54 protein-coding genes and 2 tRNA genes (1 of these 56 running past the window's edge) are annotated in these 57,671 nt (G+C 41.5%); 41 read left to right on the top strand and 15 right to left on the bottom strand.

The annotated features are described in order from the left end of the window. The first annotated feature begins 109 nt into the window (after positions 1-109). The 4 genes from BJI48_RS06380 to BJI48_RS06365 are packed head-to-tail and all read left to right on the top strand — an operon-like array spanning position 110 to position 5,985. A complete protein-coding gene (locus tag BJI48_RS06380; RefSeq protein ID WP_095333101.1) occupies positions 110-535 on the top strand; it encodes a MarR family transcriptional regulator in 426 nt (141 codons plus the stop codon). Beyond that, complete coding sequence (locus tag BJI48_RS06375; protein WP_095333099.1) at positions 536-1,573, top strand: efflux RND transporter periplasmic adaptor subunit; 1,038 nt, start codon at positions 536-538, stop codon at positions 1,571-1,573. A 21-nt stretch (positions 1,574-1,594) separates the two neighbouring features. After that, positions 1,595-4,720 (top strand): efflux RND transporter permease subunit, encoded by a 3,126-nt coding sequence (locus BJI48_RS06370; RefSeq protein WP_095333097.1) that lies wholly within the window; start codon positions 1,595-1,597, stop codon positions 4,718-4,720. Then, on the top strand, positions 4,720-5,985 hold the full coding sequence (locus BJI48_RS06365; RefSeq protein ID WP_095333095.1) for a TolC family protein: 1,266 nt from the start codon (positions 4,720-4,722) through the stop codon (positions 5,983-5,985). Before BJI48_RS06370 ends, BJI48_RS06365 begins: the two co-directional genes overlap by 1 nt. A gap of 4 nt (positions 5,986-5,989) precedes the next feature. Here BJI48_RS06365 and BJI48_RS06360 read toward each other — a convergent pair whose 3' ends face one another. Beyond that, positions 5,990-6,925: a hypothetical protein gene (locus BJI48_RS06360; RefSeq protein WP_095333093.1), complete on the bottom strand. Its 936-nt coding sequence runs from the start codon at positions 6,923-6,925 to the stop codon at positions 5,990-5,992. Positions 6,926-7,064: 139 nt separating this feature from the next. Between BJI48_RS06360 and BJI48_RS06355 the strand changes: the two genes are divergently transcribed. The 12 genes from BJI48_RS06355 (at position 7,065) to BJI48_RS06300 (ending at position 20,299) form a co-directional block, all read left to right on the top strand. Then, positions 7,065-8,978, top strand: coding sequence for a propionyl-CoA synthetase (locus BJI48_RS06355; protein WP_095333091.1), 1,914 nt, complete (start codon positions 7,065-7,067; stop codon positions 8,976-8,978). Continuing rightward, positions 8,975-9,853, top strand: a complete 879-nt coding sequence (gene prpB / locus BJI48_RS06350) for a methylisocitrate lyase (protein ID WP_095333089.1) — start codon at positions 8,975-8,977, stop codon at positions 9,851-9,853. The genes BJI48_RS06355 and prpB overlap by 4 nt, the downstream gene beginning before the upstream one ends. Further along, positions 9,854-10,975, top strand: a complete 1,122-nt coding sequence (prpC, locus tag BJI48_RS06345; protein WP_095333087.1) for a 2-methylcitrate synthase — start codon at positions 9,854-9,856, stop codon at positions 10,973-10,975. It abuts the gene before it with no gap. Between the two features lie 11 nt (positions 10,976-10,986). Next, the gene (gene prpD / locus BJI48_RS06340) at positions 10,987-12,444 is read left to right on the top strand and encodes a 2-methylcitrate dehydratase (protein ID WP_095333085.1); all 1,458 of its coding nucleotides are present in this window, start codon (positions 10,987-10,989) and stop codon (positions 12,442-12,444) included. Positions 12,445-12,603: 159 nt separating this feature from the next. Further along, positions 12,604-13,533, top strand: a complete 930-nt coding sequence (gene miaA, locus BJI48_RS06335) for a tRNA (adenosine(37)-N6)-dimethylallyltransferase MiaA (protein ID WP_257874425.1) — start codon at positions 12,604-12,606, stop codon at positions 13,531-13,533. Between the two features lie 163 nt (positions 13,534-13,696). Continuing rightward, positions 13,697-15,037 (top strand): hypothetical protein, encoded by a 1,341-nt coding sequence (locus BJI48_RS06330; RefSeq protein WP_143428779.1) that lies wholly within the window; start codon positions 13,697-13,699, stop codon positions 15,035-15,037. Positions 15,038-15,193: 156 nt separating this feature from the next. Beyond that, positions 15,194-16,732 (top strand): bifunctional phosphoribosylaminoimidazolecarboxamide formyltransferase/IMP cyclohydrolase, encoded by a 1,539-nt coding sequence (gene purH, locus BJI48_RS06325; RefSeq protein ID WP_095333081.1) that lies wholly within the window; start codon positions 15,194-15,196, stop codon positions 16,730-16,732. 123 nt (positions 16,733-16,855) lie between these two features. Then, on the top strand, positions 16,856-17,413 hold the full coding sequence (locus BJI48_RS06320) for a YceI family protein (RefSeq protein ID WP_095333079.1): 558 nt from the start codon (positions 16,856-16,858) through the stop codon (positions 17,411-17,413). A gap of 127 nt (positions 17,414-17,540) precedes the next feature. Further along, positions 17,541-18,104 carry a YceI family protein gene (locus BJI48_RS06315; RefSeq protein ID WP_095333077.1) on the top strand — a complete coding sequence of 188 codons (564 nt, stop codon included), beginning with the start codon at positions 17,541-17,543 and terminating at the stop codon, positions 18,102-18,104. Between the two features lie 107 nt (positions 18,105-18,211). Continuing rightward, on the top strand, positions 18,212-19,507 hold the full coding sequence (gene hemL, locus BJI48_RS06310) for a glutamate-1-semialdehyde 2,1-aminomutase (RefSeq protein WP_095333075.1): 1,296 nt from the start codon (positions 18,212-18,214) through the stop codon (positions 19,505-19,507). Beyond that, the gene (locus BJI48_RS06305) at positions 19,507-19,824 is read left to right on the top strand and encodes an AtpZ/AtpI family protein (protein WP_095333073.1); all 318 of its coding nucleotides are present in this window, start codon (positions 19,507-19,509) and stop codon (positions 19,822-19,824) included. The genes hemL and BJI48_RS06305 overlap by 1 nt, the downstream gene beginning before the upstream one ends. Further along, positions 19,799-20,299: a hypothetical protein gene (locus BJI48_RS06300; protein ID WP_143428778.1), complete on the top strand. Its 501-nt coding sequence runs from the start codon at positions 19,799-19,801 to the stop codon at positions 20,297-20,299. Before BJI48_RS06305 ends, BJI48_RS06300 begins: the two co-directional genes overlap by 26 nt. A 245-nt stretch (positions 20,300-20,544) precedes the next feature. Here BJI48_RS06300 and argS read toward each other — a convergent pair whose 3' ends face one another. The 4 genes from argS to BJI48_RS06280 are packed head-to-tail and all read right to left on the bottom strand — an operon-like array spanning position 20,545 to position 24,580. Next, on the bottom strand, positions 20,545-22,146 hold the full coding sequence (gene argS, locus BJI48_RS06295; protein WP_095333069.1) for an arginine--tRNA ligase: 1,602 nt from the start codon (positions 22,144-22,146) through the stop codon (positions 20,545-20,547). A gap of 9 nt (positions 22,147-22,155) precedes the next feature. Further along, a complete protein-coding gene (locus tag BJI48_RS06290; RefSeq protein ID WP_257874424.1) occupies positions 22,156-22,482 on the bottom strand; it encodes a twin-arginine translocase TatA/TatE family subunit in 327 nt (108 codons plus the stop codon). 59 nt (positions 22,483-22,541) lie between these two features. Beyond that, positions 22,542-23,159: a guanylate kinase gene (gmk, locus tag BJI48_RS06285; RefSeq protein WP_095333067.1), complete on the bottom strand. Its 618-nt coding sequence runs from the start codon at positions 23,157-23,159 to the stop codon at positions 22,542-22,544. Then, positions 23,159-24,580, bottom strand: coding sequence for a hypothetical protein (locus BJI48_RS06280; RefSeq protein ID WP_095333065.1), 1,422 nt, complete (start codon positions 24,578-24,580; stop codon positions 23,159-23,161). Before BJI48_RS06280 ends, gmk begins: the two co-directional genes overlap by 1 nt. 76 nt (positions 24,581-24,656) lie before the next feature. Between BJI48_RS06280 and BJI48_RS06275 the strand changes: the two genes are divergently transcribed. Beyond that, positions 24,657-25,190, top strand: coding sequence for a phospholipase D-like domain-containing protein (locus tag BJI48_RS06275; protein WP_095333063.1), 534 nt, complete (start codon positions 24,657-24,659; stop codon positions 25,188-25,190). Here the strand turns inward: BJI48_RS06275 and BJI48_RS06270 are convergent. Continuing rightward, positions 25,184-25,630, bottom strand: a complete 447-nt coding sequence (locus tag BJI48_RS06270; RefSeq protein ID WP_095333061.1) for a GatB/YqeY domain-containing protein — start codon at positions 25,628-25,630, stop codon at positions 25,184-25,186. The two genes, BJI48_RS06275 and BJI48_RS06270, sit on opposite strands and share 7 nt — an antisense overlap. A 94-nt stretch (positions 25,631-25,724) precedes the next feature. Here BJI48_RS06270 and flgH point away from each other — a divergent pair, with 94 nt between their 5' ends. Genes flgH through pseI form a run of 5 tightly spaced genes read left to right on the top strand, consistent with a single transcriptional unit; the run spans position 25,725 to position 29,673 of the window. Beyond that, positions 25,725-26,453, top strand: coding sequence for a flagellar basal body L-ring protein FlgH (gene flgH, locus BJI48_RS06265; protein WP_095333059.1), 729 nt, complete (start codon positions 25,725-25,727; stop codon positions 26,451-26,453). A gap of 1 nt (position 26,454) precedes the next feature. Next, positions 26,455-27,141, top strand: a complete 687-nt coding sequence (gene pseF, locus BJI48_RS06260; RefSeq protein WP_095333057.1) for a pseudaminic acid cytidylyltransferase — start codon at positions 26,455-26,457, stop codon at positions 27,139-27,141. Next, a complete protein-coding gene (locus tag BJI48_RS06255) occupies positions 27,138-28,121 on the top strand; it encodes a glycosyltransferase (protein WP_143428777.1) in 984 nt (327 codons plus the stop codon). Before pseF ends, BJI48_RS06255 begins: the two co-directional genes overlap by 4 nt. Next, positions 28,118-28,660, top strand: coding sequence for a UDP-4-amino-4,6-dideoxy-N-acetyl-beta-L-altrosamine N-acetyltransferase (gene pseH, locus BJI48_RS06250; protein WP_095333054.1), 543 nt, complete (start codon positions 28,118-28,120; stop codon positions 28,658-28,660). The genes BJI48_RS06255 and pseH overlap by 4 nt, the downstream gene beginning before the upstream one ends. Then, positions 28,657-29,673, top strand: a complete 1,017-nt coding sequence (pseI, locus tag BJI48_RS06245) for a pseudaminic acid synthase (protein ID WP_095333052.1) — start codon at positions 28,657-28,659, stop codon at positions 29,671-29,673. The genes pseH and pseI overlap by 4 nt, the downstream gene beginning before the upstream one ends. Here pseI and BJI48_RS06240 read toward each other — a convergent pair. After that, positions 29,666-30,118: a transcriptional repressor gene (locus BJI48_RS06240; protein WP_095333050.1), complete on the bottom strand. Its 453-nt coding sequence runs from the start codon at positions 30,116-30,118 to the stop codon at positions 29,666-29,668. The genes pseI and BJI48_RS06240 overlap by 8 nt on opposite strands. A gap of 170 nt (positions 30,119-30,288) precedes the next feature. Between BJI48_RS06240 and BJI48_RS06235 the strand changes: the two genes are divergently transcribed. The 5 genes from BJI48_RS06235 to carA all read left to right on the top strand — a co-directional run bounded on the left by BJI48_RS06235 (position 30,289) and on the right by carA (position 36,450). After that, the gene (locus tag BJI48_RS06235) at positions 30,289-31,602 is read left to right on the top strand and encodes a methyl-accepting chemotaxis protein (protein ID WP_095333048.1); all 1,314 of its coding nucleotides are present in this window, start codon (positions 30,289-30,291) and stop codon (positions 31,600-31,602) included. A gap of 7 nt (positions 31,603-31,609) precedes the next feature. Beyond that, entirely contained in the window at positions 31,610-32,707 is a 1,098-nt protein-coding gene (locus BJI48_RS06230; RefSeq protein WP_095333046.1) for a pyridoxal phosphate-dependent aminotransferase family protein, read from the top strand. Positions 32,708-32,715: 8 nt separating this feature from the next. Beyond that, entirely contained in the window at positions 32,716-34,701 is a 1,986-nt protein-coding gene (locus tag BJI48_RS06225; protein WP_095333044.1) for a PBP1A family penicillin-binding protein, read from the top strand. A 79-nt stretch (positions 34,702-34,780) separates the two neighbouring features. Beyond that, complete coding sequence (locus BJI48_RS06220; protein WP_095333042.1) at positions 34,781-35,332, top strand: DUF507 family protein; 552 nt, start codon at positions 34,781-34,783, stop codon at positions 35,330-35,332. Then, positions 35,329-36,450, top strand: coding sequence for a glutamine-hydrolyzing carbamoyl-phosphate synthase small subunit (gene carA / locus BJI48_RS06215; RefSeq protein WP_095333040.1), 1,122 nt, complete (start codon positions 35,329-35,331; stop codon positions 36,448-36,450). Before BJI48_RS06220 ends, carA begins: the two co-directional genes overlap by 4 nt. Here carA and BJI48_RS06210 read toward each other — a convergent pair. From BJI48_RS06210 to BJI48_RS06190, 5 genes are all read right to left on the bottom strand, one after another. After that, positions 36,447-36,761, bottom strand: a complete 315-nt coding sequence (locus BJI48_RS06210; protein ID WP_095333038.1) for a hypothetical protein — start codon at positions 36,759-36,761, stop codon at positions 36,447-36,449. The two genes, carA and BJI48_RS06210, sit on opposite strands and share 4 nt — an antisense overlap. Positions 36,762-36,764: 3 nt before the next feature. Further along, positions 36,765-38,099: an NFACT family protein gene (locus BJI48_RS06205; protein WP_095333036.1), complete on the bottom strand. Its 1,335-nt coding sequence runs from the start codon at positions 38,097-38,099 to the stop codon at positions 36,765-36,767. A 3-nt stretch (positions 38,100-38,102) separates the two neighbouring features. Beyond that, the gene (locus BJI48_RS06200; protein ID WP_095333034.1) at positions 38,103-39,674 is read right to left on the bottom strand and encodes an AAA family ATPase; all 1,572 of its coding nucleotides are present in this window, start codon (positions 39,672-39,674) and stop codon (positions 38,103-38,105) included. Further along, positions 39,671-40,534: an NAD(+)/NADH kinase gene (locus tag BJI48_RS06195; protein WP_257874421.1), complete on the bottom strand. Its 864-nt coding sequence runs from the start codon at positions 40,532-40,534 to the stop codon at positions 39,671-39,673. Before BJI48_RS06195 ends, BJI48_RS06200 begins: the two co-directional genes overlap by 4 nt. Positions 40,535-40,892: 358 nt before the next feature. Continuing rightward, positions 40,893-41,690, bottom strand: a complete 798-nt coding sequence (locus BJI48_RS06190; RefSeq protein ID WP_095333030.1) for a J domain-containing protein — start codon at positions 41,688-41,690, stop codon at positions 40,893-40,895. A 132-nt stretch (positions 41,691-41,822) separates the two neighbouring features. On the opposite strand from BJI48_RS06190, the gene BJI48_RS06185 reads away from it, so the two are divergent. The 6 genes from BJI48_RS06185 (at position 41,823) to BJI48_RS06160 (ending at position 46,577) form a co-directional block, all read left to right on the top strand. Then, positions 41,823-42,590, top strand: a complete 768-nt coding sequence (locus BJI48_RS06185) for a sulfite exporter TauE/SafE family protein (protein ID WP_095333028.1) — start codon at positions 41,823-41,825, stop codon at positions 42,588-42,590. Between the two features lie 31 nt (positions 42,591-42,621). Then, positions 42,622-43,218 (top strand): FAD-dependent oxidoreductase, encoded by a 597-nt coding sequence (locus tag BJI48_RS06180; protein ID WP_095333026.1) that lies wholly within the window; start codon positions 42,622-42,624, stop codon positions 43,216-43,218. 902 nt (positions 43,219-44,120) lie between these two features. Beyond that, entirely contained in the window at positions 44,121-44,435 is a 315-nt protein-coding gene (locus BJI48_RS06175) for a hypothetical protein (protein ID WP_095333024.1), read from the top strand. A 243-nt stretch (positions 44,436-44,678) separates the two neighbouring features. Beyond that, positions 44,679-45,587: a hypothetical protein gene (locus tag BJI48_RS06170; protein WP_095333022.1), complete on the top strand. Its 909-nt coding sequence runs from the start codon at positions 44,679-44,681 to the stop codon at positions 45,585-45,587. A gap of 129 nt (positions 45,588-45,716) precedes the next feature. Beyond that, positions 45,717-46,130: a hypothetical protein gene (locus BJI48_RS06165; protein WP_095333020.1), complete on the top strand. Its 414-nt coding sequence runs from the start codon at positions 45,717-45,719 to the stop codon at positions 46,128-46,130. Positions 46,131-46,316: 186 nt separating this feature from the next. Beyond that, positions 46,317-46,577, top strand: coding sequence for a hypothetical protein (locus BJI48_RS06160; protein ID WP_095333018.1), 261 nt, complete (start codon positions 46,317-46,319; stop codon positions 46,575-46,577). Between the two features lie 89 nt (positions 46,578-46,666). Here BJI48_RS06160 and BJI48_RS06155 read toward each other — a convergent pair whose 3' ends face one another. After that, positions 46,667-47,698, bottom strand: coding sequence for an A/G-specific adenine glycosylase (locus BJI48_RS06155; RefSeq protein ID WP_095333016.1), 1,032 nt, complete (start codon positions 47,696-47,698; stop codon positions 46,667-46,669). Between the two features lie 196 nt (positions 47,699-47,894). After that, on the bottom strand, positions 47,895-49,013 hold the full coding sequence (gene ald, locus BJI48_RS06150; RefSeq protein ID WP_095333014.1) for an alanine dehydrogenase: 1,119 nt from the start codon (positions 49,011-49,013) through the stop codon (positions 47,895-47,897). A gap of 380 nt (positions 49,014-49,393) precedes the next feature. On the opposite strand from ald, the gene BJI48_RS06145 reads away from it, so the two are divergent. The 5 genes from BJI48_RS06145 to BJI48_RS06125 all read left to right on the top strand — a co-directional run bounded on the left by BJI48_RS06145 (position 49,394) and on the right by BJI48_RS06125 (position 55,304). Next, positions 49,394-50,854: an alanine/glycine:cation symporter family protein gene (locus tag BJI48_RS06145; RefSeq protein WP_180763073.1), complete on the top strand. Its 1,461-nt coding sequence runs from the start codon at positions 49,394-49,396 to the stop codon at positions 50,852-50,854. 35 nt (positions 50,855-50,889) lie between these two features. Then, positions 50,890-52,338 carry an amidase gene (locus BJI48_RS06140; protein ID WP_180763072.1) on the top strand — a complete coding sequence of 483 codons (1,449 nt, stop codon included), beginning with the start codon at positions 50,890-50,892 and terminating at the stop codon, positions 52,336-52,338. Between the two features lie 1,659 nt (positions 52,339-53,997). Continuing rightward, positions 53,998-54,072: transfer RNA gene (locus BJI48_RS06135), tRNA-Gln, on the top strand. A gap of 22 nt (positions 54,073-54,094) precedes the next feature. Next, positions 54,095-54,171, top strand: a tRNA-Met gene (locus BJI48_RS06130). Positions 54,172-54,494: 323 nt separating this feature from the next. Then, positions 54,495-55,304 carry a FlxA-like family protein gene (locus BJI48_RS06125; protein ID WP_095333008.1) on the top strand — a complete coding sequence of 270 codons (810 nt, stop codon included), beginning with the start codon at positions 54,495-54,497 and terminating at the stop codon, positions 55,302-55,304. A 4-nt stretch (positions 55,305-55,308) separates the two neighbouring features. On the opposite strand, the gene BJI48_RS06120 is transcribed toward BJI48_RS06125, so the two are convergent. Then, complete coding sequence (locus BJI48_RS06120) at positions 55,309-56,301, bottom strand: ABC transporter substrate-binding protein (RefSeq protein WP_095333006.1); 993 nt, start codon at positions 56,299-56,301, stop codon at positions 55,309-55,311. Between the two features lie 115 nt (positions 56,302-56,416). Here BJI48_RS06120 and BJI48_RS06115 point away from each other — a divergent pair, with 115 nt between their 5' ends. The 3 genes in view from BJI48_RS06115 to BJI48_RS06110 are tightly spaced (at most 9 nt apart) and all read left to right on the top strand, a layout consistent with a single transcriptional unit that may run on beyond the window. After that, complete coding sequence (locus BJI48_RS06115; RefSeq protein WP_095333004.1) at positions 56,417-57,130, top strand: ThiF family adenylyltransferase; 714 nt, start codon at positions 56,417-56,419, stop codon at positions 57,128-57,130. 9 nt (positions 57,131-57,139) lie between these two features. Further along, positions 57,140-57,307 carry a hypothetical protein gene (locus tag BJI48_RS09460; protein ID WP_180763064.1) on the top strand — a complete coding sequence of 56 codons (168 nt, stop codon included), beginning with the start codon at positions 57,140-57,142 and terminating at the stop codon, positions 57,305-57,307. Between the two features lie 3 nt (positions 57,308-57,310). After that, positions 57,311-57,671 carry the start of a carbon-nitrogen hydrolase gene (locus BJI48_RS06110; RefSeq protein WP_095333003.1) on the top strand. 521 nt of this gene lie beyond the right edge of the window, so the window shows 361 of its 882 coding nt (coding positions 1-361); its start codon is at positions 57,311-57,313; its stop codon lies off the right edge, out of view.

Here is a 57,671-nt window from a genome sequence, read left to right as displayed (position 1 = left end):
TGGGTAAATACAACCCCGTGCAATCATCAAAGATTTATGCTATCATATTAAAGAAATTATTTACAATAACATCATTTTAAAGATACTTTTAAGGAATCCAAATACCAGTATGCAAGAACAAGAATGCCAGCCCATCGCTATCTCTATTATCCTTGCTTCCAGACAAATCAGAAATTATTTTAGTCAAAAACTCCGCCCTTTTAATATCGGCTTTGAACAAATCGGTATCCTTGCTATCTTAGAACAACAAAGTCCGCTCAATATCACCGAACTTTCCCATATCATCCTCAAAGACAAAGCCACCATATCCCGCACGATAGAATCATTGTGCAAAAAAAATTTTGTTAAAAAAATTCAAAACAAAGAAGATAATCGCATTACAAAAATCAGCATCACCCCTAAGGGAATCAAAAAGCTAGCCGTCATCAAACAAAATAAAGAAATGATCGTTGATGTATTTTTCCAAAATATTTCCGACGCAGAGAAAAAAGAATTTTTGAGGATTTTAGAAAAAATCATCGGGGCTTTGAACTAGATGGTGGCACGATGTGTTTTTATAGTTGGCCTCATCGCCATAGCGCTTAGTGCCAAGCCTATCTATGTCAATACCCAGCCTATCGAAAGCGGGACGTTGCAAAAACAAGAGGTTTTTATCGGCAGTATCCACTTCAAAGAAATCTCTAATATCGCCTCCCAAACGCAAGGTGTGGTCAAAAAAATTTATTTCCATATCGGGCAAAAAGTCAAAAAAGGTCAAAAACTCTTTAGTCTCAATGATGATTTGCTCCAAAAAGATATCCAGATCAAAAAAGCCAAACTCAAACAAGCCCAATACGCCCTAGAAAGACAAAAAAAAGACTTGGCACGTTATAAAAATCTCCTCGATAGCCAATCAATCCCGCTTCAAGAATACGAAAACCTCGAATACCAACTCAAATCCCAAGAAGCCAATATCCTCGCTTTGGAAGCTGAGCTTGAAATCTCTCAAGCTGAACTTGCCAAAAAAACCATTTATGCACCCTTTGAGGGGATTATCGTCGAGCAAAAAGTCCATATCGCTGAATGGGTAAATGTAGGCGAGCCGGTCTGCCAGATACTCAATAATTCCGATGTCGAGGTCATTGTCGATGTGCCTAGCTTTATTGCCAAAAATATCAAACCAGCCCAAAAAGTCAATCTTACGATCAATAACAAAAATTATCAAGGCAAAATCACCGCCCTTATCCCCAAAGTCGATACCCGCTCCCGAACCTTTCCTGTGCATATCGCAGTCAAAAATGACGGCAGTTTTTTGGATGGGATGGCAGCAGAAGCGCTCCTAGATGTCGATGGCAAAAGCGAAGGTTTTATCGTGCCACGTGATAGTATCGTGTATTATTTAGGGCATCCGAGTATTTTTATCGCCAAAGACAATCAAGCCGTTGTTATCCGTGTCGAAGTCCTCTCCGTGCAGGATTCCAAAGCCCTCATCAGAGGCAAAATTACCGCAGGTGAGCGGGTGATTTATCGTGGGCAAGACCGACTCCAAAACGGCAGTGAGATTAAGGAAAAAAGTCCCCCAAAAAAGAAATAAATAATGAGCTAAAATAAAAAAATGAAATCCATCCAATACTGCCTAAAAAATCCCGTTGTCGTGGTTGTCGGTGTGATTTTTTTGCTTCTTTTTGGAGGCATTGCCCTTTCAAAAATGCCCTACCAGCTTCTCCCCCAAGTTACTCGCCCCGTTATTAGCGTTTATACATCCTATCCAGGCGCAACCCCGTATGAAGTCGAAAAAGAAATCACTGACCGCCAAGAAAAATACCTCAAAAATATTTCGGGTCTCAGCACGATGACTTCGACATCACGAGATGGGATGAGTATTATCAATCTTGAATTTAATATCGATACCGATATGAAACTCGCTTTTTTAAATGTAAGTGCGAAGCTCGATGAAGTCAGGGGCTACCCCAAAAATATCGAAAAACCCATCATCAAAACCACAGGGGAGTCTATCCCCATCGCTGTGTATTTGTTTGTGCGATCGCTTGATGAGAAAAAACCCATCGGGCATCAAAAAAACTTCATCTATGATGATGTGATTAAGTATTATGAACGTCTCAAAGGCGTGGGCGAAGTCTATGTGAGTGGCGGGGAGAGCAAGCAGATACAAATTATCTTAGACACGCAAAAACTCGCTTTCAACAACATCACCACCGAAGAAGTCATCGCTGCGATTCAAGCCCAAAATACCAACATCGCAGGTGGGAGCATTGACTTTGATCAGCGCAATTATCGTGTCTCAACGATTGGTGAGTATCAAAATATCGCTTCCATCGGCAACACCGTGATAAAATCGCAAGGCAATCAAGTCGTTTTACTCAAAAATGTTGCTAGCATTATCCAAGGCTATGAAAGCATAAAAGGCTACAATATCCACAACAACGATGATGTGATCTCATTGCAAATCCGCCCGAATGCCGATGCTAATATCTTGGATTTGACCAATCGGGTCGAAAAACTCACCCAAAGCCTCAATAACAGCTTGATGAAAGAACACAACCTTGTGATTGATTGGGGGCGAGACCAGAGGCATTATATTGAGTCTTCTATCCAGCAGGTAAAAGAAAATATCTTTGCAGGTATCTTTCTAGCGGCATTGGTCCTATATCTTTTTTTGAGGAATTTTTCTTCACTCATCGTGGTGGCTTTGGTGATCCCCATCAGTATCATCGGTTCGTTTATCTTGCTAGAAGCATTTGGCAGGACGCTCAATGTCGTTTCTTTGGCAGGCATTTCTTTTGCCATCAGTATGATTATTGATAGTGCGATTGTGGTGATGTCTAATATCATCGCGCACAAACACAAGGGCAAGAGTGCCTATGATGCCGCATTTATCGGCACAAAAGAAGTCATCGGGGCGTTGTTTGCTTCCACCATCACGACCGTGGCGATTTTTATCCCTATTATCGGGCTAAAAGATGAAGCTGGCCAGCTTTTTGTCGATATTGCCCTCGCTTCAAGTAGCTCGATTTTGATCGCATTTTTTGTGTGTATTTTTGTGATCCCTGCCTTTTCTCTGACTTTGCTCCAAAAATTTTCAAAAACACCACAACGGCATATCCCCGCCCTCAAACGCCTCAATGATGGTATCGAAACATTGGGGGAAAAAATCGCTGCTCTTTTGATGGGCGCGCTCAATCGTTGCACGCAAAGCCTCAGGGCTAGAATCCTGACTATCACGATTTTTATCGGATTTTGTTGTGTGTTTAGCTTTTTTGCATTTCCAAAAACAGACTATCTCCCAAAAGGTTCTCAAAACTTCATCATCGGGTATCTCAATCCCCCACCAGGGCTTTCGCTTGAAGAAAAACATCGCATTATCAAAGAAATTTATGATGATTTCGAGCCATTTTTGAGTGCAAATGGCTATGAGCAAAAATCCGATCAAGCCCTGCCTGCAATCAAGGATTTTTTCATCAGCTCCGGGACAAATATGTATTTTTACCTAACTGCTCAAAATCCCAGCCTCGCCCCAGAACTCATCCCCTACGCCCAAAATGTCATCAACTCTATCCCCAATATCACCGGTGTCGTCCTCCAGCAAGGCATATTTAGCGGGGCGAGTGCGTCAAGTATCGACATCAATATCAATGGCAACGATCTAGCTTCTTTGCTCCAAACCGCCCAAGAACTCATCGCCAAGCTCAAAGCACAATTCCCTGATATGAGTATCCGTGCTGTCCCATCGCTAGAAATCAACAACCGAGAAATCAATCTCTATCCCGACCCCAGAGCCCTTGCGATGAATGGTCTCAATCCTGCCAATTTCGGGACAATCATCGAAGTAATGCTTGAGGGCAAAAAAATCTCTCAATACAAAAATAGCGATGGAAAAAACGTCGATATGGTGCTGAAATCTTCCCAAAACAAAAACAAATCCAAAATGTCGCCCGAAGACATATTGTATTCGCAAATCTATACGCCATATGGGGGCATATTGCCTATCAATTCGCTTGTGAGTATCAAAGATGAGCTTGGCGTTTCTCAAATCAGGCATTTTGAACAAAACCGCAATATCCTCCTCATCCTCAATCCCAAAAAAAACCAACCGCTTGAAAAAATAACCGATACTATCGAGCAAGAAATCCTCCCTGATATCCAAAAAAACACCAAAAATACCATCAAGCTTAGTGGCAATGCCGGCAAGCTCAATCTTTTAAAAACCGAACTTTTAGGCGGGTTTGTCCTCGCTATCATCATCACATACCTCATACTTTGTGCGCTGTATGCCAATTTTATCTACCCATTTATCATCATCTTGACCGTGCCATTTGCGACCACAGGCGGGCTTTTGGGACTCTATCTCACCGATCGCTTTATCGCCCCACAAAATCTCGATGTCATCACAATGCTAGGATTTATTATCTTGGTAGGCAGCGTGGTGAATAATGCTATCCTTATTGTGTATCAAGCCCGTATCAACTTCAAAGAATACGCAATGAACGCCCATCAAGCTGTTATTAACGCCACCCAAAGCAGGCTCGCACCTATCTATATGAGTATGCTCACAAGCGTTTTTGGATTGTTGCCACTGGTGTTGTTTGCAGGCTCTGGGAGTGAGATTTATCGGGGATTGGGGGCGGTGATTATCGGTGGGTTGTTGTTTGCGACCATCATCACGGTTTTTGTCATCCCAGCGTTGTTGTTATTTGTGATGAAAGACAAAAGGAAAGCATAATGAAGATTTGGGTTTTGTGGCTTGTTTGTTTGCAGGCGTGTTTTGGGCTCGATATACAAGAAGCCATCGCACAAGCGATCAAAAACAGCGATAAAATCAAATCCCAAAATTATCTATATGAAAAATCCCAGCACGACGCTAACGCCAAGCTTGCCACCTTAATGCCAAAGCTCGATTTTGGCTATATTTTTAGTTACAACATCCCGGGGGAGTCGCCAGATTATTTCCTCAATAGTTTTAATCTCACGGGCAGGTATAATCTTTTTAACGGGTTAAAAGATTATTACACCATCAAGGATTCCAAACAGGCGCAAAAAAGCCAAGAATACGCGCTTCAAACCCAGATTGCTGATGTGGCTTTGGAGACCAAAATAACTTATATATCGATTTTAAAAGCGATCGATACACTCCAAATCGCCCAGCAATCCAAAAAACTCCTCCAAGCCCAAAAGAAAAAAGCCCAGCAATTTTACAATCAAGGCTTTCGTGCGAAAAATGAAGTGTTGAGCGTGGAAGTTTTGATCGCTAATGCCGATATCACGCTTAAAAATAGCCAACTCAATCTGGAATATTTCAAAAACACTCTTAGCACGCTTTTAGGCATTCCCATCTCGCCTGCAGATCTCCAAGACATCGCTATCCCGACTGAAAAAAGCTTCAAAACAGAGGATATTTTGCAAAAAGTCTTATCTGAAAATCCCGACTACTTGCGATTGCAATCATTACTGCAATCGGCTGCTTTTGAAGTCAATATCGCCAAAGGGGCGTTTTTGCCCACGATCGATGCGGTAGCTTCAAAATTTTGGTATATCAATGGGGGCAGTATCGCACGCACGAGCTACGCACTCCAAAGCCAAGCAAGGATTGTTTTTTCTTGGAATATCTTTGATGGGCTTAGCGATCAGCATAATTATCAAGCAAAAAAGCTTTATTACCTCTCGTTGCTAAGCAAAATCAACCAGTCCAAAAAAGATTTGAGGATTCAAATCAATAAAATCCTCAATGAATTTGACCTTGCCAAAGAACAATTTAAAGTCGCCTCCATCTCGCTGAAGCAAGCTGAAGAAAACTATCGGATTGTTAATAACCGCTATAACCAAAATATTGCCACCTACACCGAGCTGTTAAATGCGCAATTTCTCCTCACTACCGCCAAAACCAATATCACCCAATCCAAATACGAGATCGCTATCTCCCTAGCTAAAATCGATCGATTGCTTAATACCAACTCCATCGAATCAGAAACCTCCCAAATAGAAAAATAACAACTCACCTCGGGCAATCTACTGAAATATTGTTGGCAAAAAGCTCGCCATAAGTGGTCTTTAGCGACACGTGTTCATAAAACTCCAGAAGCGAACACCTGTTTTTGAGGCATTCAAGCAACATCGCAATTATCTTGGGTGAATCCGTTCTCAAGATATGCTTAGGGGTTTGAGACATCGAAGTAAAATACCGATGCACCCTATCGATGAGGACTTGATTGCTGATCTCAACAATCAGTGAATCAATAGGCATTTTAAAAAATAAAATCTTTTGTTTGGGATTGATAGAAATATAAGCCGTATCCATCCCATAAAGCTTGGTAGAATGAGAATCAAACAAATATAAACTTTTGTTGTAATTATCATCAAAAGTATCATATACCAACCCTAATATCTGGATTTTTTGCTCCATTGTGTAGGGATTGCCAATAGGGGAAAATGCAAATTTCAAAAGCGATTCGATACTATACCACTCCACTGATACAAAACCATACTCCAAAATATGCTCGCTACGCATTGAGCGGAGTTTTTTTGCTAAAACAGAAGTCGAGGTTTTGTAAGGGGAATCCACGATTTTATCCCGATAAGCTGGACCGGGGAATCTGGGGTGGATCACAAATCGTTCTTCTTTTTCTTTATCTAATATATACGCCAGCCCGCCCTCATAACCCTTATCAATGATACGGACTTGTTCTTCGGGGATTTTTTCAAGCAATTCTTCAAACATCTCATCAGAACAATCCCAAATGCTTTTGGGGTATCTGAAAAAAGCACAAATGGCGTTTTTGACACTTTCAGGAGGCTCTTTTGATGTGGTCTTGTCTATCCACGATGTCAATGTCCGCCTATCTTTGGCGATGATGGTAGAAAATCTTGAAATACTCATCCCATAGCGGTTATAAATCGCGATCAAGCGCTCAATGCCATTTTTTATCCCCATAACCACCCCTAAATGCACAATTTTTATACAATTTAGCCATTTTTGCCTAAAAATTTGATGAATATCCCGCAAAATCGTTCAAAAATAATCTCAAACCAAGGGGTAGAATATCTCCATACCCCTAACAAGGAGGCGAGAAATGTCCGATTATGAAACGATTTATAAAGAGTCTATCCAAGACCCTGAGGCTTTTTGGGCTGAAGCTGCCAAAAAAGTGCATTGGTATCACGAATGGGATAAGGTCCTTGATGTGATGAATGACCACTACCGATGGTTTGTCGGGGGCTGTATGAATAGCTGTTATAACGCCTTGGATCTGCATATCGAAAATGGCAGGGGCGACCAACTTGCCCTGATTTATGACTCCCCAGTAACCGATACCAAAAAGACTTTCACCTACAAAGAATTACGCAATCGAGTAGCCAAAACGGCAGGGATTCTGGTGAATAAAGGCGTGGTAAAAGGCGATCGAGTCATCATCTATATGCCGATGATTCCAGAAGCCATCATCGCTATGCTTGCTTGTGCGCGTATCGGGGCAATCCACTCCGTCGTTTTTGGTGGGTTTGCCGCCCACGAGCTTGCCGCAAGGATAGAAGATGCCAAACCCCGTGTGATTATAAGTGCGTCTTGTGGGATTGAAGTGAGTCGGATGATTAAATACAAGCCGATTTTAGATGAAGCCATCAAAAAATCAAGCCATAAGCCCACCACTTGCTTGATTTGGCAACGCCCGCAAGAAAGAGCCAATATGCTCCCGTGGCGTGATGTGGATTGGGAAAGCGAAGAAGAAAAAACAGACCCCATCGATTGTGTCCCTGTTGATGCTACTGATCCGCTTTATATCCTCTATACATCTGGCACAACAGGCAAACCCAAAGGCGTTGTTCGGAGCAATGGCGGGCATTCTGTCGCGCTCAAATGGTCGATGGATAATATCTATAATGCCAAGCCCGGCGATGTATTTTGGGCAGCGAGTGATGTCGGCTGGGTCGTGGGGCATAGCTACATCGTATATGCCCCGCTGATGAATGGATGCACCACCATCGTATATGAGGGCAAGCCGGTAAAAACGCCTGATCCGGGTGCATTTTGGCGGGTTTGTGAAGAATACAAAGTCAATATCCTTTTTTCAGCCCCGACTGCCTTTCGGGCGATCAAAAAAGAAGACCCCCAAGCCCAATGGGTCAAAAAATACGATCTGAGCCATCTCAAAGCTGTTTTTGTCGCAGGCGAGCGGTGCGATAGCGACACACTCCAATGGATACAAAACATCACAGGGAAGCCTGTTATCGATCATTGGTGGCAGACTGAAACGGGCTGGGCAATCGCTGCAAATCCCATCGGGCTTGAGCAAATGCCTATCAAACCGGGTTCGCCCACCAAGCCAATGCCCGGATTTAATCTCAAAGTCTTAGATGATGATGGCAAAGAATGCAAAAATGGCAAACTCGGCAACCTTGTCATCAAGCTACCCTTACCCCCGGCGTGTTTGATGACTATCTGGGGTGATGATACCCGTTACAAACGTGCCTATCTCAACCACTACAAAGGCTATTATCTCACAGGCGATAGTGGCTACATCGACAAAGACGGCTATGTGTTTGTGATGGGGCGAATGGATGGGGTTATCAATGTAGCCGGGCATAGGCTCTCTACCGGCGGGATGGAAGAAGCCATCTCCAAACACCCTGATGTCGCAGAATGTGCCGTTATTGGCGTGAATGATTCGCTCAAAGGCGAAATCCCGATGGCTTTGATTGTCCTCAAAGATGGCATTGTCAGGGATAAAGATGCTATCGGCGATGGGATCAGACAGATCGTGCGTGAGGAAATCGGGGCGATCGCCAGCCTCCATCTTGTCGCTGTGGTCCATCGTCTCCCCAAGACAAGGAGCGGGAAGATTTTGCGGGCGACAATGCGAAAAATAGCCGATGGGGAGGAATGGCAAACCCCTAGCACCATCGAAGATGAAAGCGTATTGGGCGAGATAGAAGAAGCCATCAAATCATTGGGCTACCCATTGCCCAAGCCATCAAAGGAGAAAGAATGATTAGTGCAGGAAAAAAATTTAGATTAGCCGTGCAAGAAAATCACCCATTGCAAATTTTGGGCGTTATCAACGCCTATAGTGCAATGCAAGCAGAAAAATCAGGTGCAAAAGCCCTCTATCTAAGCGGGGCGGGCGTGGCAAATGCGAGCATTGGTTTGCCCGATCTTGGGATGACAAATCTCGAAGATGTTTGTATCGATGTCAGGCGTATCACAGCGGCTTCATCACTGCCGTTATTAGTCGATGCCGATACAGGCTGGGGTGGGGCGTTTAACATCGCAAGAACCATCAAAGAACTTACCAAATCCGGAGCTGCGGGTTGTCATATCGAAGATCAAGTATCCCAAAAACGTTGCGGGCATAGACCGGGCAAAGAATTAGTCAGCAAAGCAGAAATGTGCGATCGTATCAAGGCTGCAATCGATGGCAAAACAGATCCTGATTTTGTCGTGATGGCACGGACTGACGCCCACGCTAGCGAGGGTCAAGAGGCTGCAATTGAGCGTGCGCTTGCCTATGTAGAAGCAGGGGCAGATATGATTTTTGCTGAAGCTATCCACACCCTAGAAGAATACAAAGAATTTACAAAATCCATCCACGTGCCTGTGTTAGCCAATATCACAGAGTTTGGCAAAACGCCCTATTTCACGACAGAAGAACTCAAAAATGTCGGTATTGCAATGGTGCTTTATCCTCTCTCGGCATTTCGGGCGATGAACCAAGCAGCTTTGAGGGTTTTTCAAGATATTCTAAAAAATGGGACACAAAAAAATAGTCTTGAGCTAATGCAAACCCGAGATGAACTTTACGCAATGCTTAACTACCACGATTTTGAAAAAAAACTCGATAGATTATTTAAAAATAAGGAGTCTTGAATGGAAACCAAGAAAAAAGTCGGCGGGCTTGCGGGTGTAGTCGCAGGAAAATCTGCTATCTGCACAGTAGGCACGGGACACGGATTAAATTATCGCGGGTATGATATTATCGAGTTGGCAAATTTAGCGCAGTTTGAGGAGGTGGCATATCTTTTGATTTTTGGGGATCTCCCATCACAAGAGCAACTCCAAGCATTCAAACACAAACTCAAAATCGCTCGTAATCTCCCAGACCCCATCAAAGAAGCTCTCAAACTCATCCCCAAAGACGCTCATCCAATGGATGTGATGCGCACAGGCTGTTCGCTACTAGGGTGCGTGGAAAAAGAAAAGCCTGATTTTAGCAATCAAGAAGACATTAGTATCCGTCTTCTTGGCATTTTTCCTTCGATACTCACGTTTTGGCATCATTATCACCACGACAAAACAGAAATCAGCACCCAAAGCGATGAGGAAAGCATTGCGGGGTATTTTTTGGAAAAACTCCATCGCAAACCGCCCAAACCCCTCTGGGTAAAAGCGATGAATGCGAGTTTGATACTCTATGCAGAACACGAATTTAATGCCTCAACATTCACCGCTCGAATCGTTACCTCAACACTTTCAGATACGTATTCAGCTATCACGGCGGCGATTGGGGCGTTGCGAGGTCCTTTGCACGGCGGGGCAAACGAAGCAGCGATGGATTTGATAATGGAATTTTCCACCCAAGAAGAAGCCATCAAAGGGGTGCGAAAAAAACTCGAAAACAAAGCCAAGATTATGGGATTTGGTCATCGCGTTTATGTCAAAGCCGACCCAAGAAATGCCATCATCAAAGAATGGAGTAAAAAACTCGCCCAAGATGTTGGAGATGATCGAATTTATACGATTTCAGAGGGGATAGAAAAACTAATGTGGGAAGAAAAAAAGCTTTTCCCCAATCTTGATTTTTATAGTGCCTCTGCTTACCATTTTATGGGAATCCCCACAGCTTATTTCACGCCGATTTTTATTATGAGTAGGACCACTGGCTGGCTAGCACATATCATCGAACAAAGACAAGATAATAAGCTTATTCGCCCCAGTTCAGAATACATAGGTCCCCAAAATAGACCTTATGTCCCAATACAAAACCGATAAAAGGAGATTTTATGAGTAATAATGATATGGGAATTTTAGACAGCAAAAGACCTGATTTTGATGAGCTTTTATCACAAATCGCCACGTATGCCCTTGATTTTAACATCACGTCAAAAGAGGCCTATGAGACAGCGAGATACTGCCTGATGGATACGCTAGGTTGCGGGCTTTTGGCACTCAAATTCCCGCAATGCACGAAGCTTTTAGGGCCTGTGGTTGAGGGGGCAGAATTTCGCCCTTTAGGCACAAAGATTCCCGGCACAAGCTACCAACTCGATCCGGAGCGTGGGGCTTTTAATGTTGGGGCGATGGTGCGATGGCTGGATTTTAATGATACCTGGTTGGCTAGCGAATGGGGACACCCATCTGATAATCTGGGGGCTATCTGGGCGGTGAGTGATTATGTGAGCCGAAAAAACATCGCTAATGGCTTGAGCCCTCTGAAAGTCAAAGATGTCCTCACAGCGATGATAAAAGCCCACGAAATTCAAGGTATCCTTGCATTGGATAATTGCTTTAACAAAGTAGGGCTTGATCACGTTTTGCTTGTGCGGATTGCTTCAACTGCGATGGCGTGCGTGCTACTTGGAGGGAATTTTGAAGAAGTCCGCAACGCCGTTTCGCAAGCCTTTATCGATGGGGGTGCGCTAAGAACCTATCGCCACGCCCCCAATACAGGCTCAAGAAAATCTTGGGCAGCGGGGGATGCTAGCTCACGAGGGGTGAATCTTGCCTTGAAATCCATCAGCGGAGAAATGGGCTATCCAAGTGCCTTGAGTGCGAAATTTTGGGGCTTTGAAGATGTCAAAATGAAAGGGGCAAAATTATCTATCCCCCAACCATTTGGTAGCTATGTGATGGAAAATGTGCTTTTTAAGATTAGTTTTCCGGCTGAATTTCACGCCCAAACGGCTGTCGAAGCAGCCCTAGAACTCCATCAAGAAGTAAAAAACAGGCTCGATGATATTGAAAAAATCATCATCACAACCCAAGAAAGCGCCCACCGAATCATCAACAAAGTAGGGCCTCTCAGCAATCCTGCTGATAGGGATCATTGTATCCAATATATGGTCGCCATCGGCTTATTGGAGGGCAAACTTGAAGCACAGCATTACGAAGATGACATCGCAAAAGACCCAAGAATCGATAGGTTGCGGGACAAAATGGAAGTGGTGGTTGATGAACGCTATACAAGAGAATATTTAGAGCCTGATAAACGCTCCATCGCCAATGCGGTGCAAATATTTTATAAAGATGGCTCAAAAAGCCAAAATGTTGCGGTGGAATACCCCATCGGTCATCGACGGAGGAGAAAAGAGGGGATTCCTCTGTTGATTGAAAAATTTAACGCCAATCTCGCCACAAGGCTAAGCCCAAAAAAATGCGCCCAAATCAAAGATCTCTGTGCCTCGCAGACAGATTTGGAAAATACGCCTTTCAATGAATTTAGTGATTTATTTTCTCTGTAATTTTCTATCTAAATTTTATCCCCAATCATAAGTCGCACAGCCTCAATGTGCGACAAAACTTGAGTTTAATCACGCACCAAACGAGCGTGGAAAACGACCCTGAAAGCCCAAAAATATGTTAAACTAATATTTTATATTTTACAAAGATGGGTGGCTGATTTGGGAGAAAGATTGGAAGAAAAAGGGGCGAAAAAAGACATCGAAATTATGGCGATTTTGGGACCCACTGCTAGTGGCAAATCCGCCCTCGCCCTAGAAATCGCTGAAAAAATCGATGCGGAAATCTTCTCGCTAGATTCCCTTAGCATTTATCAAGAAATCAACATCGCTGCTGCCAAACCCAGTGTAGAAGAGCTTGGGCGTATCAAACACTACGGGATCAATGAGCTTACTATCAACGAGCATAATAACGCCCAAATTTTTAAAAGCCTTTTAGAAACTGCTATCAAGCAAACAGCCAAAAAAACCTTGCTTATCGTTGGGGGCAGTAGTTTTTATCTCAAATCCATTATCGAGGGTTTGAGCGAAATGCCTATGCTTTGTGAAAAAGAAAAGCAATCAGTCCAACAACGTATCGATGAATGTTTGCAATCCCAAAACCCGCACGCCTTTTTGGCTCAAATCGACCCGCTTTATGCCAAAAATATCGCCAATAACGATACGTATCGTTTGCAAAAAGCCTTAGAGATATTTTTTGCCACCGCCACACCGCCAAGCGTGTATTTCCAAAACCACCCCAAAAAACCCTTTGCTTACCCGATCAAAATCTATGCCATTGCGATTGCCAAAGAGATTTTGAAAGAAAAGATCTATGAGCGCACGCAAAAAATGCTCCAAATGGGGCTTGTTGATGAGATTGCTTCGTTGCTAAAGACCTACAAAAGGGATTGCCAGCCTTTCAAAGCGATTGGCCCTAAGGAGTGTATCGCTTATCTTGATGGGCATATGGATTTAAAAGAACTCCAAAATACCATCTGCACGCACACCACCCAGCTTGCCAAACGCCAAAGCACATTTAATAGGACACAATTTCAAGATATTTCCCATCTAAGTGCTAAAGAAATTTTTGATAGGGTTGTTATGCGATAAATTGGAATTTGAAATTTTAGCTTGCATATTTTGTATAAAATCAATCTATTTTAATCATTTATTGCCTATAATCAATTGATTTGAAATATAAAGGTTTTTAATGACATTTGATGATATTTTACGGATTCGGAAAAATGAGCTTCAAGAATGCGATAAATGTATTGTGGGGCTAGAAAAAATACTGGAAGATACGCAACCCAATTTTTATACCAAGATAATAAATTTTTTTAAAAAGCTCATTGAAAAAACATTTTCAGTCAAAATTACAAAAATTAAAAAAACATCAACTAATCCTGATTTTTTGAGTGCCAGAAATACCTTGATAAAAATGCTTCAAGAGAAACAAAAATTACTCAAAAATATCAGTGAAAAAGACTTTGATACTCTCTCTGAAGACTTTGATTCGATCAATGAAAAAATTTATAAACAATACCGCTGGTTAAAATCAATAAATGAAGATACCGCAATCAGATTCAAACTTGAATGTATTTTTGATTCTTTTTTAAATTCACGAATGGGAATTGGCTTATCAAGAATTAAGCTTTTTATTCATAACTTGATAAAATACCCATTTTTATCATTCCTGATGTTCTTCACCATCGGTATTATCATTTTTACATCCTATTTCTTTTTTAAACTTGAGTATATTCCCAATATGACACGAGAAAGCCTCTTGTTTTATTTGATGGTCCTTTCTACCACAGGGATTTTGGCAGGAATCATATTTGGAATACTGCAAGTTTTAATTCCATTGATTATAGAAGAAACATTTAGATATAAATCACTAAGTAAAAAACAAGTGTTATTGTTAAGTATTTCTATGATAAGCCCTGCGATTGTTATGTCAATTTTAGATCATTGGAATATGAAAAGTATCTATTGGTTTGTATGTATCATTGTGGTTATAATGGCAATATTCTCTTTATATCGTTATATTTTAAAAAATATTTTCCAATCATCACTCTTCACATTATTTATTTTATTAATGTCTATAGTATTTTTTCTATTTATTATAATTTTTCCAAATTATACATTAGAAATTTTATTGATTATTTTTTATATAGTAGCCCTTGCCTTTATACTCAGAGGGTATGCTTATATCACATTTATAGTCATTCTTTTCCTAACAACAATAATCATTTCTGCAATTTTTTCATCAAAATTTATATCCCTACTCCACTTTGGTAACTACAGCCCAAAAATATTGGTTCTAGACACACAAGCAAAAGCCCTCATCCCTCAAGAGCTAAACAACTCCGAGAAAATAGCCATCAGTCCTGATGCGATCAAAATCCAATACCCTAAAATCTTATCAAATATCGGCGAAGAGTATTATGTTGCAATCCCAGATAAACAAAACCAGCCCCATCGCTTCACTATCCCAAGAAGATTTATCTTGAGCGAAGACCTCACAGAGAAATGCGAACAAGATAAGCCCCAAGAAACACCCCAAGCCAAGCCAAAAGAACACGCAAACACCCAAGACCCCTCTGGGATTCGCTAAGCATTGCCACCGCTTCAATCTATACACCCCCCAATCTGCCCGCCCGCAAACATATAAAAAACCATACATAATCGGCACGATCGCCATTGCTTTTATCGTGCTTTTGCTCCCCTTTTGCTATACTTTTGGGCATACAAAACCATTCAAAGGAAAACGATGTATGCACTACTTAGCGTGAGCGACAAAACAGGCATTGTCCCGTTTGCAAAGGGGCTTTGTGAGCTTGGTTATGAGATATTAAGCACCGGAGGCACACTCAAAACACTCCTAGAAAACGACGTTCCTGCCACCGATGTGAGCGATCATACCGGGAGTGTGGAGCTTTTTGATGGCAGGGTCAAGACACTCCACCCAAAAATCCACGGGGGTATCTTGCAACGCAGAAACCACGCCCAAGACACCACCCAAGCAAAAACCCATCAAATCCCTGCGATCGATGTCGTTTGTGTGAATCTCTACCCTTTCAAATCCACCATAGAAACCACGAATGATTTTGAAACCATCATCGAAAACATCGATATTGGTGGCCCCAGTATGATCCGTGCGGGGGCAAAAAACTTTCAAGATGTGCTTGTCATCACCGATATTTCTGACTACGACATCACGCTCCAAACCCTCCGTGAGGGGCAAAATACCCTCGCATTTCGGCGTAAAATGATGATAAAAGCCTTTGAACACACCGCACAATATGATTGTTTGATCGCCAATTATATGAACGAGCGTTTCTGTGAAAAATTGGGTGAAAAGGTCTTCATAACTGGTGAAAAAGTCTGCCAAACCCGATATGGCGAAAACCCGCACCAAAAGGGGGCAATGTATGAATTTGGCAATTTTTATCGCCAGTGTTTAAAAACCCTCAAAGGCGAAGCGAGCTTCAATAACTTCACCGATATGAATGCGGCCATAAAAATTGCCACGAGCTTTGGAAACTCCCCCGCTGTGTGTATTATCAAGCACGGGAATCCCTGTGGTTTTGCTATCAAGGAAAATGTTTTTGAAAGCTACGCTTCTGCACTCCAATGCGACCCTGTGAGCGCCTATGGGGGCGTGGTGGCTATCAATGGCGTGGTAGATGAGATACTCGCTACAACCATCAATCAAACATTTATTGAAGTCCTCATCGCTGCTGATTTCACCGCCGAAGCCCTTGAGGTCTTTGCATCCAAAAAAAGAATGAAAATCTTCACAGCCAGCCAAGATGGCAAAACATTAGCATTCCCCAAAGATAGTATTGATTTTAAGCATATTGAAGGGGGGTTTGTCTATCAAGAATCCGACCAAATCAGCGATACAGAAATATCACAAGCCAAGCTGGTGAGCCATACCCCTGCGAGCAAAACGCAACTCCACGATCTTCACATCGCTTATAAAATCGCTGCTTTGACCAAGTCAAACTGCGTTGTTTATGTCAAAAACAGCGTGCTTGTAGCCATCGGTATGGGGATGACAAGCCGTGTAGATGCTGCAAAAAGTGCGCTAAATAAAGCCAAAGAAATGGGGCTAGATATCACAGGGAGCGTGCTGGCTTCTGAGGCGTTTTTTCCCTTTCGTGATAGTATCGATATGGCAGCAAATGCTGGGGTGAGCGCTATCATCGAGCCTGGAGGGAGTATTCGTGATGATGATGTCATCGCAAGTGCGAACGAACATAATATCGCATTGTATTTCACAGGCGTCCGACATTTTTTGCATTGAGGGAAGATTTCAAAAACTAGTGGCAAAAGTAGCGAGAATAATTAACATAATAGTAATTATTTTTATTTTTGTATTGTATAATGGCGTTGCTTTATAAAAATAAAATATCTCAAAGGATAAATAATGAAAAAAATGTTAGCAAGCCTCGCTATATTCGGATTGTTTGGAGTTTTTGCCAATGCGGTAACTATCGATACCACAAAAGGTGAAGCCTACTTTATCGCCTACAAAATGAAAGCAAAAGTTGCCGTCAAAGGGATGTTTAATGATACCAAGTTCAAATTTGGCTCAAAGTCTGATAGCATTTCAGGTGCCCTCAAAGGTGCGAGCGCAACAATGGATCCAAAAAGCGTGGATACCAAAGACAAAATGAGGAATAAAAACATCACAGAAACATTCTTTTCTAAGATGAAAAGCCCTATCAAAGTATTATTCAAGGATGTCAAAGAAAATGGCGACAAAGGCAGTATCGCTGCGGTTGTTTCGATGAATGGCAAAGATGTCAATGTGCCGATGGAATACACCATCAAGGATGGCAAATTCAGCGCTACAGGGAAGATTGATATCCAAGATTTCCCTCTCAAAGATGAATTTGCCGCCCTTTCAGCCCGTTGCAAACCTTTCCACGCAGGCGTTACGTGGTCAGAAGTTACGATCGGATTTGATGCCCCTACAAAATAAACCTTTCGGTGTTGCACCCCCTGCAACGCCTCCCTATCTTCTTTGATTCATAACTTCTTATTAGCAAATCATTAATTATTATTTAATAAGCTTTAGCGTTTATATCAAAACCCTAAGGAGAACACAGATGAAAAAATCGACAATGAGTATTTTGGCAATCGCATTATTTGGAATGTTAGCAAATGCTGCAACCATCGACACCAAAAAGGTCGAAACCTCTTGGACAGCATACAAAACAGCCCAAAAAACACCTGTAAGTGGGACATTTAATGATATCCAATACAAATTTGGCAAAAAACAAGACAGCATTGCTGCAACACTCGAAGGCGCAACGGCGACTATCGACCCGATGAAAGTAGAATTACACGATGCTACCAAAAATAAAAATTTACAAGACTTTTTCTTTTCCCAATTCAAAAATGGCGGTATCAAAGTAACTTTCAAAAATGTGATGGAAGGCAAGGATCAAGGCACAATTTTAGCAATGGTAAAAATGAATAACAAAAACGTAAAAGTTCCTATGCAATACACCATCAAAGATGGAAAATTAGTTGCTACGGGCGTGCTAGACATTATGGAATTTTCACTCAATGATGCGTTCAAAAAATTGGCTGTAGGTTGCCACGATCTGCACGAAGGACTTACTTGGTCTCAAGTAGCTATCACTTTCAGTGCGCCCATCAAACAATAAAAACAACATCTCCAAACGCTACGAACTCTCGTAGCACCCCACAAAATAAATCCCAAACATCAAACAAATCGGTATAATACATTTCAGAATCAAAATAGGAGAAAATATTGGAATTATTGCATAGTGTCAATGACTTCAACGAAGCCAAACAAGTCATCCCCGGGGGTGTCAATTCTCCGGTGCGAGCGTTTAAAAGCGTGGGCGGAACGCCTCTATTTATTTCAAAAGCACAAGGTTGCCATCTTTTTGATGTCGATGGGAATCGCTATATTGATTTTGTCCAAAGTTGGGGACCTCTGATATTTGGACACTGCGATAGCGATATCCAAAAAAGTGTCTATGATGCCATCGGCAATGGCTTGAGTTTTGGCGCACCCACCGAGCTTGAAACCACGCTTGCCAAAGAGATTATTGCTATCTATGATGGTGTGGAAAAAATCCGCCTTGTCAGTAGCGGGACAGAAGCGACAATGAGTGCCATCAGGCTAGCAAGAGCCTACAGCCAAAAAGATGACATTATCAAATTTGATGGCTGTTATCACGGGCATAGTGACGCTTTGTTGGTGAGTGCTGGGAGCGGGTGTGCGACATTTGGTGAGCCATCTTCTCCAGGTGTGCCAAAAGACTTTAGCAAACATACGCTCGTAGCACGATACAACGACATTGACTCGGTGCAAGCTTGCTTTGAAACCAGCAAAAATGTTGGCTGTGTCATCATCGAACCCATCGCTGGGAATATGGGATTAGTGCCGGCAGATATTGACTTTTTGCAGGCTTTGAGGGAAATGTGTGACAAACATAATGCTGTGCTTATATTTGATGAGGTGATGAGCGGGTTTCGCGCCTCGCTAAAAGGCGTGCAGGGGTATTGCGATGTCGTGCCTGATATGGTAACGTTTGGCAAGGTTATCGGCGGGGGAATGCCACTGGCTGCTTTTGGAGGCAAAGATGAGATAATGCGCCTGCTCTCCCCGCTTGGTGGTGTGTATCAAGCTGGCACCCTTAGTGGCAATCCTATCGCTGTATCTGCCGGGCTTGCTTCAGTTTGCAAGATCAAAGCCAATCCGCAGATCTATACCCATTTAGAAACCCTCGCACAAAAATTAGTAACAGGCTTAAAAGAAGCTGCAAAACCCCATAAAATACCGCTACAGACCTGTGTGCGTGGCAGTATGTTTGGATTTTTCTTTTGTGATAATGCCGTGCGAAATTTTGATGACGCCCAAAAAAGCGATACGCAAATGTTTGCGAAATTCCATAGAAAAATGCTTGAAAAAGGCGTCTATTTGGCTTGCTCGCAGTTTGAGACGGGATTTGTTTGCACGGCGATGGATGATGCCATCATTGATGCGGTGATCCATTGTGCAGAAAAGAGCTTTGATGAAATCTCTAAGGGCATTTGATGGATCAAGAACCCAAATTCAAAAAAGTCATTAAAGGTGCCAATGATTTAAGTCTTGGGATTTCTATTGTCGTGAGCGTGCTTCTTGGTGTCCTTATTGGTTGGGCATTGCAAAAACTCACGGGTATCATCTGGCTATTTTGGTTGGGGGTGTTTTGGGGGATAGGTGCTGCCATCCTTAACACCTACAAGGCCTACAAACGAGCAAAAAAAGAATTTGATGAGCTCGCCAAAGACCCTAAATATGCCCACAACAATGCAAACCAACATAATGACAAATTTAGCAATAAATATGATGGTAAGCCCGATGGATTGTAAATACCGCTGTTTTTTGATTTTATTGGGTGTCAATGTTATCGGCGCTCTGGTCTGTTATGGGGTTTGGCATACCGCAGGGGTGATGAGTTTTGAAGCGGCATTTCTTAGCTTTTGCCTTGTGCTATGGAGTGCCTATAGTAGCTTGAAACGCAAAATCAATAAAGAAATCACGCAAGCAGATTTGCTCCAAACAAAAGAATCTCCAAGCGAGATCGAAGAAAATCTTGAAGAAAACAAAGACGCCAAAGCCCCAAAAACAAAATTCAGTTTTTCGAGCTTTATTTTGGGATTACAGCTTTCTATGGGGTTTTTTAGAATCCTTGCTTATGTGATATTGATAGGGGTGGTGGTGGTTTTGATGAATAAAAATATGTTTTCAGTTCTCCCCTATTTTATTGGCATTGGGGTTTCTCTGGTAGCGACTTTGAGTCTTGCGTATTTGTCTCAAAACTCCTCCAGTGCCAAAAAAGTATAATAAGGCAAGCAAAGCACGCAAAATTTTCTTATCCAAACTTGTTTTTACCCCCATACAACCCAAATAATGCTAGAGAAAGACCAACCATAAAATACTGCGCCCATTAGTGAAATAAATATATACAAGAAAATAATACAGACATATTGTGCCAATGCTGGGGGGTTACAACTTTAAAAGATAATATTTTTTGAAACAAATTGGGCGGATACAGATCGGGATATTATCCCATATTCTTGCGTGTTGGCTTACATTTTTGTTTTTGCCTCAATGCCAAGCAAATCCAAGCCAATCGTGATACAGAGGCTAACAACCTTGCAAATCTTTAATACAGGGGCTTCGAGAGGCTCGCCGATAATCTTGTGGGCATTATAATAACTATGAAACTCTGCAGCAAGGGTTTTGAGGTATTCACATAGCTTTTGAAGCCCTCTTTCTTCAAAAGCACTTTCAAGGATTCTAGGAAAACTTAGGGCAAGAAAGAGCAAACTTTTGGCGTCTTTGTGAATCCCTTGCAATCTTGCCCCCAAAATCTCAATTTCTGCCAAGCTGGATTTTTGTAACATCGTATGGATACGGGCATTGGCATAGTTGATATAAAAAACAGGATTGGAGGCATCTTGTTTTTTTAGCGACTCGACATCAAATTCCAAATGCGTATCTGATTTTTTGGACAAAAATATAAAACGCAAGGCATCGCTACCAATATCGCTAACTACGTCTTTCATCAAGATAAAATTCCCCGCACGCTTACTCATCTTGTAGGGTTGCCCGCCTTTAAGCAAGCTCACCATTTGAGATAGCAAGACCTCAAGTTTAGCGGACTCATAGCCCAAAAAATGAATCGCTGCTTTTACCCGTGGGATATAGCCGTGATGATCCGCCCCCCAAATATTGATATAATGGTCATAACCACGCATAAATTTGTCATTATGATAAATAATGTCGCCGGCAAGATAGGTGGGCTCTTTGTTTTCTCTGACGATGACGCGGTCTTTTTCATCCCCACAAGCACTTGAGCGTAGCCAGATTTTCCCCTCACACTCGCCAATACCACCATTTTTTTTCAATTTGGCAAGCACCGCATCCCACAGGGGGAAAAGTGATTTTTCACTCACAAAATGATCAAATATAATGCCTACTTCAATGAGATTTTGTTTGATCTCTTCAAGCATTAAATCTTTTCCGAATTCACCGAGCAAAACGATGGATTTTTGCAAATCTTGCGGGTCAAAAATCTCTTTGCCAAATCGCTCCGAAGCCATTTTGGCTAAATCAAGGATATATTCACCCTTATAATACTGCTCGGGATATTCGACTTCTTTTTGCAACAAATGTTCCCTGCCAGCGAGATAAATCGAAAGCCCAAGCATTTGGATCTGAGCGCCCGCATCATTGATATAGTATTCTGTAGTGATTTCATAGCCCAAAAAACGACCGATCCGACACAGGCTATCGCCAAAAATAGCTCCCCTGGCGTGTCCGATATGCAAAGGTCCGGTCGGATTAGCACTCACATATTCTAAAAGAATGCTTTCTTTAGGCACACCCTTATATTTGCCAAAATCCCTACCTTGCTCGATGGCGTAGCTTGCGAGCTTTTCAAAAAAACTTTCTGAAAGTGTGATGTTGATATAGCCATTCAAAGCCTCAACACGCTCGAATGCTTCAACTTCGCACAATCGCTGGGCAATCTCTTGGGCGATAAGAATCGGGGATTTTTTCTGGATTTTGGCTAATAAAAAGGCAACAGGACTCGCATAATGCCCGTGTTCTTTATTTTTTGGGCGTTCTAGAATAATATCAGTAGCAAGGATATCTTCTAGGATTTTTTTAACTTGATAATACATTATGAATTATCATTGATCATCAAGGGTTGGTTTGGCTTTGGGCTTTCTCCCTCTTTTTTTGGGAGTTTCTGAGACACTCTCGGGTTCGACTTCAAGGGTCTTTTTTGCCCGAGTTCTTTTGACTTTTGGTTTTTCCTCAATCTTTTGGGTCTCAATTTTGGCAACCGAACCATCAATGCTATCGTCATCGTCTTCATCTTCCTTGACTGCTTTTTTGAAATTCTTGATACCGCTACCCAAGCCTTTAGCCAATTCTGGTATCTTTTTTGCACCAAAAAGCAAAACAATCACCAAAAGAACAATCACCCAATGCCATACACTTCCAAAACCACCCATCGAAATCCTTTATATATTTATTTTGTCAAGTATTATAACATTTTTTCACACAACGCAAATCAAGACAAATTTTCAAGCCATTCTTTGCATAAACGTGCGGAATTATCAGGATCTTGCTTATATGGCAAGGATTTTGCGATACACAAAATCGCTTCTTTGGCAGTCGTGATGTCATCATTGATAATCAAATAATCAAATTCCTTGATATGTTTCATTTCATTATAAGCGTGCATTAAGCGCAATTGAATCGTTTCTTCAGAATCGGTTTGTCTTGAACTCAACCTATCTTTTAAGACTTGTTTGTTTTTTGTAGCGATAAAAACCGAACACGCCCCCGCATAATAATTTTTGATACCCCGATGCCCTTGCACATCCACATCAAAAACCACCAATTTTCCCAGCGCTAATGCCTCTTGAATCGGTCCTAAAGAAGTCCCGTAGTGATTCCCGTGGACCTCTGCCCATTCTAAAAATTTGTTTTCTTTGATGTCGTTAAAAAATTCTACTTGAGAGACAAAATAATAATGTTTGCCGTTTTTTTCCCCTTCTCTGGGGGCTCTGGTGGTAGTCGAGATAGAAAAATAAATATCAGGAATATTTTCTTGCAGATACTTGCATAATGTGCTTTTCCCCGATCCGCTAGGACCTGATAAAATCAAAATCCCGCCATTTTTCATTATTTTTTCTTATCAGGAAAGCTGATATTAATAGTGAGTTGCATCCCATCAAGCAATGACTTGAGGCTTTCTAAAGGTGTATTTGCAATCAAATCTGAAAGATTATTGCTCAGACCTTCTTGCGTTTTGTGTTCTGCTTGGGCAGTGCCAATATTATCCAAGCCTGAATCTTTAATGGCATCTTGTTCTGCTATCTCTAAATCATCGTGCTGGGTCAAAGTCTCTTCAGAAGCCTCCTCAGGAATGCTTTCATCTAAATCCCCTGAATCCAACGAAGCTTCTTCACCCAAAGCATTCATAATGTCTTTTTCATCAATATGCTCAAAATTTTCAACTTTATCCATTTCTTCCATCAATGTATCCTTTTTGGTCGTTTCTTCTAATATTTTTTTAACCTCTTGAATCTGATCCTTATCAAGCACGCCAGATGTATCTGAAGTGTCTTTTAAAGCCTCCAAATCTAGGTCTTCTTGTGGCATTTCCTCGTCTGCGAGGGTAAAATCACTCACCATATCTTCATCTTCTTTTTGGGATTCATCCAAAGAAAAAGATTCAAGCATTGCATCCATCTTATCATCCAAATTATCCAGCGAAGATTCTTCAAAAGATTCCTCCTCAACTTGGGCGTCAATACCCTCGATCAATTTTTCCAAACCAATCAAATCCGAATCTTTTTGGTCATCTAAATCTTGTTGGTTGTCTTTTTGCGTAGGTTCAGATTCAAAACTCAATTCAAAATCGGCATCCAAATCATTTGGTGCCACTTCTTCAATACTTTCAGGGATTGTAGCGCTTTGAGCGGATGGGTCTTCTTTGATTTCTTCTAGGTCTTCTAGGCTATATTTTTCTTCTAAAGACGCTCTAGGCTCGCTCTCGACAAGATCACCAAGCTCGCTCACAGACCCAGCAGACTCGGGCGAAATATCTTCATCAAGCGTTTTGCTATCTTTGTCTGATTTGTCATCAAATATCAGACTTTCCAAACTTTCCAGATCAAAATCGTCCAAACTAGAACCCAAATCCGAACCTTTGGAATGGGAATCACTAAGCTCCTCAAGATCATTTTTGGTGATATTGCTCGTCGTTTCATCTGTAATGCCAAATTCAGCAAGCTTGGGTTTAAGAACATCCAAAATCTCTGTGGGTAAAAATGGTTTTTTAACATAAAAATCAAATCCATCCGCTTCAGAACTCGAACGTTTATGCAGATAACAGCTTAAAGTTGGCTTGTGGGTTTGGATAAAATCAGCAAATTCTCCCTCAATACTATCATCAACAAATAAAAAGATTTTATCTTCATCACCAAGCCCGCCATCTTGGACCAATTCTCCCTGCACCACAAGCTCCAGCCCCAATTTTTTCGCCACCGCTTCAAAAAGCTTGGTTACCATCGAATCGCTGTTTATCAAAAGTATTTTCAATCTTTACTCCGCTTGTTTTTTAAAAAGTGTTAGGATTATAGCAATTAATTGCCTGATTTTAGTTTAAGGAAAAACGATGACCCCAGCTTTGCGTGCATTATGTTTTTTTGTGGTTTTTTCAGCGTTTTTAAGCGCTACCGAAGTGCTTTATTTTATGCCTTATGAGAAAAAAGATGCCTTGTCTTCACTGATAAAAACCATTGATTCTTCTGAAAAAACCATCGATATTTCTATTTATAGTTTCACCCACACTGCCATCGCCAAATCGCTCAAAAACGCCGCAAAAAGAGGGGTAAAAATCCGAATCATTTATGACAAAGAATCCAATCAAAACAACCCGCATTCAACGATTGGTTATCTGAGTAAATATAAAGGTATAAAGACCTGCCTGCTTCAAGGCAGGCTCGCAAAAAATGCCAAATATCACGGCATTATGCATCAAAAACTCGCTATCATTGATGATAAAACGCTGTTTTTGGGTTCGGCAAATTGGAGCAAAAACGCTTTTGAAAACAATTACGAATCACTCCTCAAAACCGATGATAAACCCATCATCCAAAAAGCAACAAGTTATTTCAAAAAGATGTTTCTAGCCTGCACGCCTTATTGATTCAAATGTTTTTTGACCATTTCAGAAAGGCGTCGCCCATCAGCGACTTGGCTAAGATGTTTGAGCGCCCCCATCACTTTTCCCATATCTTTGGGACCTTGCGCCCCGATATTTTCGATAGCTTGGGTAACTTCAGTTTCGAGTTCTTCATCGCTAAGTTGCTTGGGCAAATACGCTAAAATGATTTGCATTTCTGCGGTTTCTTTTTCATACAAATCCAATCTTTGGGCGTTTTTGTAGGCTTGTGCGGCGTCTTCTCGTTGTTTGTAAGCACTCTTTAAAATCCCTATGACATCATCATTGCTGAGGGTTTTTCTCTCATCGACTTCAATTTGTTTGCACGCGCTATTAAGCAAACGCAACGTATCACGCAAAAAGGTATTCCCTTCTTTCATCGCCGTTTTGAGATCTTGTGCCATTTTTTCTTTGATCGCACTCATTTTTATCCTTTGGAATAAACTTTGCTTTTGATTATAACCTAAGAACACTTCGCAAGTTGTAAATCCCAGCAGAAGTTTTAAAAAGGATTTGACGATGAAAAATGTTAGCATTACAAAAAGCTTTTTGGCAAAAATATCACTCGCAGGCTTGATGGTTGTTTGCATTCAAGCGTATGAACCCGAAATCGACCTCAATCCTCCCGCATATGTCGAGGAAATGCCCTCCAAAGAATTTGTCCCAGAATTTAGCAAGCCCGGCAGTCTTTTTGGGCAAGGGGAGAGACCATTATTCGCCGATAGGCGAGCGATGAAGCCTGATGATCTTATCACCGTGCTTATCGCAGAGTCCTCCAGTGCGAACTATTCAGCATCCAAAAGCTACGACACCACATCAGGGGGGAATAGCACCCCGCCACGATTGAGCTACAATGGCAATGATGAGAAAAAAAAGCAATCAGCGGAATTTCTTGATGATCAGACCAATTATAGCCTCACCAAACCCAGCGATAATACCAATTTTAAAGGCGGTGGCTCACAAAGCAAAAACGAAAACCTCACCCTAAGCGTTACCGCTAGAATCATCAAAGTCCTAGAAAATGGGAATTATTTCATCTATGGGAATAAAGAGGTTTTAGTCGATGGAGAAAAGCAGATTTTGCGTATCAGCGGGGTGATCCGACCTTATGATATTAGCCGTGATAATACAATCCAATCGAAATTCATCGCTGATGCCAAGATCCAATACAGCAATATCGGGGCGTTGAGCAATACCAATAAGAAAAAATTTGCCTCTGATGCCCTAGAAACAGAATGGCCCTACTAAGATGAAAAAAATCGCCATCATTCCCGCTAGAGGGGGCAGTAAGCGCATTCCAAAAAAAAACATCCGCCTTTTTTGCGACCAGCCCATCCTTGCCTACTCGATCCAAAATGCCCTTGCTTGCAAGGTATTTGATAGTGTCATCGTCAGCACAGATGATGAGGAAATCGCCCAAACTGCCAGAGATTACGGGGCGCAAACACCCTTTATGCGCCCTGCGCTTCTTGCCAGTGATACCACGCCGACATTGCCGGTGATCGCCCACGCACTCCAAGAAATAAATGCCTCAAACGATGATTTAGCCTGCTGTATTTACCCGACTGCACCGCTTTTGGAGACCGAATATATCATTTTGGGTTTGCAAAAACTGCTAGGGAATCCTGAAAAACTCTACGCATTTTCGTGTGTGTGCTTTGATTTCACGCCTTGGAGAGGGTTTTTGATTGATAATGAAAATATTTCTATGCTTTTTCCTGAACACTCCTCCACACGCTCGCAAGATCTCGCTGAAGTCTATCACGATGCCGGTGCATTTTATTGGGGGAAAGCCGGGGCGTTTTTGGAGCAAAAATCGATTTTTGCGTCCCATTCTTTGGGGATTGTTTTGCCGAGAATGTCCGTCCAAGACATCGATACGCCCGATGATTGGGAGATTGCAGAAATCAAATACAAACTCAAACACACCCGATGAGGATAGCCATATTTTCTGAAGCCGGACAAACGCAAGGTTTGGGGCATTTGATGCGTTGCTATCGCCTAAAAAATCTGCTTGCAACACTGGGCTATCAAGCCACGATCTACCAGCGTGGCGATGAGGATTTGAGCAATTTAGCATTGCGGGATGTTTATTGTGAATGGCTAGAAACACCTGTGATCGAAAAAATCTTAGAAACATTCGAAATTGCCGTGATCGATAGCTATGAAGCCGAACAAAAAATCTATGAAAAAATCGCTTCATTGACAAAAAAAATCATTGTCTTTGATGATAATAATCGCCTGATTTATCCTCAAAATGCTGTGATCTTAAACGGGGCGTTGGGGGCAGAGAGTCTTTATCCCGAAACACCCAAAACATCGCTAGATATGGGCGGGCAAATATTCCTTGCTGGGATTGAATTTTTGATAACAGATAGCCAATTTTTCTGCAAAAAAACCCCAAAGCCCCATATTACAGATCTGCTTATCACATTTGGGGGCAGTGATTGCACCCATAATGCCGAGCAAATCGCTCATATCATCAAAGACAAACCCTACACGCTTCATATCATCTCAAGCAAGAACCCCAAACTTCCCAAATCCAAAAAAATCAAGCATTACCCCCATCTATGCCCTAGCGAAATGGCAAGACTGATGGCACAATGTGATGTTGGCATATCGGCAGGCGGGGGGACATTGAACGAACTAGCGATGGCACAAGTCCCGACGCTTATCATTCCTGTTGCTACCAACCAGATGTTTCAAGCCAAAAATTGGGAAAAACACGGCGCGATGAAAATCACTAACTTATCAAACCTAAAGGCGGATTTGGAAGCGATCGAACCGATAGAAAAACGCAAAGAAATGATTGGGAAATTTCAAAATATACCTTTTGGAAAACGCCTAAAAGAAGCACTTGGCAAGATTTTGCACGAACAAATTTCACCTAATATTGCCCACAAGGAAGAGGAATGAATTTTTATATCGAGCCCATCTACGCCCTGGATTTTACGCAAATGGATGATGATGACCACGCAAAAGTTCTGGAGTTTAGAAACCACCCTAGCACATCCTTTTGGATGTATTCAAAAAACATCTCGCTTGCTTCCCATCTGCGATTTATAGAGGATCTCAAAAAAACCCCTACAAGCCATTATTGGCTTTTTAAGAAAAATCAAATCTTACTTGGCGTAGGCTCGATCACACGACACAACCAAACCCATCACCACGCATATTTGGGGATTTACAAAAATCCCCATCTCTCTAACGTAGGCACAGAGATTTTGAGCTGTCTAGAACACATCGGTTTTGAAGAATTTGGTCTGCATAGCCTGCATTTAGAGGTGATGGCAACCAACGAAAAAGCCATCGCTTTTTATCAAAAACACGATTATATCAGAGAGGGAAAATTGCTCGAATTTATCTGCCAAGATGGCACATATCGCGATGTTTTTATCTATGGCAAAATAAACCCGAAAAAAAATCATCACAAAAGCCATCAAGAGGAATCATAATGCACAAACCCATCATCATCGCAGAACTCAGTGCCAACCACAACCAAAGCCTAGAAGTCGCCAAAGCCTCCATTCTAGGTGCCAAAGAATGCGGAGCAGATGCTATCAAACTCCAAACTTATACGCCTGAATGCCTCACACTCAATGCCAAAAACAAGTATTTTGAGATCAACTCCGGCACACTCTGGGATGGCAAAACCCTCTATGAACTCTATGAAGAAGCCTACACGCCTTGGGAATGGCATCCAGAGCTTTTTGACTTGGCTAAAAAAATCGGTCTAACCATCTTTAGCTCGCCCTTTAGTCTCAAGGCTTTGGAGTTTCTTGAATCCCTAGATTGCCCGATGTATAAAATCGCAAGTTTTGAAATCACTGATATTGATTTGATCTATCACGTCGCCAAAACGCACAAACCTATCATCATCTCAACCGGAATCGCCACCGAAGATGAAATCACGCTTGCGATTGAAACGTGCAAAGAAGCCCAAAACCAAGATATTACGCTACTAAAATGCACCAGCTCCTATCCTGCCCCGCTAGAAGATGCCCACTTGCTTTCAATGCCCCAGTTAGGCAAAAAATATGGCGTCAAATACGGGTTATCTGACCACACACAAGGCTATCTATCGCCTATCATCGCGACAACTTTGGGGGCGAGTATGATAGAAAAGCATTTTATTTTAGACAAATCCTTAGGGGGACCTGATGTTGCTTTTAGTATGGATATGGACGAATTTAAAGAAATGGTAAAGCAAATTGAATACTGCATTTGTGCCTTAGGAGAAAAAGAACCCAAAATAGACGCAGGGATTTTGCAAAAAAGGCGAAAATTTGCTCGTAGCCTTTTTGTCGCTCAAAATATCAAAAAAGGCGAGGCACTCACCCGCAATAATATCCGTTCTATCAGACCGAACGATGGTATCCCGCCAAAACATCTCAAAGAAATTATTGGGAAAAAGGCACGCCACGATTTGCCATTTGGCAAACCGCTAGAATTTGGGGATTTTATTTAGCTTTTTGGCATTTTTCACAAAAGACAAATAGCTTCATATTGTGGCTCACCAACTTGGCATTGTATTTATGGGCGACTTTGATTTGTCTATCTTCGATTTCAGGATCGACAAACTCAATAATATCCCCGCAATTTAGGCAAATGATGTGATCGTGATGTTCTTTTGCAGCGATTTCGTATCTCCTGCCACTTTTATCGGCTTCCAAAGCGGTGATAAAGTTTTCTTTTTCCAAAAAACTCAATATCCGATAAACCGAAGAAATGCTCGTCGTTCTATCCTTGACTTTTACCTCAGAGGCGATTTCTTCAGGGCTTAAATGCGTCCCACTCTTGTAAAGAACGGTGATGATTTCTTCTCGCTGCTTGGAATTTTTCAAACCATTTTTCTTGATGGATGATCGCAGTCTATCCAGTATTGATTCCAATGTCTCTAGTCTATTTTGCATACAAACCTCGATTTTTAAAATTTCATCAAATGGCGTGCCACTTTGTATTTTACTCTTAGTGGGTTATTTTTTGTAAAACTAAAAATGAATCTTATGCAATTTTAATGAATTATTGGGCAAAAATCAAGTATGATTACTTTACAAAATCTACAAAAGCACAGAGGTGAACAATGTTTGGAAGCAATAAAAAGATTCAATTTGAAATGGCTCAAAAAGATGCTGAAATCGATCGGCTTAAAAAACAGATTGATTGCTACAAATCGTTAGCAGAATTTTCGGTTCAAGAAGCCCTCATCGGCGTGAAAAACGGGAAAATCGTCTTTAAAAACGAAAATGCTTCAAAGATTTCAGATCTTGATGAAATCGTTTATTGCCTCAAAGAAACCGACGCTACGGCTTCTTTCAAAAATCACAGCTTTAAAGTCAAAAGCACAAATATAGATGGGATCACGTATTATGCTCTTCTTGAGAGTGAATCTATGTTCGAGAAAGGCACGGGATTGGATCTTTTCCAAACTTACCACGCAAGTATCAAAGATGGCTTGATGGGGGCACAAGCTTCCTTTCAAGACATCCTCACTGATAGCAAAAATATCTTAGAAAAAGCCGTGCAAGCTGAAGAAAGCGGGGTTCAAGGCTTAGAAATCAGTGTCAAAGCTTCTGAAAGCGTGAATAATCTCTATGAAAAAATGCAAAATGCCATCACATTGGTTAATTCACTCACCCAGCGTAGCAATGAAATCACCAACGTTATCTCACTCATTGATGACATCGCTGAACAAACCAATCTCCTTGCCCTCAATGCAGCGATTGAAGCAGCAAGGGCGGGCGAACACGGCAGGGGATTTGCTGTCGTGGCTGATGAAGTGCGCAAGCTTGCTGAAAAAACCCAAAAAGCCACCAAAGAAATCGCTATTGTTGTCAAATCAATGCAACAAGAAGCCAGCGATATCCAAACCAGCACCGATGAGACCAACCAGATTACTGAAGAAGTCAAAACCAGCATTGATAATATCTACACAATGGTTGATTCACTCAAAGACGGCGCACAGCTCGCAAAATACGCCACCTACAATTCAAACAACCGCATCTTTTGTGCGTTGGCTAAACTTGATCACACTATTTATAAAAATAATCTCTACGCCTTACTCTTTAATATTTCTGATTCGTTCAATCAAGTCCCCCATCAAAATTGTCGCTTGGGCAAATGGTATTTTGAAGGCGATGGCAAGAAACATTTTGCAACGACACAAGGGTATAAAAAACTCGATAACTTCCACGCTACCGTCCATACTGAAGCCAATGATTTGGCAAAATCGATCCTAGATAAATCGCATAGCGTTTCAAAAACATTTATCGATCAAAAAGTATCGGGGATGGAAAGTGGTAGCCACGGCGTGATGACTTGTATTGATGAGATGTTGCTTGAAAAACAAGAAGATATTAACAAAATCATTCAAGGCGTGCTAAACAAAGAAAAATAAGTTCAAAATGTTTAACAAAGAGCTTGTTGCCATCAAGCACTCGCACCTCTATCGGGAGCGCAAAATCTTCAAAAATACGCTGAAAGATTTTGCCTCAAATGATTATCTCGGGCTTTCTGAAAAAAAGAAGTTTGCAAAAAAAGCTTGCAAACGCCTTGCCAAACAGCCTTACCATTCTCCAAAAGCCTCGCTTTTGGTCAATGGTTATTCGCCTTTGCACCAAAGCCTAGAATCCAAACTCTCCAAACTTAATGGATTTGAAAGTTGCGTGGTTTTAGGCAGTGGATTTTTGGGCAACATCGCCCTTTTTGATTCACTAGTGCGCAAAAATGACAAAATATACATTGATGAAAAATACCACGCCAGCGGTATCTATGCTGCCAAAAACCTAGCAGTTAGAGCAGTTTTTTTTAAACACAATGATCCCCAAGATCTTATCCATAAAATCGATGCTTTCCCGCCAAAGGGCAGGATCATCATCGCGATTGAGGGCGTGTATTCGATGGATGGTGATATTGCTGATAAAGAATTTGCCAACATCGCTGTTGCAAAAAATGCGCTCCTGATTGTTGATGAGGCGCATAGTGTAGGCAGTATTGGCGAAAATCTATTGGGATATTTTGATTATCACCAGCTCCCTATTGAGCCAAATTTTATCAAAATGGGCACACTTTCAAAAGCTTACGCCAGCTATGGGGCGTATATCCTTGCAAATAAAAATGTCATCGATTTTTTATGCAATCGTGCCAAAAGTATCATCTACACAACCGCTCTGTCATTATTTGATGTAGCCCTTGCCTTAGCAAATCTAGCATATATTCAAAAAAACAAACACCATCTCATCAAAAAAATCCACGCCCACAAATCAGTTGTTCAAAAAACACTCGGTTTTACCCCGCTATCCCAAATCCTCATCATCCCTTTTGGTGATACCCAAACAATGCTACAAGCACACAAAAAACTCCAAGATAAAAAATTTTTAGTCGGCTCAATCCGCAGACCAACCGTGCAAAAACCCATCTTGCGAATCGTTTTGTCTATAAAAAATTCCCCTAAACAAACAAAAAAATTGTGTAAAATTATCAAAAAAACTCAAGGTCTATAAGGTTACTAATGCTTAAAAAAATAATTGTGCTGATTTTAGGAATTTTTATTTTATCCATCGTTGCTTATATTGCGATATTGTGGATGGATTTGCGAAAAGATATTGCCAAAATCAAAAACTACCACCCCCAAATAGCCACCCAAATTTTTGACCGCAAAGACCGCCTTATCGCCAATGTATATGATACAGAATTTCGATTTTATGCCCATTTTGATGAGATCCCTCCCAAGATGATCGAAGCCCTCTTGGCTGTCGAAGACACGCTGTATTTTGAACACGGCGGTATCAATTTTGATGCGATCGTGCGGGCAATGATAAAAAATATCAAAAATGGCAAATACGTCGAAGGGGGTAGCACACTCACCCAACAGCTCATCAAAAATATGGTCCTCACACGTGATAAGACCTTATCACGCAAAATCAAAGAAGCATTGCTATCGATCCAAATCGAACGCACATTAAGCAAAGAAGAAATCCTAGAGAGGTATTTCAATCAAACATTTTTTGGCCACGGCTATTATGGTGTCAAAACCGCTGCGATGGGGTATTTTAAAAAACCCCTCAATCATCTAAGCCTCAAAGAAATCGCAATGATTGTCGCCCTGCCTAGAGCCCCTAGTTTCTATGATCCGACAAAAAATCTCGATTTTTCGCTTAGTCGTGCCAATAATATCATCAATCGAATGCATACCTTAGGCTGGATCAGCAAAGAAGAGCTTGAAAAAGCCACTGCTGAAGTCCCTCAAGTCTATAACCAAACACTCACCCAAAATGCTGCTCCTTACGTAACTGATGAGGTTTTGAAACAACTTTCTGGGATCGAAGATATCAAAACCGGGGGCTATCAAATCAGGCTCAATATTGATTTGGATTACCAAAAAATTGCCCAAGAGGCACTCAAATTTGGCTATGAAAACATCAAAGCAAGATTGGATAAAAACAAACCCGAACCATCACCAGAAGAAGAACTTACCGATTATGACTCCCTCAATGGGGCGATGGTAGTAACTGATACCAAAACAGGCAAAATCCTCGCTTTAGTAGGTGGTATCGATCACAACAAAAGTGCTTTCAATCGAGCCACGCAAGCAAAAAGACAGCTAGGGAGCAGTATCAAACCCTTTATCTATCAAATCGCTTTTGACAATGGGTATTCGACTGCAACCAGAGTGCCTGATGTAGCCAGAAGTTTCAACAAAAACTACAATATCGACACCAAAGAAGCCGACAAAGAGAGTGAATATTGGCGACCCAATAATTTTTCCAAAAGCTTCAAAGGTCTTGTAACGCTCAAAGAAGCCTTGAGCCACTCGCTCAACCTCGCTACGATCAATCTCGTAGAAATGGTGGGTTTTGATAAAATTTATAACCAACTCCAAGACTACGGCTTTAAAAACGTCCCCCGAGATATGTCGATTATTTTGGGGAGCTTTGGGATTTCGCCCTTAGGTGCAGCCAAGGAATATTCGATATTTTCAAACTACGGGACCATTGTCGAACCGACACTGATTGCAAGCATTACCGACAAAGATGGCAATACCACAGCATTTGAGCCTATCAAAGTCAAACAAGTTACTTCCCCACAACAGGCGTTTTTGACCATATCGATTCTCAAAGAAGTCGTTTCAAATGGCACAGGCAGGCGTGCAAAAGTTAATGGCATTGAAGTCGCGGGCAAAACAGGGACAACGAACAATAACGTGGATGGCTGGTTTTCAGGATTTACTCCCTCGATTCAGGCTATTGTTTGGTTTGGCAGGGATGATAACACGCCTATTGGACCGAAAGAATCTGGCGGGGTCATCGCACCCCCAGTATTTGCATATTTTTTGACGAATGTCCTCAAAATTGATCCGGGCTTGAAGCGAAAATTTGACATCCCCGAAGGTGTTGCCAAAAAAACAATCAATGGGAGCGATTATTACTACACCCAAAGTTCGAAGCTCCCAGATAATAAAACGCAAGATAGTATCGATGAAAAACTTTTGTTTTAAAAAATCTTGAACTTGACTTTAAATAGAAATTTACCTAAAACTCGTTAGAATGCGGACAATCCAATACCCGAGGTGAGCAATGAAACTAAAACTAACCCATATCCCCCACGTAGCCAACAAAATCGCATTAGACATTGCTAACTCCAGTCTTTTGGAACTCAAAACCCCAATAGAAAATGTCGCAAATTTGGCAAAAACAATCCTAGAAGAAGACATCAAAAAAGAATTAGAGATTGATGAAAAAGCCAAAAATCTGCTTGAAGAAAATCTTGATGAAATCGAGTTTATGCGTGCAGATGAGAGGCAATTATTTTGGATGATAAAGCGCCAAATCGCCGAAAAAGAAAATTTTTTATTATCTTGGGAAGATCGCTACAACGAACTTTCCCACAAAATACTTGATGAAATCAGCCTTGAGGGCTTTATCCAATTTGGCGTATCTGAAAATCTCATCAAAAATCTCATCTTCAAATCCATCGATACGTATTCAAAGATTTATGAAGAAATCGAAGAAGAAGTCATCGAAAAAATGAAAAACTACAAACGAAAACTTTTGGCAGGCACAGATGAATACGAGCTGGTTTTTGAGAAACTCTATGAAGAAGAACTCCGAAGAAAAGGGTTTTTATGAAACAAAATATTTATCTTTATTTTGAAAATGGGCTTTTTCTGGAAGCAGAAAGCTTTGGGGCAAATGGCACAAGCGTAGGCGAAGTCGTTTTCAATACATCGATGAGTGGGTATCAAGAAATCATCACAGACCCCAGCTATGCGGGACAATTTGTCATCTTTAGTATGCCAGAAATCGGCATTATAGGGACAAATCCTTTGGATATGGAATCAAAAGCGGGATTTTGTAAAGGTATTATCGTGCGCCATTACAACGATTTTCATTCAAATTTTAGAGCCACCGATTCTTTGAGTAATTTTTTAAAATCCCAAAATATCTTGGGTATCACCAACATCGACACAAGATCACTCATAAAAACTATCCGCAACAATGGGGCGATGATGATGGTAGCCTCAAATGAAATCTCAAACCAGCAAGAATTAAAAAATATCCTCGAAAATGCAAAAAATATTCAAGAGATTAATCTCATCCCAGAGGTCAGCACAAAAACTCCCTACACACACGAATACGGGATTTTTGACTGCGATAGCTTCCAATACACGATGCCAAAAACTACCAAAAAAATCATTGCGATCGATTTTGGTGCAAAAAAAAATATCCTCAACGAATTGCGTGCTGTTGGGCTTGAGCCTGAAGTTGTACCACATAGTTTTCAAGCCACCCAGATTATAGAGAGATTTCAAAACGGCGAAATTCAGGGGGTTTTTCTATCCAACGGACCTGGCGATCCTTTGATGCTCACAAGCGAAGTCGAAGAAATCAAGCAACTCATCAATGCAAAAATTCCCATATTTGGCATTTGTCTAGGACACCAGCTCCTTTCTATCGCACAAGGTTACCCTACCTATAAGCTAAAATTCGGTCATCACGGCGGGAATCACCCCGTAAAAAACCTCCTTACTGATCGTGTGGAAATCACCGCACAAAATCACAATTATTCTGTCCCTGAAGAAATCGCCCAAATCGCTGAAGTTACCCATCGAAACCTTTTTGACAATACGATTGAGGGACTCAAATACAAAAATGTGCCGATATTTTCTGTCCAACACCATCCAGAAGCCAGCCCGGGTCCCAAAGAATCAAGCAATCTTTTCAAACAATTTGCCGATATGATCTAAACCTTGATATCCAAAATATGCAAGCTTGCGGGTGCAGGTTCTTCTTCGCTTGACTTATCAGTTAAAGACTTTTTTGACTCATCTCTTGAATCCTCGCTTTGTTCAAACCCCCCATTGCCTTTGCCATCGGGGTGGATGGCTTGGGTATCTTCTGTGGGGCGGACTTCTTGGATATCTTTGATTTTATCTTCAAATTCTTTATTGATGATATTTGTCAAATCGCTTCGATTCAAGGCATTGGCTTGTTGCACAGCAGGTGCTTGGGAATTTTGATTGATATAAGTTACATTGCCAATCGGTGAAATCGCCATCTTTCATCCTTGAAATGGTTTTTTATAATGGAATGTCTGGTATTTACCATAGATGACATTTGCGCCATCGATGATTTTTACAAACTTCCTTTTAGTATAATCGACACAAAAATTCCCCGCTTGAATCGCTCCTAAACCCACCAAAATTTCCCCTGCTTTTAAGATCACTTGCTCGCTTACTTTATTTTTGCCACAATGGATAATCATATGCGAGGATGGCACGTCCTTGATGTGTAGCCAAATATCATCGGCACGGGCTTCTTGCAAAAGGCTTTGATTTTCTGTTTGATTCCTCCCGACTGAAATCTTGAAACCCTCGATAAAAAACACTTCGTATTTTGTTGGCATTTTTTTGTTGGATTTTTTTGGCTCGATGATAACCAAATCTTCCAAAGATGTAATGGTGCTTACATAGGCGATCTCTTGGTTCAAAAAATCAATCTTATCTTGGAGATTTTGCACCTGCAGATGGGTGTTTTTAGCTTTTTTGGCAAGTTTTTTGGATTGTGAAAACATCAGATTTGCCGCTTCTTGCGGGGTTCTACACACATTAGGCAAAATAATATTTATTTCTTTGCCAGAAAAATCTTTGAGCCTCACTTCTTTGCAAAAATTTTCAATACTCCCCAGATTTGCCAATACAATCCCGGCATTTTCTTTGAGTGTCTCTGCTTGCGTGCGGAGTTCCTTTTCGCTAGGCAACGATTGCAGGGCGATTTGGAGTTTTTGAATTTTTTTTGAAATCCGATGGATAACTGCTTGCTTTTTGGTCACAAGATTTTTTGCCAACCGCCTATCATAGGTGCTTTTGAGTTCATTGAATAGTGCCTCATCGCTCAAAACCTCATAGGCTTCAGGGGGATTAAGAGGTTGCGGGAGTGGCTCTAAGATCTTATTGATACGCACCTCCCGAGAGCTTTTGTCATCATTGATATGACGCAATGCCTCCAAAACCACCCCACCACCATCGAGGATAATCACATTGGTATAACGCCCTGTAAATTCAAACTGGATAAAAAATTGCGTATTTTTATATGCCCCAGATTGCAGACAAGCAAACTTCAAAATCCGATTATTCCCATCAATGCTAACATCTAAAATCTTTGCACGATTGGCTAGTTTAGAGAGCATTACATCAAAAGGGGCGTGGTAGTTTTTCGCACTCACCAGCGCATTTGGGGCGACAAACACATCGCTAGCGCCCTTGGTCATATCCAGATAGAAAATCCCGCTTTTGCATTCTAGCTTCAAGAGATTATCATCAACACGCTTGAGATTATAGATACTTTCTTCTTTGCTAAAAAACCGCGCCACATTCTGCAACAGCGAGTGTTTCATCGCCTAATCTTTGCAATTTTGTTCGAGTTTCTTTTTGGCAAACTCTAAGGCTTCTTTGGTAATATCTGCCCCGCTAATCATTCGTGCCATCTCAAGAATCCTGCCTTCTTTGTCCAAAAGTTGCACGTGGCTTTTTTGCTCGCCATTTTTTTGTTCTTTTTTGGCAACCAAATAATGCCAATCTGCCAAAGCAGGCATATGTGGCTGGTGAGAAATCGCAAAAATCTGGTAAGTTTTTGAAAGACTTTTAAGCACTTTTGCGACCCCCTCACTCTCCTCCCCACTCAAATTCGCATCAATTTCATCAAGCACCAAAATCCCTTTGGAATGATTGATTTTGGCATCCAAACACATCATTGCTAGGCGCAAACGATTGTATTCTCCCGAGCTTAGAGCCTCTACCCCAGCACTTTCAAGCTTTAATTCTATCTGCTCTGTCCCGCTTTTTTTCATCTCAGTGCCCTCAAGAGTGATGTTTGGGGCTTTTAGCAACAGCTGGACACAAAGCGTGGCAATTTCTTTTTGAAATGCTTGCAAGTATGCCTTGCGATTCTGGCTTATCTGCACAGCAAGCTCCTGACACGCTAGCTCTAAGTTTTTGATTTTCCCATTAAGTTTTTCTTTGTTGAAACTTAGATTTTGATAGTCTTGGAGCTTTTGTTTTTGTGTTTGCAAATGCAAAAGGGCATCTTGAATGCTCCCATACCTGCGATTAAGCTCAGAAAGTTCGGTGATACGATTGAGCATTTCTTCGATGTTAAGCTCATCGAGTTCGTTTAATCGCTCATTTTCTTCTTCTAAGATCCCGCGTGCTTCAAGCGTGCTATCTTCAAGCACCTTGTTTTCCTTGCCGATGAGTGCTAATGCCCCAAATATTTTTGGCAAATCTTCAAAAACTCCCAGTGCTGCTTGAATGCTTTCTTGAATTTTTTCTTTTTTTGAAAGGGATTTTTTAAGTTCGAGTAATTTTTCGTATTCCCCCTCTTGGGGATTGAGGCTTGAAATCTTTTGGATTTCAAATTCGGCAAATTCTTTTAAACTCTGGATGTTTTCTTCTTCTTCGATCAGCATTGCCAATGTCGCCCTAACATCTAAAAGCAAGACAAAACTCTCAGAAAGTTTGCTCAAAAGCTCTTTGTGGGTGGGGATTTTTTGAGCGATAAAATCATCAAAAACCCGCAAAATATTTTCTGTTTTGAGTTCGTTTGCCCCTTTTGAAGCGATGTGTTTGCCAAATTGAGCCACCAGCTCGCCCAGCCGTTTTCTTGAGCTTACGTAGCGATTGAGAAAATACCTTGTTTTGTCTTTTTTGACAATGCTAAGGACCAAAGGGTCGCTTTCATCGAGCAATCCAAATTCCTCTAAATTCACGCCAAAATCCCCCAGAGAAATATCGAGATTTGCCTCAATGAGTTCCGCATTGCTTTCTTTTAGCCCAAAAATCGCAAGCAAGGATTCCATCAGCACAGACTTCCCGCTCCCACTCGCCCCGCTAAAGACATTAAAGCCATTTTGAAATTCCAAATCCACATCTTCAAATGCCACAGAATTTTTGACAATAAGTCGCCCAATCATTCTTCGCCCCATTTAAACTTTGATTTTAGCACGCCAAAATAGCTTCGAGACGGCTTTTGGATAAGCTTGGCACAATGGCGTGCTGCGGTAATAACTAAATTATCATTTTGCCCCATCTCTATGATTTCTTGCCCATCGATTACTAGCACCCCATCACTGCCTATGCTAAATGCCAATGCAAACTCATCATTCAAAACCATTGGGCGCTGTGTGAGAGAATGAGGCGAAATCGGTGTCAAAAGGATATTTTTACAAAAAGGATAAACCACAGAACCCCCCGCACTGATATTATAAGCTGTCGATCCTGTCGGTGTCCCCACGATAAGCCCATCAGCGTGATAGACATTAAACAATTCTTTATCAATCCTCGCTTTGATATGGATCATCCCAGAAAGCTTTTTTTTCGAGATCAAAATCTCATTGAGGGCATAAAAATAGCGCTCCCCAGTAGGTGTCTGCAACCGCGCTTCTAACATCATATGTTCGTTGATAGCATATTCACCTTTTAGGAGCATTTGGGCAAATGCGGCAACCTCATCCGGTCCAATCGCAGTCAAAAATCCCAAATGCCCCGTGTTGATTCCAAATGAGGGGATCATATACCCATACGCACGCCGTAATGCTGAAAGAAGCGTCCCATCGCCACCTACAGACATCAGGGCATCGACTTTTTGGCACATCGATTCAAAATCCACACAAAGCCCCACCCCGCTAAGTCCGATCATTTCAGCACTACTATTTTCAAGGACAATCTGGATACCTTCATCTAAAAATGCCTGCTGGATTTGCAAAAACGTCGCTTTCAGTCCCGGCGTAGCGGGTCTTAATAGCGCACCAAGGCTAAGGATTGGTGGATTCATTCTCATTCTTCAAATTAATTTTTATCAATTATTGTATCATTATTTTTTACTCGATTCGATAAATCGAATCTGAAGACCACTACGGGCAGTGAAACTGCCCTACGTTCCTAAAGTATGGGGTTATTCCCAGCTACCGCTGGTCATCAACCTATTTTCTAAGGTTTGAAGTCTGGAATTGCTAGCAAAAAAGCCACTTGCACACTTTCATCTGACCTACTAAGGGAGCGGGTCAGGAGATTTTACCCGCCCGCCTGATAAGCAAAGGGGTGAGGCTAGGATAAAACCCGCTCCCTGTAAAGAAAAATAACCAGTCGCGCCACTAGGCAAAATCAAATTTTTAAATTTTAACAAACATCTCTCACGAAGCGTTTGCACATATTCTTTTAGTGTTGCAGACTTTTTTGATGGCTTGGTAGGCTTCATTGATTTTTTTAAAGCGATCTTGATAGGACTTTATCGTGCGTTCATCTTTGCCATAGACATTATCAGGGTGATAGGTTCTAGCGAGTTTTAAATAACGTTTTTTTACATTCGCAAAATCATCATCAAATCGGGATTCTAGCTCAAGATAACATTGCCGAAGCGAGCGTTCATCTTGGGTCAGAAACGATGTGTCTCCAAAACTTTTGCCATCAAATCCCTCATAATCAAAATCAAGTGCGACATTATGGATAATCTTAGAGCCAATAAGCTCCATCACACTTTCCCAAAAATGCGTCCTTGAACCACTCAAATGCAACTCATCTGGGGTTTCTAAAACCAGATACTTTCCAAATCGGGCTTTGAGGTATCTTTTTGCGACTTTATTTTGCCGATCCAGCCCTAAAATGACCTTGTTTAGACCGATGACGCGCATTGAAATCTTGACTTTTTGGAGCATATCGTTTTTTTTCAAAATCTTGATACGTATCGGCAGATGGCTTTGGAGCAAAATCGTGTCAAGATCGGTTTTTTCATCCTGCAAACTCGCATAATAAGTCCAGTTGATAAGATAATCTTTTTTGAATCGCTCCCCATCATCCAAAATCAAAAGCGAAGATGACAGATGGTATTGTTCAGAAAAATGCTTGTTGGCATATTCGAGCACCTTATCAAGCAAACGGCTTCCTTGAAATAATTCGATCTGGACATAGCGATTACAATAACTCACACTCATAATGATCCCTCAAACTCCCCAATTCAATGCTTTGAAAGCAAAACCAATTCCTATATCGTATAAAAATCAAGATTTTAAATAACTTTATACCATTAAAATCGTATAGTAATGGCAAAACTTTAGGAGAATTTTATGGGTTTGGATATTTTGGCATATCTTGGTATCGGGATGATAAGCGGGATTGCTGCTGGTTTCTTTGGGATGGGCGGTGGGACCATCATTGTGCCAGTGATGCTGACCTTGGGCTATTCTTTTGAACACGCTATCGGGATTTCTGTAATGCAAATGATGTTTTCTTCAACATTTGGCTCTATCATCAACTACAAAAAAGGCTTGCTTAACATATCCGATGGCGTTTATGCCGGCATTGGCGGGCTGATCGGTGCAAGCTTTAGCGGGCTTATCCTCTCAAGTATCAATACCAAAACCCTCACGATTTTATTCCTTATCATCACGTGTTATTCGTTTGTCAAATACGCTTTCAAGCTCAAAACCTCTGTGAATGCCAGCCCACCGATCAAATCCAAAATCAACCAACGCCTAATGCTTATCCTTACCGGGATCATCACAGGCATTTTTGCGATTTCTTTGGGAATTGGTGGGGGTTTATTAATGGTGCCAATTTTAGGGTATTATTTGGGGTATGAATCCAAAAGGGTCGTTCCCCTCGGGTTGTTTTTTGTGATATTTTCCTCGATTTCAGGGACAATATCTTTTCATAGCCACGATGTCATCGACACAGATGTATTACACGCCGGGCTTTATATTGGCGTAGCTTCGATAGTTGGCGTCTGGCTGGGTATCAAGCTGATTATCATCTCAAGCCCAAAACTCCATCGAATCGCATTACTCAGCGTTTATGGGCTTTCTATGCTCGTTACAGCCTACAATCTGATATGAGCGAACCAAAATTATTTATCAAAGGATTAAAATGAAAAAAAGAATTGTAATTATTGGCGGGAGTGTCGCAGGACTTAATGCTGCGCTGATACTCGCCTCAGCTATCAATAAAGAACTCGAATTTGACATCACCATCATCGATAATGGCGGTGGGGATATCCTCAAAGCCGAAATCCACAATGTGCCGTTTTTCCCAAAATCTGTGAGTGGTGAAGCCATCATCGCCCAGATCAAAAAACAAATCCAAGAATTTGTAAGCGTGAGCGCCATTAATGCCAAAGCCACTGAAATTTCTGGCTCTAAGGGTGCATTTACCATCAAGACCACACAAGGCGATGTTGCAGGCGATTATGTCATCTTAGCCACCGGGGCAAATGGTTTTGACATTACTGGGCTTGATGAGATCACACAACCCCATACCCTGATGACTAAACCCGGCAAAATCAAGCTCAAACACGGCGAAAGAAATCTCATAAAAGATGGGATTTATGTCGCAGGGATCGCCTCGGGAGTAACCTCGATGGTATCTTGCACGCTTGGGGATTCTGCTGAGACTGCTTGTGCGATACTTAGCGACATCAAAGGCACGCCCACTATCGTGCACGATTTCAAAGGCAGTCGGGGGTAAGTGATATTTTTTCACTCGGTTTGGATTTTAAAATCCAAACCTGAAGACCACTCACGAGAGCGAAGCCTACGGGTGGGTGGGTCAGTTTTGCTCCCAAAGGCTTTTGTCTGCTATCTTTTCTAATGCTTTGAACTTTCTTATCGCAATAGCGTTAATGTTTTTCTTCTTGAGAGGGGACAAGGGGCTAGCTGTCCGCTATGCTCCTCACGGAGCATATACGCATTGTCGTGCGAGGCTAGTGAAGCCAAGCAGTTGGCTTCACCTTTACGCCTCTCCTTACGAAGTCCGCAAGGGTGGGTGGGTCTAATATCCCCCTCAAACTCATCGGGTGGGTGGGTAGAAAAACCCTGACCCGCCCCCTTAGTGGGTCAGATGACAGGGCGTAGATTGCTTTTTTGTTAGCAATTCTTGAACTACTAGCAAACCAAAGCCAGCTACGCTTTTTAATCCCGCATTGCATTGGGGGCGTGCAGTGGGTTTTTAACCCACCCACCCAAAGAGGTCTTAGGAAGGGGGCGGGCAGCTTGCCAAGTAGAACCCACCACCTCCTAATAGGCGCAAGCCTCTTTCCATTCCTAAAATTCAGGGTTATTCCGTGCTACGCACGTCATCAACCGATTTTATAAGGTCTATAATCCTATCTGCTACCAAAAAACTATCTACGCTCCCTTAACAGATAAGATAAAAAGGTATAACAGACTTTTTTGCTAAGCATTTTTTATTATTTTAATACATTTTTTATATCTTTATTATTGAATAAAAAGTGATTATTCTAATATTTTTAGGAATATTGGCAAATCTTTACAAAAAATATTTACTTATTTTATGATAAGTTTTCATAAACTCAAAAATATACCATAATAATAAGCTTTTGATTTATCGTGATATAAAAAGGAATTTGGGTGTTATTCAAAGATTTTATAATTATTTTACTATATCTGGATACACCATTTTTGTTTTATCTCTGGGTCAATTTCTCGCATTTAAAACCCTATGAAAAATTGCTGGTGATTTTTGGTGTGCCATCGCTCTATCTCCTGATTTTTATCAGTGATGTTTTTGCATTGCTTTTCTTAGTGTATTTGGGATTTTTGGTATCAAAAACCTATCAAATCATAAAACACAAAAATGAAAGCAAGAATTTTTTGGTTTTCATTGGCTTGATTGTTTTGTTAATTATTATTAATAGCGTGCATTATTTTTATCAAAACTGGTAAAAAATACGCAATATTTAGTATTTATAAAAATAATTTTTGTTTTTATTGACAATAAATTTTTTATGGGCTAGCATTCCAAATTATAAAATCAGAATTGACTTTTAAAACATTTTGATTTTATAAAAATCTCTATTTTTAGGAGTTTATTATGAAAAAGTTTATTACAACATTTATTTCAGTTGCATTTTTAAGTATGGGTATTGCTTCTGCCTGTGCTTTTGGATTGCATTCTAAGGAGTAGCTATGAAAAAACTAACTTTTATCACGCTTTTAGCGTGTACTTTCAACCTCGTAGAAGCCATCCCGCCGGTGGAGGGCGATGTGCTTGATAGTAATAGCTTCGTGCTAGGTGTGGATACAGGTTTTACTGCTATCAGCACAAAAAATGCTGGCAATATCCCCTACCAATATGGGGTTTTTAATCTCAATGGCCAATACGCCCCGCTACCTACATACCAAAAAGCAGACACCACTCGCAATGATCGCATACTCGTGCCTATAAATATCAATCTCCGCTATGGACTATTTAACTATCTGGAGGTCTTTGGAAATGCGAATGCTTCCTATCAAAGCTTTAATCCAAAAACAAGCACAAAATCCGATGTTGTGGGTTTCAATAATGCCAATGTTGGCTTGATGATCACCCTCTATAAAGGCGATACTTTCCGCTTGATCATAGGCGATGATTCTGATATTATCAGTAATGCCGTATTTGCCAATGGCAAGTCAAACTATGGGCTTTTCAAAGGGCATACATTTTTTCTTAATATCATCAGACGCAAAGAAGAGGGTGCAAAATTTGGCTCTTTTACCGCACAACTTTTCTACCGCCTCAATCTCAAGCAAAGCTACAACAGCGATATGAGTTTCAAAAATGGCGATGAATGGGGGTTCAAATATTTGTGGCAATTGGGCAAAGAAAATAAACTTGGTTTCTTTGAGGGTATCGTATCGTGGAAACAAGCCGATAGGATCAATGGAGAAAAAATCAACTATGATGGGCGTGAAGCCTTTGGTATTGGTTTTGGCACAGGGAGCAAGTTTGATTTCAACCAGCACGTAGGGGGCAAAATTTCATTTGAATTTATGAGCTATACCCTTGAACGCAATGCGTTGAGTGCAGGGATTACATTTGGAATCTATTTCAAATGATTTTCTAAGCTTAGCAGGTGCTATCAAAATACCCCCATTCCACAAAATCCCAGCCCCAGTGGCGGGATTTCCCAAAATCAAGCCAAGCACCCAAAAAATACCTCTCAATAAAATCAACGGGTTTCTAAGATGATTTTTGCCATTTCACCCAAAAAAATTGTAAAAAATATTTTATTAATAATTATTTTATTTAACTTTATCTATACCCCCACCATCAAAGCCCAAGATAATTCATCAAACCCTACAAACACGCTAGAAAACTCCCTATTAAAGCAACATAGCGATTTTGACATTTATGTCAGCTATCTGCGTCAAAACTACCCCGAAGCCTTTTTGATAGGAATAGTCAATCCTTATGAAGAAAAATATAATGAAAATACCCCAAAAAGTCTCACAGATATGACAGCCTTTTATGATCCTTATTTTTTAGACTTTAGTCCTACCCCAGATTTGCCAACAAGCATTCGGGTTTATCATCGTGGGTTTAATTGGTCTGATATACCTCGTAGTTTCAAACGTTTTTATAATACCTATATCAAGTGATGGTGTTTTGCGACTTGGGATTATTACTATCTGCAAAAACTTAAAAGTCCAAAATGCTTGATTTATTAATCTTAAGAATAAGTTTTATTTTTATTGACAATAAATTTTTTATTTGTTAGGATTTTGGTTGCAACTTAAAATTAATCATAAATTTTAATTTGTATAAAATATTAATAAGGAATTACTATGAAAAAAATAGTAGTCATATTATGTTCGATAGCATTTTTGGCTGGGGGTATCCTTAGCGCACAGCCATTAAATGGAGTTACACATCAATCAAGTTTCACTCAAAATATGGGTAACACCCTTAGCAACGCCGATCAAAATTTGATTTTTGGCGAATCTGTTAATGCGATGGTTTTGGGTGATGAAGAAATGCAAAGCACGCAGGGATTTGGTTGGTTTAGTAGCTGGTATGATTTTGGAAAAATCTGGGCGAAGCATTAGGTTTCGGCGTGTTTAATTACATTAAAAATCTATTTTAAATAAAATTAAATTCTAACCTTTCATAGCACCCACTATTATCAAACACCACCTTAGTCTAACAGGGATTTAGGCACTAGCCCCGCACGCCAAATCCCTTTTTCCTCAAGCAAATCCAAGACTTTCATCACCATCGCACTGACTGCAAGATCTTGCACCTCCGGTGCGGTAAAAAACGCAATTTCCCCCGCCAAAGCCTCTTTGCAAGGGCATAAATAAACATTCAAAGACAATCGATAGCGTGTATAAGAATGCTTGATAACCCCAATCAATGGAAACCCCACAATGCCACCCGAAGCCCTAACATCAAGAATTTTGGGGAAATTATACAGCCCCCTATAAGCAGAATCATTGCTTTTTACAAGGGCAATTTTGCCATCTTGGATACACACGCCAAGATGGTATGTAACGGCTTCATAAGTGATTTTTGAGCGGTGCAAATAGTTGCTTGGATTGTCCTTGCCTTTGCAAGCTTTTTGGAGCGGGCATACCTCGCATTTGGGTGCGAGCTTTGTGCAAACATTTGCCCCAATATCAAGCAAGGCTTGATTGTGATCAAAACTATTAGCCACATTAAGCAATTCTTCTGCATAGCTTTGGAGCATCGCTGGAGTCGCCATCTCAAGGGCAAAAAATCGCAAAAGCACCCGGCGGATATTCCCATCGACAAACGCCACCGCCTTGCCAAAGCCAAAACAAGCGATCGCCCCCGCACTATAAGCACCAATACCGGGCAATCGCATTAATTCTTTAGGTTCATCGGGCAAATATTTGCCACAAATCCTAGCCGTCTTTAGCATATTACGCGCCCGAGAGTAATACCCCAATCCCCGCCACAAAAGCAACACCGCATTTTCATCCGCACCAGCAAGGGCTTGCAGGGTTGGAAACGCATTCAAAAAAGGCTCATAATACTTGCCTAGCACCGTGCTAACTTGGGTTTGTTGGAGCATAATCTCACTCACATACACACCATAAGGGGCATTTTCGCCCGTGAGATTTCGCCACGGCAATGCCTTGCGCCCATACACGCCATACCATTGCAAAATCTCTTGATGGAGTATGTGGAGTGTTTTTGTTGTCATTATTATCTTTTGCCCCAAAATCTAAAAAATCCTATCGTTAAACCGCTTTGAAAGTGTCTTGAATATTTTATCAAGATGCTTGTTATGTAGCGATACCTAGCCATACATAGCGATATTTGGCAATATTTGGCGATGAAGCCCCATCATCAAAACCAATTATGATGATGGCGAGAAAAAAGAAGAAAGGTAAAATTATTTAACCAATGAGTGTTTTTGGGTCGATATAGGGCAAGCTGAACGCATCTGCAATGGTTTTGAGAGCGATTTTGCCATCATAAGCATTCAGACCCTCCAATGCCCCGGGCATTTTAAGCATTTCTTTCCAGCCATCATTGGCGATACTCAAAACATAAGGCATCGATTCATTTGAATAACAAATACTAGCCGTCCTTGCGACCACGCCGGGCATATTAGGCACGCCATAGTGTAAAATCCCATCGACTTCATACGTAGGCTCATCGTGGGTGGTTTGATGGATAGTTTCGATACACCCACCCAAATCGCACGCCACATCGATAATCACGCCCCCAGAATGCATTAATTTCAAATGCTCCCGTTTGATGACCTTAGGCGTTTGGGTGGCAGTTACAAGCACCGCGCCTACGACACCATCTGCGCCATTCATCGCTGTAGTGATCCCCTCCTCTGTGGCATAAAGCAATTTGACCTGATTGCCCACGACCAAAGGGTGAGAAGCGACTTTATGCACATCAACATCAAGCACCCAAACATCTGCGCCCATCCCTACGAGGGTTTTGGCAGCATTCATACCCACCGCCCCACCGCCTACGACGACAACTTTTGCCGGTGGCACACCCGCACAGCCCCCGATCAAAATCCCCCTGCCACCCCGATGGGTGCAAAAATATTCAGCCACAAGCTGGGCAGCAAGCTTGCCAGCTACCTCGCTCATTGGGGCTAGCACAGGGTAATTATTTTTTGGTCCCGGGATAGTCTCGCCACAAACCGATGTTACTTTTGAATCCACCAAAGCCTGTGCCAATTCTTTGGAATACGCCAAATCCAAAAAACTATACAAAATCATATCCTTGCGTAAGTATTTGTATTCATCTTCCAGCGGTTCTTTGCATTTGACCAAAAGCTCGGCTTTCTCCCAAACAACCCGTGCTTCAGAGACAATCTCCGCCCCGGCTTCTTGATACATCTTATCGCTAAAGCCAATCTCTTCACCAAGCCCGGCTTGGACCAAAATCGTATGATCAGCATTAGAACGCCTCAGTCTGGCTACATCAGAGGGGATAAGCCCAACCCGATGTTCGTGATTCATTGTTTCTTTTGGAATACCGATTATCATCTCAAATCCTTTTTTAATGAGTTTATCTTTGAATGAAAAAAATAATATTTAACCATATTACCATCTTTTATTGAAGACAAACTTATCATCCCATTGTTTTGGGTTTTTGATTGCTTCCCATAGACAAAAACCCCCGTATCACACCCAAAAAATAATACCAAATTCCCCGTGTCTATCACGCACTATGCGGGGATTTTGCGTTTTTTGATTGCCCAAAAACACCATCATTGATTCCCTATCCGTCCCCATCCAAATGTATATAAATGTAACAATTAAAAATTTTCTGTGTAGATATGGGAATATAAAAATGATAAAAATAAACTTTATTTGTAAAATTTATCGAACATATATAAAAATAATAATCTGAAATGAGGAAAACTATGGACACATCTGGTAATGAAAATTTCGCTTTCTTGTTTTCAAAATTCATCGAAAACGCAAACGATTTTATCTGGGGGTATTATTTGGTTGCCCTCTTGCTTTTAGTGGGGATTTATTTTAGTATCAAGCTTTTGTTACCCCAAATTATGCTCGCAAAAGACGCATTCAAGGTCATCACCGAAAGAGATCCTAGCGCAAAAGGCAACAAAGATCACATCTCCCCCTATGAAGCCTTGATGATTAGTATGGGCACACGGGTAGGGATGGGGACGATTGTCGGGATGGCAGTAGCTATCGTTGTGGGCGGACCGGGAGCTTTGGTATGGGTATGGATCGCGGCGTTTTTAAATGGTGCGGTTTCTGTGGCAGAAAACACGCTCGGACAAATCTATAAAAGCAGGGATGGCGGGGCATTCAAAGGCGGGCCATCGTATTATCTTACCAAAGGGCTTAATGCCAAAGGGTTTGCCATCCTCTATGCTATCATCGTTATTACCATCGGCTTTAGCTTCACAGCCCTTTATAGCAACACAATCTATGACTTTTTGCGGACTTATTTACCCCATAGCGAGGGTGAAGCGAGCTATTTGAGTATTTATGTGGGGGCGTGCTTGGCGATTTTTGCAGGGATTATGTTTTTTGGCGGGGGGCGCTATATCGCAAGATTCACAAGCTACGTTACGCCGTTTATGGCGGGATTGTTTATTTTGGTTTCTATCATTAGTATTTTAATGCATTATGAAAAAACCCCCGAAGTCATCGCAATGATTTTCAAAAGCGCCTTTGATTTTCACACCATCTTTGGGGGCTTTGCTGGGAGTGTGATTGTCATCGGTATCCAGCGGGGGCTTTTTGCCAATGAAGCCGGGCTAGGCTCTGTGCCTGGCGCATCCTCATCTGCCCACACCAGCCACCCTGTCAAGCAAGGCATTGTTCAGGCATTCTGCGTTTTTACCGACACCGTGATTGCGACATTATCGATATTATTTATGCTCTATAGCGATACGTATGCCAAGCTCATCGCCTCTCCAGGTGGCACACAGATCAATGATGCGATGCCATTGGTGCGCACAGCGATGTTTGAAAGCTTTGGTATCTGGGGAGAATACTACATCACTGCCCTTGTGATTATCCTCACCTCGACCGTCATTATCGGGGCGTATTATGTCGGGCAAATGAATATTAAATACCTCAAAGATGACAAAAAATTGCTTTTTGCTTATCGTGTTCTTTCGATTATTGTCGTTTATACTGGGGCGCAGATCTCCGTATCTTCTGCGTGGGGGATTGCCAATGTCGCAATGGGAATCGGGGCGACCATCAATATCATCGCTGTATTCTTGCTCGCTAAAGTTGTCAAAAAAGCCCTTGATGACTACAAATTCCAAAGAAAACAAGGGCTAAATCCAACATTTAGTGCCAAAAAGCTTGGTATAAAAAACGCTGAATGCTGGGATTGACCCGCAAAATGCATAATAAATCTAAGGAAAAAACAATGAAATTTGATCGCACCAAAGAAATCCAAAAAACCCTACCGACTGCACCTATTTGGCAATGGAGTGCGACAGAAGTCGCCCTAGGTATCCGCTATAAAGCCATCAGCTCGACTGAGGCGACCAAAAGTGTTTTGGAGCGGATCAAAAAAGTCAATCCCAAAATCAATGCGATTATCAATCTGATGGAGCAAAAAGCCCTCGCTCAAGCCAAACAAGCCGATGACCTCATCGCTCAAGGGATTATCCTCTCTTCATTGCACGGCGTGCCCGTTACCATCAAAGACAATGTCGATGTCAAGGGCGAGCGAAACACCAATGGCGGGGTTTTCAAAGACAGGATTTGTGAGGGAGATAGCACAATCGCTACGAATTTCAACACCGCTGGTTGTGTTACGCTCGGGATGACAAATCTCCCCGAATTTGCCATCCGATGGTTTAGTGAAAATCCCTTGTTTGGGCGCACGCTCAATCCCTGGAATGACGAACTCACACCCGGAGGCAGTAGTGGCGGGGCTGCTGCAGCGGTAACTAGCGGGATGTGCTTTATCGGACACGGCAACGATATTGGTGGCTCGATCCGCTACCCAGCTTATGCTTGTGGCTGTGTAGGCTTGCGCCCTACTTGGGGCAGGATACCGCAATTTGACCCCAGTAGCCCGGGAGGCAGAACATTTGCGAGTGAATTTTTTTCCATCGAAGGACCGCTTGCCAGGTGTGTCAATGATATTCGCCTCGGGCTAGAAGTGCTCTCTCGAGGCAGTATTTATGATCAAGTCTGGGTGCCTGCACCGCTAAGCTATGATGATTCCAAAAACAATAAACGCATCGCTTTGGTTACCCATATCAATGGGATGAAAATCGATCCGAGCGTCAAAGAAAACCTCACTAAAACCGCCAAATGGCTACAAGAAGATGGCTATATCGTCGAAGAAATCGAACTACCCGAATTTGAGATCGCCGCAGAAGTGTGGGGCAAAATCCTTGTCGCAGAAAAAACCAGCGTGATTGGACACTATGTCTATGACTACGGCTCAAAAGATGTGATACAGGCGTGGGAGGGGATGATAAAAGGTGCGCCGGGAGCAAAAGATATGAAAGAATATATGCTAGCGATTGCGAAGCGAGATGAACTCCGAAGGGTCTATAATGAGATTTTAGATGCTTATCCTGTGGTGATGTTGCCCGTTTCAGGCACAGAACCTTTCAAGCACGGCGATGATCTCAAAGGCGATAGGTATTGCCAAGAAGTCCTCTTACCCGCACAAATCCCATTGCTCGCCCTTGTGTGCTTGAACTACCCGAGTATGAGCGTGCCTACAGGGATCAAAGATGGCAATATCCCTCAAGGCGTGCAATTGTTTGCTTCAGATTATCGGGCGGATTTGTGTATGCAAGTCGCTGAAGACATCGAACGCCACGCAAAAATGCCTTTTAGATTTGAAGAATAGGGGAGGGTTTTCATTATGTTTTACTCGATTCACTGGCGTGAATCTGAAGATCACTCAAACGGGCAAAGCCCGTTTTCGTTCCTAAAGTAACCATCTCATATTTAAGCTTGCCTTGAATATTGGAGATAGATTTCAGAGGTATCGATTCGATAAATCGAATCTGAAGACCACTCACGAGAGCTTAGCTCCCGTTCATTCCTAAAGGATAGGGTTATATCCTGCTAACGCAGGAATATCAACCCGTTTTCATAGGTTTCGCAGGTTTGAAATCACTAACAAAAAAGCTATCTACGCTTTTTCATCTGGAATTATTAAGGGGGCGTGACGGGGGTTTTCGCCCACCCACCCATTGTTCTAAAAGGGTCTTTTTGACCCGCCCTTTATGGGTGGGTGGGTCGAATCTGGGCGGACTTCGCAAGGAGGAGAGCCGTTAAAAAAGATAACTGCTTATCTTTTTTAGGCTCGCACGGCGATGGTTCTATGCGACTTTTAAGGAGCATACCGGACGCCCAAACCTTAAAAAAGCCAACCGCTTGGCTTAACCTTAACGCTTCTCGTCCTAAAGTAATCATCTCATAGCTAAGTCTAAGGACTTATCTATTCGAGACTAGTTTTATCAATTTTATGTTATAATCGGACCATCTGGATTGTGATGGATTCAGATAGTCTTATAAAAACGAAATAGATAGGACCATAGTAGGTAAAAGCCCGATACGAAAGTGTCGGGTTTTTTTTTGGCTGGGGCGGGCGGGAAACCTACTATGGAGACCGCAATGAAAAACTTCATCATTGCTATTTTGACGCTTATGCTTCTTCTCAAAGAGATTCGTGAGTTGTTTAAAAAATAGCCGTTCTTATCATTTCGTTTTTCCCCGCTTTGCCTCATCAACAGGGCGGGGTTTTTACACCTTAATATTCCTTGAACTCGATTCGATAAATCAAATCTGAAGACCACTTCATTGTTTTCTATTCGATTCACTAACGTGAATCTGAAGACCATTCCAAGAGGCAAAGCCTCTTTCCATTCCTAAAGGATTTTCACCCACCCACCCGAGTTATGGTCAAGCTAACGCTTGCCCCATCAACCCAGTTTCTAAGGTTTGAAAGTCTCGAATTGCTAGCAAACCCAAGCTAGCTACGCCCTGTCATCTGAACCACTAAGGGGGCGTGCAGTGGGTTTTTGACCCGCCCTTTATGGGTGGGTGGGTCGAATCTGGGCGGACTTCGTGAGGAGGAGAGCTGTTAAAAAAGATAACTGCTTATCTTTTTTAGGCTCGCACGGCGATGGTTCTATGCGACTTTTAGGAGCATACCGGACGCCCAAACCTTAAAAAAGCCAACTGCTTGGCTCTGGTAGCCTCACACGCCGATGCGTTTATGCTCCGATAGGAGCATAGCGGACAGCTAGCCCCCCTTCCCCTTAAAAGGCGTAAGCCTCATTAATTTGAAATCGATTTGGGTTAAAGCCCGAATCTGAAGACCACTCAAACGGGCAAAGCCCGTTTTTTAGGCGTATTGCTATGCTTGTGTATTCGAGATAAGTTTCTAAGGATAATAAACGCCAAGCAGAAGATAACCCTTAGGATTTATTGACAATTTTTTCTAAAATGATTATAATTCTGCCCTTAAACAAGTTTTTCATTATTTTTGATGATTTATTGGGGTATCGCCAAGCGGTAAGGCACCTGGTTTTGGTCCAGGCATTCAGAGGTTCGAATCCTTTTACCCCAGCCACATTCTAATAGAGCATTTATGTCGCGGGATAGAGCAGTCCGGTAGCTCGTTGGGCTCATAACCCAAAGGTCGGCGGTTCAAATCCGTCTCCCGCAACCATAAGAACTTTTTATTTCTCCTCAAACTATTTTTGTAAGATTATTTTTTAATTTATTTTGGTAGCTTCATTCCCAATTTTGGGTTTTGAAGCTTTTTGGAATCCAAAATCTCTTCATCGCTACATTATTACCACATCACTCCCACAAAAACGGCACAATCTTTGTGTCATCAAGGTCGAAGACACTTTGGTAATAATCTCTCAAACCGCAATAATATCGATGTCTTTGAACGCTTCACTTTGATAGCAAAAGGTTTTTGGCTAAATAGTTTATAATAAATTTTTAATTATAATAGTTGTTTTTAACTTTAATAAAAGGTTTATAATGAAGATTGTTAGATTGCTACTGCAAATGATTATTTATTTTTTGGCGACGGGTAACTTATATGCTCAAGAAATAGATATATCTTCTAAAATAGAAAAACTCCAAAAACAAATCGAACTCCTCAAAAAACAACAAGATACTCAAAAAACAACAGGGAAAATAGAATCCAAAAAGAATCAAGAAAATTCAAGTCAAGAGGCTTCAAATCAACAAGCCCCTAGCCCCTCTGAAAAACAGAAAAATCCCCCATCCAAGTTAGCAACGCTTAAAGACAAACAGACAGGGAAGTTTTTTTCAATTGGTCTTGGGGGCTTTACTGGAAAAACTTCCGTTTTATTTTCACCAATCCCGCTTTTATACACATCAGGATATACAATCAATGGGTCTGCGGTTTTACTGAAGTTCGGGGTTCAAAAGATGTTGGGTGATTTTTTTGGATTGAGGGGTTCTATTGATGGAGGATATATTGGGGGAGTTCATTTGGGTGCTAATGGGGAATTGTTGCTTCAAATCCCATTAGGCAAGGTTGCTTTGGGTATTTATGGCGGGGCGGGGTTTGGATGGGTTCTACCCAATAAGGATTATGCTTCCTATGCTGCGACTTATTTGACTAAATCCTACACTATAAAAATCAAAAGACATCTTGTTTATAGGATTCCTTTTGGAATAAGTTTAGCCTTTGGTCACTCCCAGATTCAATTAGGGGCGATTCGTATTTTTGGAGGCTTGAAACACGATAATTCGGGTATTCAAACCCAATATACCAGTAGCCTGAATGCGGGTATGCTGACCTATCAATATGTTTTTTAAGCCATTATTTGTGTTCCCACAAAAACGGCGCAATCTTTGTGTCATCAAGGTCGAAGACACTTTGGTAATAATCTTTCAAAACCGCATTAATATCAATGTCTTTGAACGCTTCAGGGTAGGCTTTTGAAGCGACAAAGAGCGATATAAGGGGCGTTCTAGGTCCGCCAATATCGATAGGGGGGAGCTTATAGACTTGTTTGTTTTTGATGGCAGTGATAGTTTGGAATTGCGGGTTATCAAGCAAATCTTTGGGGTTATACGGGCTTAGCCACCAGATAAAAATGATTTCGGGATTTTCTGCGATGATTTTTTCCAGACTGATTTCTGCACGCCCGTTATCGACATAGCGTAAGCCTATATTTTCCACGCCCGCACTTGCCAAAATATCTGAATCCAAGCTGTTTTTTCCGCTGATTTGATTGGGTTTGTGAAAAATCTCAATCACACGTTTTTTGTTTTTAATAGGGCTTGTTTTTTCTTCGATGAGGGCGAGGATTTCTCTCATCTTGGCGATTTTGCTTTTTGCTTCGGATTCTTTTTGGAGGACTTTTGCTTGCACAGCGATATTATCGATGATACCTTGCACGCTCCTATCTCGAAATGACAAAAAAGCAATCCCAAATTTTTTGGCAAACTCGACGGCTTGGGGATTGCCTACGTAGGTGATGATAACATCAGGGGAAAGGGCTTTGAGTTCTTCGATATTTAGCGCTGCATAATGATCATCGCTTAGCTTTCTGATGTTATCAAGATTTTTTGCGGTGGCTTTGACAATGTCGCTTTTGAAGCCATAAGCTGACATCCCCACGACCTTGTCCCAAATCCCGAGCATAGCAGGCACTTCAGCATAGCTGCCTAGATAAATCACCCGTTTGATGGGTTCTTTGAACGTTTGGGTCCCAAAATAATCCTTGACTACGATGTCGCCATTATGTGTTGGATTTGCCGCAAATAAGCTTATAGCACCTAAAAATAACAATAAAAACAATTTTTTCATAGTTTTAGCCTTTTAAATCAGTCATTTTCGCCACCCATTTTTGAATCTCTCGCAGGGGTTGGAATATGATAAAATCATACCAAAAATTAAGAGGACAAAAACTAAAAGGAAAGAAATGCAAGGGAAAGCCAATGACCCAAAAAATCCCATAAAAGACAATGCGACAGAACAAAATCCCACAGAAGACAGATTCACACGCACAAGATTTTTGTTTGGGCAAGATTTTGAGCGCTTTAGGGATAAGCGATTGATTATTTTTGGTGTCGGCGGTGTCGGGGGATTTGCACTCGATTGCCTCTATCGCACGGGGATTGGGCATATTAGTATCGTAGATAAAGATATATTTGACATTACCAATCAAAACAGACAAATCGGCTCGCATAGAGTTGGGGAAAGCAAGGTGATGGTTTTGTCTGAAATCTATCCGGGGATAACGCCCATCCAAAAGCGTGTCGATGATGATTTTTTAAAAGATTTTGATTGCACGGCATACGATTATGTCATCGATGCGATTGATGATATCCCTGCAAAAGTCGCTTTGGCAAAAAAATGCGCCTCAATGCCCTATGGGAGCTACATCAGCTCGACAGGGAGTGCGAAAAAACTCAATCCTTTAGAAATCAAAGTGGATTCTGTTTGGAAAAGTTATGGCGATAAATTTGCCAGAAAATTCAGGGAATTGTTAAAAAAAGAGGGTTTTTGTGGTGATTTTAAGGTAATATTTAGTCCCGAAAATCCAAAATGCAAACCTTTAGGTAGCTTTAGTGCGGTAACGGGAAGCTTTGGTTTGCAGATGGGAAGCGAAGTCATTAGAGATATTTTGAGATAGGAGACAACAATGCTAGAACCTTATGTTTATCGAATGTATGGCGATGATGAAATCGATGATGAGGGTTTTGATGAAGATTATCCCGATTATGATGACGATGATGATGAAACACCCTCATACAGTGGTTATGATGACGATGACTATGAAAGCGCTGATGAAGAATACGAAGAAGATTGATTGATGAAAACTATCAAACTCGCTGGCTTGCAACATAGCTTCAAAAACGACCGAGCCACCACGATGGCACACACTCGCTCGATGATAGAGCAAGCCTCTGTGGGCGGGGCAAATCTGGTCGTTTTGCAAGAACTCCATTGCAGTGAGTATTTTTGCCAAAACGAAGATGTAGCACATTTTTCGCACGGGGCGTATTTTGATAATGATGTGGCGTTTTTTGGCAAGGTCGCAAAGGAATGCAATGTGGTGCTGGTAACTTCGCTCTTTGAGCGTCGCACTAGCGGTCTCTACCATAACACCGCTGTTGTGTTCGAAAAAGACGGCAGTATCGCAGGGAAATATCGCAAAATGCACATCCCTGATG

The sequence above is a fragment of the Helicobacter sp. 11S02596-1 genome, assembly GCF_002272825.1.
GTDB lineage: Bacteria > Campylobacterota > Campylobacteria > Campylobacterales > Helicobacteraceae > Helicobacter_J.
Note: the sequence above shows the minus strand (reverse complement) of the source record. Positions and strands in the feature narration are given on the sequence as shown.

Bases quoted from the DNA above. Each gene is read 5' to 3' on its own strand.
- BJI48_RS06380 (WP_095333101.1), top strand. From the start codon at position 110: ATGCAAGAACAAGAATGCCAGCCCATCGCTATCTCTATTATCCTTGCT.
- BJI48_RS06375 (WP_095333099.1), top strand. From the start codon at position 536: ATGGTGGCACGATGTGTTTTTATAGTTGGCCTCATCGCCATAGCGCTT.
- BJI48_RS06370 (WP_095333097.1), top strand. From the start codon at position 1,595: ATGAAATCCATCCAATACTGCCTAAAAAATCCCGTTGTCGTGGTTGTC.
- BJI48_RS06365 (WP_095333095.1), top strand. From the start codon at position 4,720: ATGAAGATTTGGGTTTTGTGGCTTGTTTGTTTGCAGGCGTGTTTTGGG.
- BJI48_RS06360 (WP_095333093.1), bottom strand. From the start codon at position 6,925: ATGGGGATAAAAAATGGCATTGAGCGCTTGATCGCGATTTATAACCGC.
- BJI48_RS06355 (WP_095333091.1), top strand. From the start codon at position 7,065: ATGTCCGATTATGAAACGATTTATAAAGAGTCTATCCAAGACCCTGAG.
- prpB (WP_095333089.1), top strand. From the start codon at position 8,975: ATGATTAGTGCAGGAAAAAAATTTAGATTAGCCGTGCAAGAAAATCAC.
- prpC (WP_095333087.1), top strand. From the start codon at position 9,854: ATGGAAACCAAGAAAAAAGTCGGCGGGCTTGCGGGTGTAGTCGCAGGA.
- prpD (WP_095333085.1), top strand. From the start codon at position 10,987: ATGAGTAATAATGATATGGGAATTTTAGACAGCAAAAGACCTGATTTT.
- purH (WP_095333081.1), top strand. From the start codon at position 15,194: ATGTATGCACTACTTAGCGTGAGCGACAAAACAGGCATTGTCCCGTTT.
- BJI48_RS06320 (WP_095333079.1), top strand. From the start codon at position 16,856: ATGAAAAAAATGTTAGCAAGCCTCGCTATATTCGGATTGTTTGGAGTT.
- BJI48_RS06315 (WP_095333077.1), top strand. From the start codon at position 17,541: ATGAAAAAATCGACAATGAGTATTTTGGCAATCGCATTATTTGGAATG.
- BJI48_RS06305 (WP_095333073.1), top strand. From the start codon at position 19,507: ATGGATCAAGAACCCAAATTCAAAAAAGTCATTAAAGGTGCCAATGAT.
- BJI48_RS06300 (WP_143428778.1), top strand. From the start codon at position 19,799: ATGATGGTAAGCCCGATGGATTGTAAATACCGCTGTTTTTTGATTTTA.
- argS (WP_095333069.1), bottom strand. From the start codon at position 22,146: ATGTATTATCAAGTTAAAAAAATCCTAGAAGATATCCTTGCTACTGAT.
- BJI48_RS06290 (WP_257874424.1), bottom strand. From the start codon at position 22,482: ATGGGTGGTTTTGGAAGTGTATGGCATTGGGTGATTGTTCTTTTGGTG.
- gmk (WP_095333067.1), bottom strand. From the start codon at position 23,159: ATGAAAAATGGCGGGATTTTGATTTTATCAGGTCCTAGCGGATCGGGG.
- BJI48_RS06275 (WP_095333063.1), top strand. From the start codon at position 24,657: ATGACCCCAGCTTTGCGTGCATTATGTTTTTTTGTGGTTTTTTCAGCG.
- BJI48_RS06270 (WP_095333061.1), bottom strand. From the start codon at position 25,630: ATGAGTGCGATCAAAGAAAAAATGGCACAAGATCTCAAAACGGCGATG.
- flgH (WP_095333059.1), top strand. From the start codon at position 25,725: ATGAAAAATGTTAGCATTACAAAAAGCTTTTTGGCAAAAATATCACTC.
- pseF (WP_095333057.1), top strand. From the start codon at position 26,455: ATGAAAAAAATCGCCATCATTCCCGCTAGAGGGGGCAGTAAGCGCATT.
- BJI48_RS06255 (WP_143428777.1), top strand. From the start codon at position 27,138: ATGAGGATAGCCATATTTTCTGAAGCCGGACAAACGCAAGGTTTGGGG.
- pseH (WP_095333054.1), top strand. From the start codon at position 28,118: ATGAATTTTTATATCGAGCCCATCTACGCCCTGGATTTTACGCAAATG.
- BJI48_RS06240 (WP_095333050.1), bottom strand. From the start codon at position 30,118: ATGCAAAATAGACTAGAGACATTGGAATCAATACTGGATAGACTGCGA.
- BJI48_RS06235 (WP_095333048.1), top strand. From the start codon at position 30,289: ATGTTTGGAAGCAATAAAAAGATTCAATTTGAAATGGCTCAAAAAGAT.
- BJI48_RS06230 (WP_095333046.1), top strand. From the start codon at position 31,610: ATGTTTAACAAAGAGCTTGTTGCCATCAAGCACTCGCACCTCTATCGG.
- BJI48_RS06225 (WP_095333044.1), top strand. From the start codon at position 32,716: ATGCTTAAAAAAATAATTGTGCTGATTTTAGGAATTTTTATTTTATCC.
- BJI48_RS06220 (WP_095333042.1), top strand. From the start codon at position 34,781: ATGAAACTAAAACTAACCCATATCCCCCACGTAGCCAACAAAATCGCA.
- carA (WP_095333040.1), top strand. From the start codon at position 35,329: ATGAAACAAAATATTTATCTTTATTTTGAAAATGGGCTTTTTCTGGAA.
- BJI48_RS06210 (WP_095333038.1), bottom strand. From the start codon at position 36,761: ATGGCGATTTCACCGATTGGCAATGTAACTTATATCAATCAAAATTCC.
- BJI48_RS06205 (WP_095333036.1), bottom strand. From the start codon at position 38,099: ATGAAACACTCGCTGTTGCAGAATGTGGCGCGGTTTTTTAGCAAAGAA.
- BJI48_RS06200 (WP_095333034.1), bottom strand. From the start codon at position 39,674: ATGATTGGGCGACTTATTGTCAAAAATTCTGTGGCATTTGAAGATGTG.
- BJI48_RS06195 (WP_257874421.1), bottom strand. From the start codon at position 40,534: ATGAATCCACCAATCCTTAGCCTTGGTGCGCTATTAAGACCCGCTACG.
- BJI48_RS06190 (WP_095333030.1), bottom strand. From the start codon at position 41,690: ATGAGTGTGAGTTATTGTAATCGCTATGTCCAGATCGAATTATTTCAA.
- BJI48_RS06185 (WP_095333028.1), top strand. From the start codon at position 41,823: ATGGGTTTGGATATTTTGGCATATCTTGGTATCGGGATGATAAGCGGG.
- BJI48_RS06180 (WP_095333026.1), top strand. From the start codon at position 42,622: ATGAAAAAAAGAATTGTAATTATTGGCGGGAGTGTCGCAGGACTTAAT.
- BJI48_RS06170 (WP_095333022.1), top strand. From the start codon at position 44,679: ATGAAAAAACTAACTTTTATCACGCTTTTAGCGTGTACTTTCAACCTC.
- BJI48_RS06165 (WP_095333020.1), top strand. From the start codon at position 45,717: ATGATTTTTGCCATTTCACCCAAAAAAATTGTAAAAAATATTTTATTA.
- BJI48_RS06160 (WP_095333018.1), top strand. From the start codon at position 46,317: ATGAAAAAAATAGTAGTCATATTATGTTCGATAGCATTTTTGGCTGGG.
- BJI48_RS06155 (WP_095333016.1), bottom strand. From the start codon at position 47,698: ATGACAACAAAAACACTCCACATACTCCATCAAGAGATTTTGCAATGG.
- ald (WP_095333014.1), bottom strand. From the start codon at position 49,013: ATGATAATCGGTATTCCAAAAGAAACAATGAATCACGAACATCGGGTT.
- BJI48_RS06145 (WP_180763073.1), top strand. From the start codon at position 49,394: ATGGACACATCTGGTAATGAAAATTTCGCTTTCTTGTTTTCAAAATTC.
- BJI48_RS06140 (WP_180763072.1), top strand. From the start codon at position 50,890: ATGAAATTTGATCGCACCAAAGAAATCCAAAAAACCCTACCGACTGCA.
- BJI48_RS06125 (WP_095333008.1), top strand. From the start codon at position 54,495: ATGAAGATTGTTAGATTGCTACTGCAAATGATTATTTATTTTTTGGCG.
- BJI48_RS06120 (WP_095333006.1), bottom strand. From the start codon at position 56,301: ATGAAAAAATTGTTTTTATTGTTATTTTTAGGTGCTATAAGCTTATTT.
- BJI48_RS06115 (WP_095333004.1), top strand. From the start codon at position 56,417: ATGCAAGGGAAAGCCAATGACCCAAAAAATCCCATAAAAGACAATGCG.
- BJI48_RS09460 (WP_180763064.1), top strand. From the start codon at position 57,140: ATGCTAGAACCTTATGTTTATCGAATGTATGGCGATGATGAAATCGAT.